This window comes from Pseudomonas brenneri (assembly GCF_007858285.1).
In the GTDB taxonomy this organism is placed as follows: domain Bacteria; phylum Pseudomonadota; class Gammaproteobacteria; order Pseudomonadales; family Pseudomonadaceae; genus Aquipseudomonas; species Aquipseudomonas brenneri.
Map to the genome: position 1 here is coordinate 227,749 of NZ_VFIL01000009.1, position 55,224 is coordinate 282,972.

At 59.9% G+C, this 55,224-nt stretch carries 49 protein-coding genes and 1 tRNA gene (1 of these 50 only partly in view); 26 read left to right on the top strand and 24 right to left on the bottom strand.

The genetic code is table 11. From position 1 onward, the window contains the following. The 3 genes from FJD34_RS20555 to FJD34_RS20565 all read right to left on the bottom strand — a co-directional run. Positions 1-538 carry the 5' portion of an ABC transporter permease gene (locus FJD34_RS20555; protein WP_032862323.1) on the bottom strand. It extends 158 nt beyond the left edge of the window, so the window shows 538 of its 696 coding nt (coding positions 1-538); the start codon lies at positions 536-538; its stop codon lies off the left edge, out of view. 73 nt (positions 539-611) lie between these two features. Beyond that, a complete protein-coding gene (locus FJD34_RS20560; RefSeq protein ID WP_032862321.1) occupies positions 612-1,364 on the bottom strand; it encodes an ABC transporter substrate-binding protein in 753 nt (250 codons plus the stop codon). A gap of 13 nt (positions 1,365-1,377) precedes the next feature. After that, positions 1,378-2,151: an ABC transporter ATP-binding protein gene (locus FJD34_RS20565; protein ID WP_032862319.1), complete on the bottom strand. Its 774-nt coding sequence runs from the start codon at positions 2,149-2,151 to the stop codon at positions 1,378-1,380. A gap of 552 nt (positions 2,152-2,703) precedes the next feature. Between FJD34_RS20565 and gabP the strand changes: the two genes are divergently transcribed. Then, the gene (gene gabP, locus FJD34_RS20570) at positions 2,704-4,083 is read left to right on the top strand and encodes a GABA permease (RefSeq protein WP_032862318.1); all 1,380 of its coding nucleotides are present in this window, start codon (positions 2,704-2,706) and stop codon (positions 4,081-4,083) included. A 145-nt stretch (positions 4,084-4,228) separates the two neighbouring features. Here gabP and FJD34_RS20575 read toward each other — a convergent pair whose 3' ends face one another. Both FJD34_RS20575 and FJD34_RS20580 read right to left on the bottom strand, forming a co-directional pair. Beyond that, positions 4,229-4,642, bottom strand: coding sequence for a hypothetical protein (locus FJD34_RS20575; RefSeq protein WP_090292753.1), 414 nt, complete (start codon positions 4,640-4,642; stop codon positions 4,229-4,231). Positions 4,643-4,712: 70 nt separating this feature from the next. Then, on the bottom strand, positions 4,713-5,621 hold the full coding sequence (locus FJD34_RS20580; RefSeq protein WP_090292754.1) for an alpha/beta hydrolase family protein: 909 nt from the start codon (positions 5,619-5,621) through the stop codon (positions 4,713-4,715). A gap of 207 nt (positions 5,622-5,828) precedes the next feature. On the opposite strand from FJD34_RS20580, the gene FJD34_RS20585 reads away from it, so the two are divergent. After that, complete coding sequence (locus FJD34_RS20585; RefSeq protein WP_032862314.1) at positions 5,829-7,469, top strand: ArnT family glycosyltransferase; 1,641 nt, start codon at positions 5,829-5,831, stop codon at positions 7,467-7,469. A 25-nt stretch (positions 7,470-7,494) separates the two neighbouring features. On the opposite strand, the gene FJD34_RS20590 is transcribed toward FJD34_RS20585, so the two are convergent. The 4 genes from FJD34_RS20590 to FJD34_RS20605 all read right to left on the bottom strand — a co-directional run bounded on the left by FJD34_RS20590 (position 7,495) and on the right by FJD34_RS20605 (position 13,424). Next, the gene (locus tag FJD34_RS20590) at positions 7,495-9,570 is read right to left on the bottom strand and encodes a TonB-dependent siderophore receptor (protein WP_090293249.1); all 2,076 of its coding nucleotides are present in this window, start codon (positions 9,568-9,570) and stop codon (positions 7,495-7,497) included. Positions 9,571-9,809: 239 nt separating this feature from the next. Continuing rightward, positions 9,810-10,481, bottom strand: coding sequence for a YajG family lipoprotein (locus FJD34_RS20595; RefSeq protein ID WP_032862311.1), 672 nt, complete (start codon positions 10,479-10,481; stop codon positions 9,810-9,812). 289 nt (positions 10,482-10,770) lie between these two features. Next, positions 10,771-12,015, bottom strand: a complete 1,245-nt coding sequence (locus FJD34_RS20600) for an MFS transporter (RefSeq protein ID WP_090292756.1) — start codon at positions 12,013-12,015, stop codon at positions 10,771-10,773. Positions 12,016-12,050: 35 nt separating this feature from the next. Beyond that, the gene (locus tag FJD34_RS20605) at positions 12,051-13,424 is read right to left on the bottom strand and encodes a 3-deoxy-7-phosphoheptulonate synthase (protein ID WP_032862309.1); all 1,374 of its coding nucleotides are present in this window, start codon (positions 13,422-13,424) and stop codon (positions 12,051-12,053) included. 434 nt (positions 13,425-13,858) lie between these two features. On the opposite strand from FJD34_RS20605, the gene FJD34_RS20610 reads away from it, so the two are divergent. From FJD34_RS20610 to asnB, 7 genes are read left to right on the top strand one after another with little or no spacing between them, the layout of a single operon-like run. After that, on the top strand, positions 13,859-15,175 hold the full coding sequence (locus FJD34_RS20610) for an AMP-binding protein (RefSeq protein ID WP_090292758.1): 1,317 nt from the start codon (positions 13,859-13,861) through the stop codon (positions 15,173-15,175). Then, on the top strand, positions 15,172-16,911 hold the full coding sequence (locus FJD34_RS20615; RefSeq protein ID WP_090292760.1) for a prenyltransferase/squalene oxidase repeat-containing protein: 1,740 nt from the start codon (positions 15,172-15,174) through the stop codon (positions 16,909-16,911). The genes FJD34_RS20610 and FJD34_RS20615 overlap by 4 nt, the downstream gene beginning before the upstream one ends. 9 nt (positions 16,912-16,920) lie before the next feature. Then, positions 16,921-17,316: a hypothetical protein gene (locus FJD34_RS20620; RefSeq protein WP_139115756.1), complete on the top strand. Its 396-nt coding sequence runs from the start codon at positions 16,921-16,923 to the stop codon at positions 17,314-17,316. 4 nt (positions 17,317-17,320) lie between these two features. Then, positions 17,321-17,605 (top strand): acyl carrier protein, encoded by a 285-nt coding sequence (locus tag FJD34_RS20625; protein ID WP_223232732.1) that lies wholly within the window; start codon positions 17,321-17,323, stop codon positions 17,603-17,605. 3 nt (positions 17,606-17,608) lie between these two features. Continuing rightward, positions 17,609-18,574, top strand: a complete 966-nt coding sequence (locus FJD34_RS20630; RefSeq protein WP_090292762.1) for a class I adenylate-forming enzyme family protein — start codon at positions 17,609-17,611, stop codon at positions 18,572-18,574. Between the two features lie 5 nt (positions 18,575-18,579). Further along, the gene (locus FJD34_RS20635; RefSeq protein WP_090292764.1) at positions 18,580-19,962 is read left to right on the top strand and encodes an amidase family protein; all 1,383 of its coding nucleotides are present in this window, start codon (positions 18,580-18,582) and stop codon (positions 19,960-19,962) included. Positions 19,963-19,974: 12 nt separating this feature from the next. Next, positions 19,975-21,810, top strand: a complete 1,836-nt coding sequence (gene asnB, locus FJD34_RS20640) for an asparagine synthase (glutamine-hydrolyzing) (RefSeq protein ID WP_090292767.1) — start codon at positions 19,975-19,977, stop codon at positions 21,808-21,810. Here the strand turns inward: asnB and FJD34_RS20645 are convergent. After that, the gene (locus FJD34_RS20645; protein ID WP_032862301.1) at positions 21,807-22,745 is read right to left on the bottom strand and encodes a LysR family transcriptional regulator; all 939 of its coding nucleotides are present in this window, start codon (positions 22,743-22,745) and stop codon (positions 21,807-21,809) included. The two genes, asnB and FJD34_RS20645, sit on opposite strands and share 4 nt — an antisense overlap. 301 nt (positions 22,746-23,046) lie before the next feature. On the opposite strand from FJD34_RS20645, the gene FJD34_RS20650 reads away from it, so the two are divergent. Together FJD34_RS20650 and FJD34_RS20655 are read left to right on the top strand one after the other, a co-directional pair. Continuing rightward, complete coding sequence (locus tag FJD34_RS20650; RefSeq protein ID WP_065944509.1) at positions 23,047-23,892, top strand: SDR family NAD(P)-dependent oxidoreductase; 846 nt, start codon at positions 23,047-23,049, stop codon at positions 23,890-23,892. A 2-nt stretch (positions 23,893-23,894) separates the two neighbouring features. After that, positions 23,895-24,779 (top strand): SMP-30/gluconolactonase/LRE family protein, encoded by an 885-nt coding sequence (locus tag FJD34_RS20655; RefSeq protein ID WP_032862299.1) that lies wholly within the window; start codon positions 23,895-23,897, stop codon positions 24,777-24,779. A gap of 11 nt (positions 24,780-24,790) precedes the next feature. Here FJD34_RS20655 and FJD34_RS20660 read toward each other — a convergent pair whose 3' ends face one another. From FJD34_RS20660 to FJD34_RS20680, 5 genes are all read right to left on the bottom strand, one after another. Then, positions 24,791-25,258, bottom strand: a complete 468-nt coding sequence (locus tag FJD34_RS20660; RefSeq protein ID WP_032862298.1) for an NIPSNAP family protein — start codon at positions 25,256-25,258, stop codon at positions 24,791-24,793. Between the two features lie 256 nt (positions 25,259-25,514). Beyond that, a tRNA-Phe gene (locus tag FJD34_RS20665) sits at positions 25,515-25,590 on the bottom strand. A 103-nt stretch (positions 25,591-25,693) separates the two neighbouring features. Next, positions 25,694-25,966 carry an oxidative damage protection protein gene (locus tag FJD34_RS20670; protein ID WP_032862296.1) on the bottom strand — a complete coding sequence of 91 codons (273 nt, stop codon included), beginning with the start codon at positions 25,964-25,966 and terminating at the stop codon, positions 25,694-25,696. After that, positions 25,963-27,030 (bottom strand): A/G-specific adenine glycosylase, encoded by a 1,068-nt coding sequence (mutY, locus tag FJD34_RS20675; RefSeq protein ID WP_090292769.1) that lies wholly within the window; start codon positions 27,028-27,030, stop codon positions 25,963-25,965. Before mutY ends, FJD34_RS20670 begins: the two co-directional genes overlap by 4 nt. Further along, positions 27,027-29,246, bottom strand: a complete 2,220-nt coding sequence (locus FJD34_RS20680) for an AsmA family protein (protein WP_065944512.1) — start codon at positions 29,244-29,246, stop codon at positions 27,027-27,029. The genes mutY and FJD34_RS20680 overlap by 4 nt, the downstream gene beginning before the upstream one ends. Positions 29,247-29,542: 296 nt before the next feature. On the opposite strand from FJD34_RS20680, the gene FJD34_RS20685 reads away from it, so the two are divergent. From FJD34_RS20685 to FJD34_RS20715, 7 genes are all read left to right on the top strand, one after another. After that, a complete protein-coding gene (locus FJD34_RS20685) occupies positions 29,543-31,204 on the top strand; it encodes an OFA family MFS transporter (protein WP_032862292.1) in 1,662 nt (553 codons plus the stop codon). Between the two features lie 238 nt (positions 31,205-31,442). Continuing rightward, the gene (gene hisB, locus FJD34_RS20690) at positions 31,443-32,036 is read left to right on the top strand and encodes an imidazoleglycerol-phosphate dehydratase HisB (protein ID WP_003218037.1); all 594 of its coding nucleotides are present in this window, start codon (positions 31,443-31,445) and stop codon (positions 32,034-32,036) included. After that, on the top strand, positions 32,036-32,674 hold the full coding sequence (gene hisH, locus FJD34_RS20695) for an imidazole glycerol phosphate synthase subunit HisH (RefSeq protein WP_032862291.1): 639 nt from the start codon (positions 32,036-32,038) through the stop codon (positions 32,672-32,674). Before hisB ends, hisH begins: the two co-directional genes overlap by 1 nt. Next, positions 32,674-32,931 (top strand): DUF2164 domain-containing protein, encoded by a 258-nt coding sequence (locus tag FJD34_RS20700; protein WP_029295898.1) that lies wholly within the window; start codon positions 32,674-32,676, stop codon positions 32,929-32,931. Before hisH ends, FJD34_RS20700 begins: the two co-directional genes overlap by 1 nt. A 39-nt stretch (positions 32,932-32,970) precedes the next feature. Further along, a complete protein-coding gene (gene hisA / locus FJD34_RS20705; protein WP_003187784.1) occupies positions 32,971-33,708 on the top strand; it encodes a 1-(5-phosphoribosyl)-5-[(5-phosphoribosylamino)methylideneamino]imidazole-4-carboxamide isomerase in 738 nt (245 codons plus the stop codon). A 9-nt stretch (positions 33,709-33,717) separates the two neighbouring features. After that, positions 33,718-34,488 carry an imidazole glycerol phosphate synthase subunit HisF gene (hisF, locus tag FJD34_RS20710; RefSeq protein ID WP_003171107.1) on the top strand — a complete coding sequence of 257 codons (771 nt, stop codon included), beginning with the start codon at positions 33,718-33,720 and terminating at the stop codon, positions 34,486-34,488. A 66-nt stretch (positions 34,489-34,554) separates the two neighbouring features. Next, on the top strand, positions 34,555-35,310 hold the full coding sequence (locus tag FJD34_RS20715; protein WP_032862289.1) for a substrate-binding periplasmic protein: 756 nt from the start codon (positions 34,555-34,557) through the stop codon (positions 35,308-35,310). A gap of 99 nt (positions 35,311-35,409) precedes the next feature. On the opposite strand, the gene FJD34_RS20725 is transcribed toward FJD34_RS20715, so the two are convergent. From FJD34_RS20725 to gpmI, 4 genes are all read right to left on the bottom strand, one after another. Further along, positions 35,410-36,183 (bottom strand): divergent polysaccharide deacetylase family protein, encoded by a 774-nt coding sequence (locus FJD34_RS20725; protein WP_032862288.1) that lies wholly within the window; start codon positions 36,181-36,183, stop codon positions 35,410-35,412. 1 nt (position 36,184) lies between these two features. Continuing rightward, complete coding sequence (locus tag FJD34_RS20730; RefSeq protein WP_032862287.1) at positions 36,185-37,492, bottom strand: S41 family peptidase; 1,308 nt, start codon at positions 37,490-37,492, stop codon at positions 36,185-36,187. A 30-nt stretch (positions 37,493-37,522) separates the two neighbouring features. After that, positions 37,523-38,809, bottom strand: a complete 1,287-nt coding sequence (locus FJD34_RS20735; protein WP_090292771.1) for a murein hydrolase activator EnvC family protein — start codon at positions 38,807-38,809, stop codon at positions 37,523-37,525. A 258-nt stretch (positions 38,810-39,067) separates the two neighbouring features. Further along, on the bottom strand, positions 39,068-40,594 hold the full coding sequence (gene gpmI / locus FJD34_RS20740) for a 2,3-bisphosphoglycerate-independent phosphoglycerate mutase (RefSeq protein ID WP_090292773.1): 1,527 nt from the start codon (positions 40,592-40,594) through the stop codon (positions 39,068-39,070). 151 nt (positions 40,595-40,745) lie between these two features. On the opposite strand from gpmI, the gene FJD34_RS20745 reads away from it, so the two are divergent. From FJD34_RS20745 to secB, 3 genes are read left to right on the top strand one after another with little or no spacing between them, the layout of a single operon-like run. Continuing rightward, on the top strand, positions 40,746-41,159 hold the full coding sequence (locus FJD34_RS20745; protein ID WP_032862282.1) for a rhodanese-like domain-containing protein: 414 nt from the start codon (positions 40,746-40,748) through the stop codon (positions 41,157-41,159). A 1-nt stretch (position 41,160) separates the two neighbouring features. After that, positions 41,161-41,415 carry a glutaredoxin 3 gene (gene grxC / locus FJD34_RS20750; protein ID WP_032862280.1) on the top strand — a complete coding sequence of 85 codons (255 nt, stop codon included), beginning with the start codon at positions 41,161-41,163 and terminating at the stop codon, positions 41,413-41,415. 44 nt (positions 41,416-41,459) lie between these two features. Then, entirely contained in the window at positions 41,460-41,945 is a 486-nt protein-coding gene (secB, locus tag FJD34_RS20755) for a protein-export chaperone SecB (RefSeq protein WP_065944518.1), read from the top strand. A gap of 172 nt (positions 41,946-42,117) precedes the next feature. Here the strand turns inward: secB and FJD34_RS20760 are convergent, their stop codons facing one another. Beyond that, a complete protein-coding gene (locus FJD34_RS20760; protein WP_032862277.1) occupies positions 42,118-42,573 on the bottom strand; it encodes a tRNA (cytidine(34)-2'-O)-methyltransferase in 456 nt (151 codons plus the stop codon). Here FJD34_RS20760 and FJD34_RS20765 point away from each other — a divergent pair. Continuing rightward, positions 42,572-43,012, top strand: coding sequence for a hypothetical protein (locus FJD34_RS20765; protein WP_032862276.1), 441 nt, complete (start codon positions 42,572-42,574; stop codon positions 43,010-43,012). The two genes, FJD34_RS20760 and FJD34_RS20765, sit on opposite strands and share 2 nt — an antisense overlap. 344 nt (positions 43,013-43,356) lie before the next feature. Here the strand turns inward: FJD34_RS20765 and ntrC are convergent, their stop codons facing one another. The 3 genes from ntrC to glnA all read right to left on the bottom strand — a co-directional run bounded on the left by ntrC (position 43,357) and on the right by glnA (position 47,664). Then, a complete protein-coding gene (gene ntrC / locus FJD34_RS20775) occupies positions 43,357-44,793 on the bottom strand; it encodes a nitrogen regulation protein NR(I) (protein WP_032862275.1) in 1,437 nt (478 codons plus the stop codon). Next, the gene (glnL, locus tag FJD34_RS20780; RefSeq protein ID WP_032862274.1) at positions 44,790-45,875 is read right to left on the bottom strand and encodes a nitrogen regulation protein NR(II); all 1,086 of its coding nucleotides are present in this window, start codon (positions 45,873-45,875) and stop codon (positions 44,790-44,792) included. The genes ntrC and glnL overlap by 4 nt, the downstream gene beginning before the upstream one ends. Positions 45,876-46,257: 382 nt before the next feature. Beyond that, the gene (glnA, locus tag FJD34_RS20785) at positions 46,258-47,664 is read right to left on the bottom strand and encodes a glutamate--ammonia ligase (protein WP_032862273.1); all 1,407 of its coding nucleotides are present in this window, start codon (positions 47,662-47,664) and stop codon (positions 46,258-46,260) included. 333 nt (positions 47,665-47,997) lie between these two features. Between glnA and thiI the strand changes: the two genes are divergently transcribed. Both thiI and typA read left to right on the top strand, forming a co-directional pair. Then, the gene (gene thiI, locus FJD34_RS20795) at positions 47,998-49,452 is read left to right on the top strand and encodes a tRNA uracil 4-sulfurtransferase ThiI (RefSeq protein WP_032862272.1); all 1,455 of its coding nucleotides are present in this window, start codon (positions 47,998-48,000) and stop codon (positions 49,450-49,452) included. Between the two features lie 139 nt (positions 49,453-49,591). Beyond that, on the top strand, positions 49,592-51,412 hold the full coding sequence (typA, locus tag FJD34_RS20800; RefSeq protein WP_024072901.1) for a translational GTPase TypA: 1,821 nt from the start codon (positions 49,592-49,594) through the stop codon (positions 51,410-51,412). A gap of 205 nt (positions 51,413-51,617) precedes the next feature. Here typA and FJD34_RS20805 read toward each other — a convergent pair whose 3' ends face one another. Next, a complete protein-coding gene (locus tag FJD34_RS20805; RefSeq protein ID WP_029295922.1) occupies positions 51,618-52,052 on the bottom strand; it encodes a YkgJ family cysteine cluster protein in 435 nt (144 codons plus the stop codon). A gap of 241 nt (positions 52,053-52,293) precedes the next feature. On the opposite strand from FJD34_RS20805, the gene FJD34_RS20810 reads away from it, so the two are divergent. After that, entirely contained in the window at positions 52,294-54,744 is a 2,451-nt protein-coding gene (locus FJD34_RS20810) for a glycogen/starch/alpha-glucan phosphorylase (RefSeq protein WP_032862270.1), read from the top strand. 171 nt (positions 54,745-54,915) lie between these two features. Then, positions 54,916-55,224: helix-turn-helix domain-containing protein (locus FJD34_RS20815; protein WP_170233109.1), on the top strand; the 309-nt coding region annotated here is incomplete at its 3' end.

The window sequence follows — 55,224 nt, forward strand, 5'->3', positions numbered from 1 at the left end:
TGATTTCTTCCAGGCCGATCACCGAGACCAGCGCGGTGTCCTTCATTAAGATCATGAACAGGTTGCCCAGGCCCGGCAGGGCGATGCGCCACATCTGCGGCATGATCAACCGGGTGAAGATGCGCAGCTTCGACAGGCCCAGGGCAACGCCGGCTTCACGGTGACCCTTGGGGATCGCCAGGATCGCGCCCCGAAACACTTCGGTGGCGTAGGCGCCAAAGCACAGGCCCAGGGCGATCACCCCGGCGGCGAAGGCGCTGAGCGACAGGTCGGGGTTGCCGAAAAACTCCCCCAGGGCCCGCATCATATTGACCGTGCCGAAGTAGATCAGCAGCACCCAGAGTAATTCGGGAATGCCACGGACAAGGGTCGAGTAAGCGCCGCCAAGCCATTGCAGCGGCTTGTACGGGGAAGTCTTGGCCAGGGCGCCGGCGAGGCCGAGCACCAGCCCCAGGCATAACGCCGTGAGTGCCAGTTTGACGGTCATCAGCGCGCCGGCAGCGAGTGCGGGGCCGAATCCGTAGAGATCGAAATTCATGGTTTAGTCATATCGCGCAAGGCTTGCTAAAAGCCGGCACGCTCGGGGGAGCGCGCCGGGCAGGCCGATCAGATCATTCGATGCTGAAAGGGAAGTACTTGTCGTTGATTTTCTTGTAGGTGCCGTCGGCCTTGATTTCCGCCAGTGCCTTGTTCAGGCGCTCGCGCAGCGGGTCGCCCTTGCGCACGGCGATGCCGATCTTGTCGCTTTCTACAACCGGATCGCCTTTGAACTCATAGGCCGAACCGTCTTTGCTCTTGAGCCACTCGTATTGCACGTACTTGTCAGCGAGCATCCCGTCCAGGCGCCCGGAAGTCAGGTCGAGGTAGGCGTTTTCCTGGGTGTCGTAGAGCTTGGCGGTGGTGTCTGGCAGTTTGTCTTCCAGGTAGGTACCGGCCAATGTCGCGCGTTGCGCACCAATGATCTTGCCTTTGAGGTAACCAGCGTCGGTCTTGAAGTCTTTGATGGATTTTGCCGCGATGAATTGCAGCTTGTTGGAGTAGTACGGGTCGGTGAAGTCAACGGCTTGCTTGCGCTCGTCGGTGATCGACAGCGACGACACCAGGAAGTCGAACTTCTTGGCGTTCAGGGCCGGGATGATGCCGTCCCAGTCCGATACATACACTTCGCACTTCTCGACTTTCATCTTGGCGCACAGGGCGTCGCCGATGTCTTTGTCGAAGCCGACAACATTGCCGCTGGCGTCTTTATTGTTGAAGGGCGGGTAGGCCGCTTCGATCCCCATTTTCAACGTCTCGGCCATGGCCGTGGCGCTGAATGCCATGGAAACGGCGGCGGCCAGGAGGAATTTTTTATAGTTCTGCATGCATGTTGCTCCGTTAGCGGTTGCTGGACATGAATTGTTTGCAGCGCGCCGAAAGCGGGTTCTCGAACACCTGCTGTGGCGATCCTTGCTCTTCGACCAGCCCCTGGTGGAGGAACACCACTTCGCTGGACACTTGGCGGGCAAAGCCCATTTCGTGGGTGACCAGCAGCATGGTGCGGCCTTCTTCGGCCAGCGCGCGGATCACATTAAGTACTTCCTGAACCATTTCCGGGTCAAGTGCCGAAGTGGGCTCATCGAACAGAATGACTTTAGGTTGCATTGCCAGGGTACGGGCAATCGCGGCGCGTTGTTGCTGGCCGCCGGACAATTGCGCCGGGTAGGCGTGGCGCTTGTCGCTGATGCCGACCTTGGCCAGCAGCGCCTCGGCCACTTCGATGGCTTCGGCCTTGCTTTGGCCGAGCACGCGGCGTGGGGCCTCGATGATGTTGTCGAGGATGCTCATATGGGGCCAGAGGTTGAAGTTCTGGAAGACAAAACCGATTTCGCTGCGCAGGCGATTGATCTGCTTGCCGTCGGCGGCCATCAGTTCGCCGTTTTTCGCGGCCTTGAGCTTGAGCTCTTCGCCGGCCACCAGGATCTGGCCCTGGTGCGGGTTTTCCAAGAGGTTGATGCAGCGCAGGAACGTGGACTTGCCGGAACCGGAGGAGCCCAGGATCGAGATCACATCGCCGTCGCGAGCGGTCAGCGAGATGCCTTTAAGCACCTCCAGCTCACCATAGCGTTTATGCAAGTTGCGGATTTCAAGCGCGGGCGCGGCCAAAGCCATGTGCGGTCCTCATTGTGTTCATTGCGTTCCTGCTGTTGGGTCGCCTTCCTGGCGTGGCGCCAAGCTAGCATAGCGTCCGGATGACAGCCAACAGCGCCACGGGCGTTAAACAGACGGTGTGTGACAGGTTGTCGCATCGGCACAGCAGCGTGTCGCGCCATCAACAACCGAACAGCCGTTTTAACCGATAAACCCGTGGCAGTCGCGTAAAAAAGGGCGCGATGGTGCCAGCTTTGGCCGGGTGTTGGAAGGGTTAAACGGGTAAACGGTGCCTATCAGCCCTTTAATTGGGCGTCACTTACTTTTTGTGTGTGTTTTTGGTGCGCTGATTCGTTCTTGAAGTGAGTCGGCGGGTAACGCTGTGGCGGATTGCCAGCAATCTCAATGACTTGCGATCAGTTAGGAATTTCCCTACAGCCCGCATCAACCTTGAGTTTGTTACATTTTGGCGCAAATCTTGCGTAAGAAATAAAGAACGCCCTGTTTGTTTATTTTCACGAAACACGGCAGGCCGGGCGGACCGTATTCGCAATTCCTCGCAAAGGTGTGTCAATGAGTCGTACGCAAAGCTCCAATGACCTCGAACAGGGGCTCAAACCGCGACATGTCACCATGTTGTCGATTGCCGGTGTGATCGGCGCCGGTCTGTTTGTCGGCTCCGGCCACGCGATTGCGGCAGCCGGGCCCGCCGTGCTGCTGGCCTATGCGGCGGCCGGTACGCTGGTGGTGCTGGTGATGCGCATGCTGGCCGAGATGGCCGTCGCGTCTCCCGACACCGGTTCTTTTTCCACCTACGCCGACCGGGCGATCGGGCATTGGGCCGGCTTCACCATCGGCTGGCTGTACTGGTGGTTCTGGGTGCTGGTGATTCCCCTGGAAGCCAACGCCGCCGCGACCATCCTGCATGCCTGGTTCCCCGACGTGGCGATCTGGGCTTTTACCCTGGTCATTACCTTGCTGCTGACCGCTACCAACCTGTTCAGCGTGAAGAACTACGGCGAGTTCGAGTTCTGGTTTGCGCTGATTAAAGTGGTGGCGATCATCGGTTTTGTGATTCTCGGCGTGCTGGCGATTTTCGGCCTTTTGCCGGGCAGCCAAGTCAGCGGCGTTTCGCACCTGTTCGACACCCAGGGCTTTTTGCCCAACGGTATGGGCGCGGTGTTGGCGGCAATCCTGACCACCATGTTCTCGTTCATGGGCACCGAGATCGTGACCATTGCCGCCGCAGAATCGAAAAACCCTGGGCAGCAGATCACCAAGGCCACCAACTCGGTGATCTGGCGGATCGGCTTGTTCTACCTGGTATCGATCTTCATCGTCGTGGCCTTGGTGCCGTGGAACGATCCTACGCTCGCGGCCGTCGGTTCCTATCAGACCGTGCTGGAGCGCATGGGCATCCCGAATGCCAAGCTGATTGTCGACCTGGTGGTCTTGGTCGCTGTGACCAGTTGCCTGAACTCGGCGCTGTACACCGCGTCGCGCATGCTGTTCTCCCTGGGGCGTCGTGGTGATGCTCCGGCGGTGGCCAAGCGCACCAACAAGAGTGGCACGCCTTACTGGGCGGTGATGTTGTCCACAGGCGCGGCATTCCTCGCGGTGTTTGCCAACTACGTGGCACCGGCTGCGGTGTTTGAGTTCCTGCTGGCCAGCTCCGGCGCGATTGCGCTGCTGGTGTACCTGGTGATTGCGGTATCGCAACTGCGCATGCGTCAGAAACGTACGGCAGCGGGCGAGAAAATTGCCTTCAAGATGTGGCTGTTCCCGGGCCTGACCTACGCGGTGATCGTGTTTATCGTCGGTGCGTTGACCATCATGCTGTTCCAGGAGGCGCACCGGGTGGAGATCATCGCGACCGGTGTCTTGAGTTTGCTGGTGGTGGCGGCGGGGTTGCTGGTGGCGAGCCGGCGCCTCGGGGCTGCGGTGCTTAACTGATCAGTTGAAGTCTGCTGCTAACGCCACGAAACACTGTAGGAGCGAGCTTGCTCGCGAAAAACGTCAACGATAACGCGTACAGCCTGAATAAACGCGTTGTTCTTGAGTTCTTCGCGAGCAAGCTCGCTCCTACATGGGTTTTGTATCAATCTTGCGAATGGGTCAGTGCTTGCGACGCCGCCACGTAGTCGGCCTGGAACACTGGCGATTCAATCCACGCCAACGCTGCTGCTTCATCATCGCTATGGGTGGACCACTGCCGATACTCGATCAGCGCCGCGAGGATAAAGTCGGTGGCGTTTTCTTCGCCTTCCTGCTCCAGCACCAGCGCCAGCAACGGGTGCGCCAGGAAGGCCGCACACAGCGCCTGCTGGCTGGTCTCGCCGGCCTCGCGCATGTCCACGAACAGTTCGGTCAAATCCACCGATTCAAGGTCAATACGCTCGTCGTCGTCGGCAAACGCATCCTGCTTGGGTGCATTGGCGCGCTGGGTGCGGTTCTGCTTGGCCTTGGCTTTTGCCCGTTGGGCACGTTTTTGCTGCTTGTCTGGCGAAGCCATGGGCTCACGTCCTTGGTTCAGGATCTGGGTGGCGTATTGAAGCGCAGGTCTGGCGAAATCCCAAGGGTTTCTACAGCCGCGCACCCGGTGTGTCGGCCGCGAGCTGGCCGTGCTGCAGCCAGGTCAGCGCAATCGGCCATAAGCGATCCTGATATTCACTGCGGAAAAACGCGAAATGCCCGACGGCTTCTTCGCCAATATCCGTCGGCGCAATCCGCAAGTGCAGGCGCTCGCTGGCGTGGAAGTAGTCCAGCAGACGTTCAATGGCTGGTACCGTGCCAAACGGGTCGTCGGTAATGCTGATCGCCAGGATCTGTGCCTTCACCCGGGCAAAGGGCAGCTCGCCCAAGGCGCGCCCACTGGGCCGTGTCTGGTAGGTGGGCGTGGGGCTGCTCCAGTCACGCACCACCCCGGCTGGCGTGTCTTCCAGCCAACCCAGGCGCTTGCCTGGGAAATACCCGCACACGGCCGTCACCAGCGGCATCACCAAGTGCCACTTGGCCAACATCCGCCAGCGGCCATTCGCCTGGTAGTCACGCCAGTACGCAAACTGCGCGCCCACCGTGACCAGCCGCCTGATGGCGGCACCCGATGCGCCAAGCCCGGCCGCGCAACCGCCAAAGCTGTGGCCGACCACATCAATGGGCTGCCCGGCAAACTCCCGCTGCGCGCGCTGCATGATCGCCTCGAAATCCAGCCGGCCCCAGTCTGACCACGAGGCCTTGAACCCGCGCAATGAGCCGCTGCGTGATTCGCCGATACCGCGATAGTCGTAAGTGATGACGTCAAAACCGTTGGCAAACAGATAGTCGGCGAAGCGCGAATAGTGACGACAGCGCACGGACGTGGCGGCGTTGATGATCACCACCGGGCGCTTGATATCCGTGCGTATATGCCGCCAGGTAAAGCCTCCGATGGGGTAGTTGTCGGCGGCGGGCTCGCGGAATGCCTCGGGGTGAAGGCGGGTGGGCAGGTTCATGACGGGCCTCGGTCCATGCGCTTTCGATGGGGTTTGGTGACCCGTGCGCAGTTTTTATTGGAAGTTGACGCTAACAAAATCGACGGACAAAGGCTCGTGATCTTTAAATGCAACTGGGTGCGGGGAATGTTGCATTTGGTTCAGGCGTGATTCAGGCGTGCTGTCGGCAATATACGCCAGCATTCCCCCGGCCTGGCAGGTTGAACCATGGAACACCGCACGCGTTTTCGTCTGGAGGCCCTGGGTGTTTTCCTGGTGGCCCTACTGCTGTTTACAGCAGGTATCTGGGATCAGCAGCCGCAAGGGTTTGACGGGCGTTGGGCGGTGTTCCTGCAGGAAATGTTTCGCCACGGCGCGAGCCTCTTCCCCACCACCTACGGTGAGCCTTACCCGGATTACCCAGGCACCGCGACCTATTTCAGCCTGCTCTTCGCTCGGCTGTTCGGCGCGCCTAACGACCTGGCTAACGTCATGCCCACCGCCCTGGCTTCGGCTGGGGTGATGGCGCTGGTCTACCGTTTGCTGGTGCCTTGCGGGCGAGCCTGGGCGTTGCTGACAGTGTTACTGACGGCATTGACTGCCCAGTTGCTGGAGAAGTCGCGCTCGGTCTGCCTGGATCAAATGGTCTCTTTATTGTGCCTGGGCTGTTTCTACCTGCTGCACACCGGTGAGCGCCTGGGGTCGCGGCTGCGCCAATACGCAATCTTTCCCCTGTTCGTGGCGGCGTTTGCCATTCGTGGCCCTCTGGGGCTGATCGAGGTCTGTGGGGTTGCTTGTGTGTACTGGGCGCTGGGGCCTGCGCGCTCGCGAGAAGAGAAGATTGGCCTGCTGAAAAAGGTGATTGCCCACGGGGTGATCGGACTGATCCTGCTGGCTGCCTGTTGGTGGGTGCTCTTGAAGCTGGCGCGGATCAGCGGGGGCGATGGGTTTGCCGATGAGGTGCAGAAGATGCAGGTGGCCGGTCGTCTTGATGAAAGCGGCGAGCCGTTTTACTTCTACTTCAAGCTGAGCCTGTATCGCTATTTCCCGGTGATACCGTTGGCGCTGGCGACGTTGATTGCCCTGCGCCATACATGGTCGGCGCGTCATGATGAGGCGGATGTGCGGTTGATGCTGCGCCTGGGCGGTTGTGGCTTGATGATCCTGTTGGGGCTGTCGGTGCCGAACTTCAAGCGCGCGTACTACATCGTGCCTATGGTTCCGATGTTTGCCGCTGTGGCGGCCTATGGCCTGCTTCAGGCCCGAGGCTGGCTGCTTGGCGTGCGTCGGGGCTATGAGTGGCTGGTGGCGATCCTGCCGCTGCTGGGGGTTGTCGTGGTATTGGTCTGCCGGCAACTGTGGAGCAAACACGGCTACTGGCCCGATGTCTCGGTGCCGGGATTGATTGCACTGTTGATTGCCCTGCAACTGGCGGCGGTCGTTGCCTGGCGTCGTCTGCGTGGTTGCGTCGCGCAGCGATTGGTGGTGCTCAGCCTGATCGCGTTGGCCACCCAATGGCTGGTGCTGGTGATGGTCGTGGAGCCGGCCAAGGACCTGCAATTTGACACGAAAAACTTCGTGGGCGCCGTGGAAACCCTGCGGGCCGAGAATCCCGGGCAGTTGGTGTTTCTCAACCTCGGCAAGGACACCTGGGCCATTCGCTACATCATGAACCTGGACCACGACGAACAGCCGCTGTTTATCGGGCGCGACGACCTTGCGCAACTGAACGCGCTGCCGCGCTCGTCCTGGGTCATCGTCGCGCGCAAGGAAACCCAACTGCTACACGGCACGCCGCTGGAGCACCTGGCTCCAGCGTTCAATGGGCGGCTCAATGACAACCCGCTGCTGGTGTTCCGTGTGCCGTGATCAGTTGTTCTGGCTTACAGCGCAATCAAAAGTTGTAGGCCAACGTACCAACGATCGTACGACGGTTGCCGATGAAGCAATCGCCTCGCGCCAGGCATGTTGTGTAGTAGGTCTTGTCTTCAAGATTGGTTGCGTTGAGGGTCATGTTCCAGTTCTGGTAGCGGTACCCCAGCATCGCGTCCAGCAAGGTTGAAGACGGCGTCTTCACCCGGTCAGCGCCATCCCAACTGCTCCCCACATAGCGAACACCCGCACCGACACTGAACCCGGGAATGTCACCGATGCTGAATCGATGCTGGCTCCATACCGAGGCCATGTTTTCGGGAACACTGGCCAGGCGTTTGCCTTGTTCTGCCGGTGAGCCGTTGAGGACGGTGGTGTCGGTGTAGCTGTAGGTGCCAATCAGGTCCCAGTCGGGTGTGACGGCTACCAGTGCTTCAAGCTCCAGGCCACGGGCGCGGGTCTCACCACTTTGCAGGGTGTTCATCGGATCCACGGGGTCGGGCATGCGGCGGTTCTGCTCGCGGATGTCATACACCGCTGCGGTGTAGAGGCTGCTGCTGCCAACCGGCTGATATTTCACGCCCAGTTCCCACTGTTTGCCCTTGAGCGGTACGTAGGGTTCAAGCGTGCGCTGGTTGAGGCCGATTTGCGGCTGGAATGATTCGCTGTAGCTCAAGTAGGGCGCAATGCCGTTGTCGAACAGGTAGGTCAGGCCCGCGCGGCCGGTCACCTTGTCGTCCTTTTGCCGGGTTTTGCCTTGGGTCTGGCTGGCGGCCCAATCCTTGCGCAGGCCCAGGGTCAGCAACCACTGTTCGTATTTGATCTGGTCTTGGGCATAGAGCCCTTGTTGCATGACCCGTTGTTCCGGGTCTGCGGTGAGGCGAATGATGGATGGATCAAAGGTGCCATACACCGGGTTGTACATGTTCAGGGGGGTTGCCGCGCCGCTGGCACTGTCCCGGTTGGTGACCGCATGCTGGTAGTCGCCCCCCAGCAGCAGGGTGTGTTGCAGTGGGCCGGTATCAAACCGGGCCTCGACGTTCTGGTCGGCGACCCAGACTTTGACCTCTGGCTTGGACACGTAATAGACGCGGTCGAGGGTCTGGTTGTCGGGTTTAAAGAGTGGTTTTGCTGCATATTTCGAGTAGATCGACTGGTAGCTGACTTTGCTTTTCTGCCAGCGCAGGTTTTGGCGCAGCGTCCACGTATCGTTCAGGTGCCACGAGAATTGCGAGGTCAGGGCTGTCTGGTCACTGTCGTACTCGTCAAACCCCGGCTCGCTGGCGAAGCGGTTGCTGTGGAACCGACCGTACGGCGCGTTCCAGAGGGTGCCCTTATGTGGGAAAAACTGTGTGGTGGAGCCGCTGTCATCGCGCTGGATGTTAGCCATCACGGTCCAGTCGATATCCTCGTTGGGGCGCCAGGTCAGCGACGGCATCAGGACCTGACGGTTATCTTTGACGTGATCAACCTGAGTGTCGCTGTCGCGTTGAATAGCCACCAGCCGATACAGCAAGGTGCCTTCTGGGTTGAGGGCGCCCGTGGTGTCCACCGCGACTTGCTTGCGGTTGTAATTGCCGTATTGCAGCTGCAGCTCGGTGTGTTGCTCGGCTTTGGGGCGTTTGCTGACCTGGTTGATCAGGCCGCCCACCGGGCTCTGCCCATACAGCATCGACGCGGGGCCCTTGAGTACTTCAAGGCGTTCGAGGGTGAAGGGGTCGGTGCGGATGTTGGTGTAACTGCCGAAGCTCTGCTGTAAACCATCAAGGAACAGGGCAGGCGCGCTGCCTCGCACTTTCGACCAGTCTCCCCGGCTATCGAGCCCAAAGGGTTCGGCCCGCACCCCGGAAACATAACGCAGTGCGTCCTGCACGGTCAGTGCGCCCTGGTCGCGCATGCGGTCGGCGCTGATCACGGAAATCGACTGAGGGATTTCGGTGATCGGGGTGTCGGTCTTGGCGCCTGTTGTACTGCGCTTGGCGACATAGCCTTGGACCGGGCCGTTTGCCGTTTCTTCGGAAGCCGTCGCCGTAATACTTTGGCTGGGCAGTTCGAGTTGGCCTTTCTCCTCGGCCGCGACGGCGACGGGGACAAGCATCGAAACGAATCCGAAGGGGGCAAGGCTGAGTGCCTTCACCCATGAACCTGGCTCGCGTGCAAAGGGCATCGCAACTCCTTGATTATTTTTAGTGATGCGGGGGGAGGATATTTTGCGCGCAGCTTAAATGATAATAATTGCTATTAGCAATATTGGTGTGCAGTCGATCCTGGCCTGGGGCCGCAACGGTTGACTGCGAAGTGACCTTCACCCTGAGCTACCTGTAGCTCATGAACGAACTATTTGCAGCGGTACCCTTCAGGCATCGTAACGGTGTAATTGCGTTGCACACGGTCCTGGAAGTTCAGGTTCTGCAAGCCTTGCTGCACCACAAAGGCTTCGACCTTGGCGGCCTGGCAGTCGTCGTTGTAGGACGTCACGCGCAGCAGGTACACCGCGCGCTTGCTCGCTTCATCCCGCGCCGTGGCGGTGAAGGTGGTGAGGGTGGTGTAGCCGGTTCGTTCCGAACTGCCTACCGGGCCGTAGGTGGTGTTCGGGGTGCTGGTGCAGACCATTCGGTCGTCTTTTTTCTTACTGTTCTTGCACACGGTGGACGTGCTGGTCGGCACTTGCCCGTAGTCGGTGGCGACATAGCGGTAAGTCTTCTGGCGGCTGCCAATATCCAGGGTGACGGTCATTTTGATCGGCGCATGATGCTTGGGCTTGTTGGTGTCGGTAAACACCTCGCGAAAACCCTGGTCCTTCAGCGCGCTGACCATGTCGCGCAGGTAGTAGCGGGCATTGAGAGCGTTTTCGTCGCTGCCGTTTGCCGATGTCACCAGTACGGGGGCTTGCCGGTCAAAGTGATAGTCCGGATCCGGGGTTGCGTTGATCGCGACGTCCATCGTCGTGGCGCATCCACTGAGCAGCGCTGTCAGCATTAATAGCGTGCAGAACAAGTACCGGGTCATGAAATAACTACCTTGCTGAAAGTTGGGTAAAGGCTAGACGGTTGAGCTGCGCGATAAACAACCCTCAGGTGTTTACCGGGCCTGGCGCGGCATGCATGAAAGTATCCAGTTTCGGCTGTGGCGGCGTAAAGCCTGTGGGTATTAAATCGCAGGCAACAAAAAAACCGCACTAGCGGCCAGGCGGTTTTTTTGTGTGTTGCAGATGACATTTGCAGTGGCGCGTTCTTGGCAGTGCGTTGTGCCAATAGCACCCTAGAATTGGGTCTCTTCTATTTCAGATGAGCACTTCTCACAGGGTTTCATCAGGCAATCGCTGTTTTGTCTCAGCGCATGCTCTCGGCGTTGATATAGAGATAGGCAGAGCCGCTTCTACCCCTCGTCCTGTCCTCATTTGCAGGCCTAGCATGGCAATGGCAACCAACGCCGCGCCTGCTCCCGCAATCGGTATATACGCCAGTCCCACATGGGTAATCACCCAGCCCGCGCCTATGCCACTCAATGCCGTGCCAAGGTTGAACGAAGCGATATTAAGCCCCGAGGCCACTGCACTGGATTGCGGGATGTATTGGTTCGCCAGGCGCAACAAACGCAGGGTCGACATGGTGACGATGGCAAAGAACACCACCCCCAGCAGCCCGACCAGCGTCAAGGTGACGATCTTCGAATCCCCCCACAGGTACAGACCCAACAGGTTCAGCATTAAGGCCGTCAGCCCGCCAAGCAGGCACCGGTCGACATCGAAGGCATCCACAAGATGGCCGCCCAGCAAGTTGCCGAGAATGGAGCAGACGCCGAACAGCAGCATGGCGAAGCTCAGAACCTGCGGTTGGATACGGGTGATATCCAGCAGAAATGGCGAAACGAAGGTAAAGAACGAAAAGGTGGCCACGCTCACCAGCATGGCGATCGTGGCAGCCATCAGTAGTTCGCGGTGAAAGAGGGCGGTGAGGCCTTGTTTGATGCCCTGGCGTTCGTGGGGCTGGGGCGCAGGTTGAAGGCGCATCAGCAGCACCAGGCCAATGGTGCTGATCAGGCCCAAGCCGCCGATGGCCAGGAACACCACGCGCCACGACCAGTAGCTGCCGAAGAAGGTACCGATAGGAACGCCGAAGGCGATGGACAGGGTCAGGCCCATCCACACCAGGGACAATGCCCGCCCGGCGCGCATCGGGTCGACCAGTTTGACCGCGGCATTGGATGCCACGGCCATGAACACCCCATGGGCCAGGCCGATGATGAAGCGCACGCCGTACAAGGTCACGATATTCGGTGCCAGGCTGATGGCCACGCTACCGACGGCGAGCACGGCGAGGGTCAGCAGCAGCACCGACTTGTCGCGCCAGGTGGCCAGCATTGCCGTGAGCAGCGGGGCGCCAATCGCCGCGCCCAGGGCGTAGGCCGCGATGGTCGAGCCGACGTGCGCGATGGATTCGTGCAGGTCCATGGAGATCGCCGACACCAGGCCGGCGACGACGAATTCGGACAGGCCGAAAGTGAAGGTGCAGAGCGAAAAAATGTAGATGACGGCTGGCATAGGAACTCAAGTTTTAGGAAAAGGGCAGGTGCACCTCAGCGAGGCGCGTGCTCCAGGTGCGCAACCCGCAGCGCCAGTTCAAGGGACTGTTCGTAGTTGAGGCGCGGATCGACCTTGCTCAGATAACGTCGAGACAGGTCATCGGGCTGCAGGTTGCGTGCTCCCCCCAGGCATTCGGTGACGTCGTCGCCCGTCAACTCCAGGTGCAGGCCGCCCAAGCGGGTGCCGTGTTCGCGGTGGACGCTGAAGGCCTCTTCGATCTCCGTCATGATCTGTTCGAAGCGCCGGGTCTTGGTGCCGCAAGCCAGGGTTTCGGTATTGCCATGCATGGGGTCGCACAGCCATAGCACCTTGGCCCCCGAGCGATGGACGGCGTTGAGAAGGGCCGGTAGTTTTTCCCGCAGGTGCTCGGCGCCCATGCGGTGAATCAGGGTCAGCCGCCCGGGCTCGTTATGCGGGTTGAGCCGGTTGATCAGGGCCAGCAAGGCTTCGGGGGTGACTTCGGCCCCGACCTTGACTCCCAGCGGGTTACGAATACCCCGGCAATACTCCACGTGGGCACCGTCCAGCTCGGCGGTACGTTTACCGATCCATGGGAAGTGGGTGGACAGGTTGAACCAACCGTCGAAACCAGGCACTTGCCGGGTCAGGCCGTGCTCGTAGTCCAGCAGCAGCGCTTCGTGGGAAAAAAAGGTCTCTCGATGCAGGAATTTATCCGCATCGCTACCGGCCAGGGACGCCATGAAGTGTGAGGAGTGCTGTACGTCCTGGACGGTGCGGTGGAAGTCTTCTCGTTCGGGCAGCGCATTGATCCACTCGGTGGCCCAGTGAGCGGGCTTGAGCAGGTCATCGACACCGGTTTCATAGAGTGCCCGGACAAACCCGAGCGTCGAGGCGCAGTGGGCATGAGCCTGCAGCAAGCGTTGAGGGTCCGCGCGACGCTCCTCGTGGGTGAACGCACTGCCGTTGACGATATCTCCGCGGTACACCGGCAGGGTTTTCTGCCCCTGGGTTTCACTGCCGCTGGAGCGTGGCTTGGCATATTGCCCGGCCAGGCGTCCCAGGCACACCACTGGCATGTGCAGGCGCTGCATCAGTATCTGGGCCATTTGCTGTAGCACTTTTATCTGCTGTGTCACCGCTTTGCTGGAGCACTGATCAAAGGACTCGGCGCAATCGCCGCCCTGCAGGATGAAGCGCTCGCCGTCCTGGGCCTGGGCGATCAATACCTTGAGTTGCAGGATTTTGTCGGCACACACCAGGGCCGGTCGCCTGGCCAGCGTTTGCAAGGCTTGGCGGTGTTCGGTGGGGCAAGGGTAGGTGGGCTGGTGCAGGGCAGTGCACGAGCGCCAGGTTTCGGGTGTCCAGCCAGTGACGGTGGCGTGGATGTGCTTGTGCGTCGTCAGCATTCAGCGTCTCCTTGTCGGTACAGCAATCGAGGATTCAGCCGGTGCAAATACAGTAAGTCGGCGCCGACTTTAGAGGGCAGCAGATGTTATGTTCGGGACTAGTTCTTCTGAGGTGGCGGTGATAGTGCGGTGGTAAAACTACGATGGGAAATACTATAAAAGTCTCTGTTTAATACTTTTGGCAGGTGCTAATGAATTATTGATGAAAAATTGATTCACGTTCGATGAGCTGTTTTTTAGGTTGATTGTATTGTGCAGGTGATTAGCGTATTGGCGGGCCCGCGACGATGCGACTAACAGATACCGCCAGGTCGCCAACAAGTAGTTGGGCTTTCTCTCTGATATCTGCAGGCTCTTACAAACAGACCGCGAAAGTATTTTACTTTGTCCGTCGACTCGCCAATTCTCGCTGTTTAAAGAAAGAGGGCGGGTTAATGTTAGTTCACAACGATCATTACTATGGGATTTTGCAGGGCGCCGAACGCGAAATCCTGCGTCATGGGGAGTTGATCCCCGACGCCACTTTCTATGAGCACAAACTTCAAGCCGTGTGGGCGCGTGCCTGCCACAGCGAGTTCTACCGGTCCCTGGGTGAGTACAGTTTTGCCGGGTTCCAGGCCTTGGAGTTGACGCCCAAGGCCAGCCTGAAGGGCTCTCCGCGCGCGTTCTGCACCGTCGATTACGGCCAGGCCGCCAAGTATTACGCGACCACGGGCACCACCGGCGAGCCCACCCCCAGCCCACGGCTGAAAGAAGACATCATCTGGAACGCCGTTTCGGTAGCCTTCCACTGGCGCCATGTCATCGAGCCCGGCTCGCGGGTGGCCAATTTGATGCCTTCGGATATCGTCCCAGTCGGCGACTTGATCGCCAATGTTTGCGAATACCTCGATGTTTCCCACGTGCGGGCCTATCCCTTTACTACCGGTATCACCGACTGGGAGCGCCTGTGCAAAATGTTCGAGACCTACCGCCCGACAGTGATCTTTATCGCCCCGGGGGTATTGGTGCAATTGACCCGCTACCTGAAGCAGCGGCAGATGCTTGAACGCGTCAACGAGTCCATCAAGGCGATCATGTTGCTGGGCGAGGTCAACACCCGGCCGTTCCGGGAAAAGCTGGCTCAGTGGTGGGCCTGTGATATCCACGACGCCAGCTATGGCAGCACCGAAACCGGTACCTTGGCCGCTGTCACCCAGGGCAAGGTCCAGCGCTTGACCACGGCCACCAACTATTTCGAGCTGGTGACAGCCAATGGCCAGATCGTGCCCCTGAGTGATGGCGCCACCGGGCGCTTGGTGGTCACCCCGCTGAATCTGTACGCCCGTCCCCTGCTGCGCCTGGACACTGGCGACAGCGTGACCATCACGTCCCAGTGCGCGCCGGGGTTGCCGGGGCCGACGATGATGGTCAACGGTCGCGATTCGGACGCGGTAATAGTGTCCGGGGTAGATCTTGAAATCCGCAAGATCGAAGAAATCGTCTACGGCAACAGCAACGCCACCGGCTACCTGATCGAGGTGGACCGCCAGACGGATCGTGCCAGTCTGATCCTGGAACGCGACGTTGTCTGGGACAACGACTTGGAGGCGGGGCTCGCCGACGCGTTGCGCGAGTGTTCCCAGGAGCGGATCAAGCTGGATTGGGACAAGATTCTGTTCGTCAACAACCTGGCGGCGGTCAGCAAAAGCGGGGCTTCGCAGAAGAGCTGGAAGAAAACCAACCTGCGTTTTGTCGGTGGCCAGCAATGAATGCTTTGAGCCAGATCGCACCACGTTTTCCCGCGGGGAACGCGGTGGTCAGCGGCCAGCCGGACTTGTGGTGCACCTATGCCGCTATTCGCAGCCTGGCCTGGGTCGACCAGTTGCAAAGCGTCGACCGGCCGCAGATCTGCCGCTACATCGAGTCCCGACTGAACCGCGATGGTGGCTATGCCTGGAGCAAAGGCATGCCTTCAGATGCCTGGGCGACTTTTTACTGCACAGAAACCCTCAACGACCTTGGCGCGCAGGAACGGGGGACGCAAAAGACCGAGTCCTGGCTGGACAGCCTTTGGGACGGCCACGCCTATGCCATGTGCGCGGGCCAGGGCGCAGACGTGTGGGCTACCCACTATGCCGTACGCACCTTGATCAATGTCTGTCATGGCGAAGTAAAAGAGCCGGCGGAGCTGCTCGATTGGCTCAGCGGGCTGCAATGTGAAAGCGGCGGTCTCAGTTGGTCTCCGGCGTTTGCCCGGCGCAACAAAGCCGACGTGCGCGCCTGTTTTTATGGGGTGATGGCTTGGAAAGCCCTTAGCCAGCAAGGCGCGTGGGTACCGACATGGGACATGGACCGACTGGTCCAGTGGATGCAGGCCCAGCAGCTTGAATGCGGCGGTTTCCGCTTCAGTGAAGCGGCGGATACGCCTTGCCTGTGGGCGACCTATCGCACGACCGCGACCCTGGCGGCACTGGGTACCAGCCCGCTGCACAGTGCCCGTTGCGTGGCATGGATTGATTCGTTGCGTGGCCCAGGCGGCGGTTTCGTGCGTTGGCAAGGCTACGATTGTGAAGACGTGTGGGCGGTGTTTTGTGCGGTGGGGTCGCTCAAGGCCCTGGGTCAGGATGTCAGCGGGCTGGCCCAGGGTGTCAGCCAGTTTATCCAGCGTCTTTATGTCGACAATGGCGGCTACACCTACCGTGAAAAAAGCGCGGCGGCTGACGTGTTGACCACAGCGGCCACCGTGTTGGGCGGAACTCTCGCCCCCCAGGACCGCGACTCGGCGGTGCGTTGGATCGAGGGATGCCAACTGCCCAACGAAGCCGGAGTGATGTACATGCCGGGCCGGGGCGCGGAAGTGCGCTGCACCGCCTGGGCCTTGGCTGCCGGAGCGTTGCGTGATGCTGTGCAAGGCCGACAGGCTGTGCTCGCCTGGCTGGGCCGGATCCAGAACCCTGATGGCGGTTTCGGCTTCTGGGAGGGGCGCGGCTCGGACATGGTTTCGACGGCCTCAGCCGTGTCGATCATGGCCATGTTGGGTAGCAATAACGGTGTCGACTGCGCTCAGTTGGAGCACTTTATCCGGCGGTGCGCCATCACCCAGGAGCCGCCGACCTACGGAAACTTTCCTGACGGCACGCCAACGCTTCGCTCCAGTATCCAGGCGCTCAAGTGCCTCCGGTACCTGGGGCACGGCTACGGGGACGCGATGCAGGCTCTGCTCCTGCGGCACAAGGTCAAGCAGGGTGGTTTTGCCAATATCGGCAACCGCATTCCGGACCTGCTGAGCACTTACGAAGCCATGGCTGCCTCCAGTGCCTTTGATCTGGAGGTGGACCGCGCCCACGTGTTGTATTTCCTGGAGAAGGTTGAGACTGCCAGCGGATACGCCTGGTCACCGATGTATCGCGAGGGGCAAGACGCGCTCTCTACGTGCCTGGGAAGTTTATTAAGGCAATGGTTCCAGGGGCGCCTGGATGTACTTCCCCACTTATATTTGTCTTGAGAGGCTGTTGTGCCGACGATCAATATTCGTTCCGGTTTTCTTGGAATAAGTGAAAAGAAAAAAATCGCCTTGAAAGTTGCCCGTGAACTCAAAGGCCATGGACTTGACCCCGCTCACTGTATGGTGATTTTTAGTGCGCTGGATGAAGACAGTGTATTCAGCGCCGGTCTTTCGATGCCGATTAATCATGGCGACTCGAAGAAGAGTCGTGTGTTCTTTATTCGTGCATCAATCGCGGCCAGCCGCGATCAGTTTTTTCGCAAGGATTTCGCCACGCAACTGTTCAATTTTTTTAATGCCCAGTTTGCCGATGTATTTTTCTACCTGCAGTACGAAGATGTTTTCCCTGAAAGTGTTTTCTATTCCACAGGCGAAGCTCTGAATAACGCAGCCATAAAGGGTTAATAACATGATCAACTCCAACTCTGTAAAAGAAGATATTCGTTCAGCACTAGAGACCTTGCTTGGGCCTGAAGTCCGCACCATCGGCGTTGACCAGAGCTTTCGTGACTTTATCGGTGAGCGCTTTGACAGCCTGATGGCCGTAGAAGTGGTGACCACCATTGAAGAGCGCTTCGGGATCGAGGTGGACTATGTGGGCGATGACGTCCGCTACTGGTTCGAGACCCTGGAAAAGATGGAGCAGTTTGTCAAAGAACGCCTGGAAGATAACGTTACCTTGCAGGCTATGTAAGCGATGAGCCTGGAACACGTTTTCAGCACCTCGGGGTCCACCAGCGCGCCGCGCCAGTGGGTCCGCACCCGGTGGCAAATGGAGCAGGAGGCGCGGATGATCCTGGGGGCATGGGCTCCGGGCGTTACCGATATCTTGTCGTTTGCGCCCACTGAACACAGCTACGGCATGATTCTGGGGCAGGTGGGGGCCGACGTGACCAAGGCGCGGCTGCAACGGTGCTCCCTGGAAAAACTGGTGCTGCCGGACCTGCAAGTCACGGGGCCTACGGTCATCCTGTGTATTGCCAGCACCTGGACATTGCTCCCCTCTTTACTCAAGCGCCTGGCCCCGCAGGTGCCGGTGTTGGTACTGCATAGCGCCTCGACGTTACCGTCCAAGGCGTACGAGGTGGTCAATCGTTTTGCCGGGGGCAATGTGCGTTTTGTCGAGATCCTCGGTTCGACCGAGACCGGCGCCATTGCCCATCGCCCCATCGCCGAGGCAAGCATGCCCTGGACGGTATTCGAGGATGTTGCATTGCTCAGCCCGATTGGCGTCGAGTCGCGCCTCAAGGTCCACAGCCTGCGGATCGCCAGGGCCGCTGGGAATCGGGTGGCGGCGCTGACCCACCAGAGCGATGACTGGATCCTGGCCGGGGAGCGCGAGCAGTTCCAGTGGTTGGGCCGCGCCAGCCAACTGATAAAAATCAATGGCGTGCGCCAGGACCTGGGCGTCCTGCGCGCCGAACTGGGTGCCGCGACCCAGTGCCAGCACCTCACCTGTGTGCCCCTGCGCGATGAGTTGCGCGGCGAGGCCTATGAAGTGCTGTTCAGCTCGCCGACCCTCAGTGAGGCGAGCATTACCTTGGCTATCGAACGCCTGGGCGTCCATTTTCCCAAGCCGGTGCAGATCCGGCGCGTCGAGTATTTGCCGTTGTCGGCCAGCGGCAAGCCGCAGGCTTGGGCTATCCAGCAAACAGGGAATTGAGTGTTATGAACACCCGTATTGCAGAGCAGAGCATTACCGCTTACCTGTCCGGCCACGCGAGTAGTGGTGAGCAAGCCGAGGCCATGCCGGACTTTCTCAAGTTGCCGTTACGCCAACGCCATCGCTTGCTGCAGGAACAGCCCCAACTACAACAACAGTGGGCCCGACAGTACAACCACTGGGCCGGCTGGGCCGACAACCAATACCGTTGCCTGGTGTCGAGTGTGATCGACGACAGTGCAATGTTCCGCCTGGGGGTCAAGGATACGGTCGACGTGGCGGGCATGCCGACGCGCCTGGGGCTGCGCAGCTATCGCCACTACCCCGAAGTTTCGGCCAGCGCCCTGTGTGGTTTGCATCCCGAGGTGCGCACCCTGTTCAAGGTCGCGACCACCGAACTCAATATCGGCTTTGGCTGTGGTGCCCGTAATCCGTTGTACCCCTCCATTGACCCGTCGGGCTCCAGCACCGGTTCGGCGGTCTCGGTGGCCGCCCACTTGTGCGATATCTCCTTGGGCACCGATGTGCTCGGCTCCGTGCGTTGGCCCGCGGCCCATTGCGGCATGGTCGGGCTGCGCATGACCCACAAGGCTTCTAATCTGGACGGCGTATTTCCGCTATCACCCTCCATGGATGCGCTGGGCTGGGTCACCCGCACCGCCGATGACCTGGATTTCCTGATGCCCAGGCTCGGCCTGGAGCAACACCTGGGCCAGCAGAGACCGCTGGCGGACACCTACCGGATTGGCGTGTTGAGCCACATCGACGAGGGCGTCACCAGCACACCGATGCTTGACATGATGAAGCAGGCCAAAAGCCTGCTGGCCGACCTGAACATGCCTCAAGTCGCCGTGCAATTGCCTGAACTGTGGGACTGCCGCGGTGCCGCCTGGCAGTTGTGTGCCCGGGACGCGTGGCTGGCTTCGAAGGTCTGGCGTGATGTATTCGATACCGAACTGCATTGGTCGACCCAGGCGGCTCTTGACGTTGGCGCCGGTGTTACAGACAGCGAGCACCTGCAGATAATCGAGCGTATGCACTCGGTACGGGCTGGGATCGAAGGCTGCTTCGAGGACGCCGCGGTGGACTTCGTGGTGTTCCCCATCGACCCTTGCCGGCCTTTCGATATCCGCAACCCACAGCCGGGGGATTCGACCATTCCGTGCCCGACCGACCCGGACTACGGGCAAAAAATCGGCTTCACCCCGTTGGCCAGTTTCAGCGGCCTGCCGGCCATCACCTTGCCGATCATCCTCAGTGCCGACGGCAAGGCACCCCTTGCCTTACAGATCATGGGGCGCCGCGACAGCGAGCTGCAATTGATTGACCTGGCCAAACGGCTTGAAGCGTTACGCGGTCCGTTACCTGCTGCTTCAACCGAACGATAAGGATCATCTGATATGTGTGGAATTACTGGTTGGGTCGATTTTTCGAGAGTCCTGACAGACCAACTGCCGGTGGTGCGCGAGATGACCGCCAGCCTCGCCCGACGCGGCCCGGATGCCGAAGGTATCTGGCAGGGCCAGCATGCCTTGCTGGGGCATCGGCGCCTGGCGATCATTGACTTGAGCGGCGGCGCGCAGCCGATGACGTTTACCACGGCGGGTGGCGCCACGGTGGCGCTGGTGTACACCGGTGAGGTGTACAACTATGTCCAATTGCGCGAGTCCTTGCGCAAGGCCGGGCATCAGTTCAATACCCAGAGCGACACGGAAGTGGTACTGCACGCCTATCTGGAGTGGGGCGAGCACTGCGTGGATCACCTCAACGGCATGTTCGCCTTTGCCATTTTCGATGAGCGCCACGGACGTTTCCTGCTGCTGCGCGATCGCCTGGGGGTCAAGCCGCTGTTCTATGCCTCGCTGGACTCGGGCCTGTTGTTCGCCTCGGAGCCCAAGGCCATCCTCGCCCACCCGCAGTTCCAGCACTCGCTGGACGTCGTGGGCCTGGTGGATGCGTTGTCCCTGTCCAAGGCTACCGCGCAGACCCCATTCAAGGGCATTCGTGAGTTGCCTGCGGGCCATCGCTTGCAATTGCTGGCCGGGCGGGCGCCGTTGGTGCAGCGTTATTGGTCGCTGGAGCGTTGCGAACACACCGACAACGAGGCGCAAACGGTGGAGAAGACCCGCGCCTTGCTGGAGAAGGCTCTGGGTGAGCAACTGTATGCTGACGTGCCGGTGTGTACGCTGCTTTCCGGTGGCCTGGACTCGACCATTCTCACTGCCATGGCCCAAAAGAAATTGCAGGCAGAGCACGGGCGAGTGGTTAACTCGTTTTCCGTGGACTTTGTCGGCCAGGCCGAGCAGTTCCGCGCTGATACGTTCCGTCCGGATCGCGACCAACCCTTCGCCCTGGCGGCGGCCGAAGCCATCGGCAGCCATCACCAGACGATCCTGATCGACAACCAGGAACTGGTGGATGAGGCCGCGCGGCAATCGGTGTTCAGGGCCAATGATTCGGCCCAGACCTTCGGCGATGTGGATACCTCTCTGCACTTGTTGTTCAAGGCCATTGGCGAGCATTCCACCGTAGCCATTTCCGGTGAGGCGGCGGATGAGGTGTTTGGCGGTTATGCCTGGTTTCGCGATCCTCAGGCCCTGGAAGCCCAGCGCTTTCCCTGGCTGTCGCGCATGCAGCTGTTGCAGAGCGAAATGATCAACCCGGACTTCAACAAACTCTGTGATTTTACCGAGTACCAGCGCGCCAGTTATGGCCAGGCGGTGGACAGTGTCGAACACCTGAGTGGCGACAGTCTTGAGGAGCGCAAGATGCGTGAGGTCTGCCACATGCATTTGCATCGCTGGCTGCCGATCCTGCTGGATCGCAAGGATCGCTTGAGCATGTACGCCAGCCTCGAAGTGCGGGTGCCCTTTACTGACCATGAGCTGGTTCATTACGTCTACAACGTGCCGTGGAGCATCAAGGGCAAGGACTGCGTGGAGAAGTGGTTGCTCAAGCAAGCCTGCGCCGACCTGGTACCGGCTGCCATACTGCAGCGCAAAAAGAGCCCGTATCCGACGTCAGCCAACCTCGCTTATGAGCAGTTCCTGCGTGGCCAGACCCGGGCGCTATTGCAGCAAGCGGATAACCCGGTGTTCCAGATTATTGATCGCACTCACCTGCGTCGCGAGCTTGATCAGCCGATGAGTCATTTCAACTCTCAACTCAAACGCAATAATCTGGAAACGGCCCTGTCCCTTGCGGCGTGGCTGAAGGATTACAAGCTGGCGCTTTAACTGAGCTGGGTGGCCAGTGTCTTTTCAACCTGGGGGGCGGCGCCGAAATCGAGCATGGATATGAAACTGTCCATCAAGGGTGATTCGTTGTGGGTGTTCCACGTCATGTAGAGGCCGATTGCCGGGTTGGGGGACGCGGTGACTGGGTAGATCCGGCGAAACAACACCTTGTCGCGCATGATCGAGTTGGCAATCGACTCGGGCACCAGGGCCACGCCGAAGCCACAGGCCACGAGGCCGATCAAGGTATGGATCTGCGCGGCCTCCTGGACCACCTTGGGATAAAAACCGGCGGCTTCACACAAGGCAATGAGCTGACTGTGATAGCCGGTGCCCAGGGCTTCCGGGGTGAACACGAAGTCTTCCCCGGCGAAATCCCTCAGGTCGATCTGGCCATCCCGCGCCTTGGGATGATGAGTGGGCATTGCCATCACGATCTCTTCATCCAGCAGCAGGCGCGACTCGACGTTTTCCGCCGAGATTGGCAACTTGCGCATGAACGCGATATCCGCTTCCCCCGAAAGGATTGCCTTGGCCTGGCTGGAGGACGGCATCTCCTTGATGATCAGTTGGACCTTGGGAAAGGTTTCTCGGAACTGGCGCAGGGTACTGAGCAGCGACTCGTAGTAGGCGATCGATACGGCGGTTACGGTCAGTTTGCCCGCGATGCCTTCGGACACCTGGCGCGCGTGTTCGATACCCAGCTCCAACTCCTTGAGGGTGCTGTAGGCCGCATTCAGGAAAGCACCGCCGGCAGGGGTCAGTTTTACTCCGCGCTTGTTGCGGGTGAACAGGCTAAACCCCAGTTTGTCTTCCAGGCGATTGATGGCCTGGCTCAAGGGTGGCTGGGCCATGTGCAGGCGAATAGCGGCCTTGTGAAAATGCAGCTCTTCAGCCACGGCGATGAATTGGCGCAGCAGGCGGGTTTCGATCATTTCTTCTGTTCCTTCATTTGAATTGATCAGGGGAGGGCAATGTTACCGGCTATTGGACGCTCGATTGAGTGTTAAATACCGTTATTTGATATTTTGGATCCGGATTTTACAAGCCTATTCAGCAGGCCTAAATGCCATGGGGAAGTTCATGGATGGGGGGAGACAGGTGAATATTCTTTAATGCTTCACAAGAGTTAAACGTTAACTTGATATAGGGTAAGTATCAATTTGCGCCGTCGTTAGTATTAAACAAGCCAGATATTCATTGTTAAGGTGAGGTGATAATCAAGAGGAAGAGCCAATGAACTTTACAGGTAAAACAGCGGTTGTAACGGGCGCTGGCCGAGGGTTGGGTTTTATTTATGCCCAAGAGTTGGCGAAATTGGGCGCCAATGTGGTGATCAGTGATGTTGGCTCGGATAACCTGGGTGCGGGGACCGATGCCTCGATTGCCATGGACGCTGCGCGAACGCTTCAGTCCAAGGGGTTTAGCGTGGTTGGCCACCATGGCGACCTTTCCACGGAGCAGGGTTGCCAGCAGTTGGTAGAGACGGCCATCAAGGCGTTTGGGCAACTCGATATCCTGATTCACAACGCCGGTTGGGTGGGTTATCAATCTATTGAAGATGCGGATGCAACTTTCATTGGGCGAGCGGTGGATATCAATATCTATACGCCTGTGTGGTTATGCAAGCATGCCTGGAAACACCTCAAAAAATCTGCTGCTGCGCGGGTGGTGCTGACTTCATCGGATCGGGCGATGTACCAGCAATATGCACAACCCGGCCTGACGGCGTATGCCGCAGGTAAAATGGCGCAACTGGGTATTATGAATGCACTGAGTATGGAAGGTGCAGAGGCGGGCATCCTGGTCAATGCGGTATCGCCGGTGGCCAAGACCCGTATGTGGGGCGTGAAGGGCGAGCCGGAAAACCTCAAGCCCGAATGGGTAGCCCCTGGCGTGATCTTCTTGGCGTCGCAGCAATGCCAGGACACCGGCTATATCCTGCGCGCCAGCAATGGCCAATTTACGGCCACACGGTTTGCCGAGAACCCGGGTGTCGACTATCCCGTCGATCTCGCCCGGATCAGCGCAGCCAGCGCCGAGCAAGTTGCTCAACAGTGGGACCACATCAAGGAGTGCTGAAAATGTCTGCTCAGGAAGAGCTACGTCTTTTTGCATCGTGCCAGGCCGACCTGGGCGAAAGCCCGGTCTGGGACGAAGCCCAAAACAGTTTGTTATTCGTGGATATCAGTGGCGGGCAGATCAATGCCCTGGATCAACAGGCCAACCTCACGCGACTGTATGAGTCGCCTTCGCGGATCGGTGCGTTGGCGTTGACCCAGAAGGGCAATCTGATTTTTGCCCAGAATGCCGGGGTTGCTATCCTCGACCGCACCAGCCTGCGGGTTATCCATAACTCCAAACTGGCCATCACCCTCTCGTCCTATCGTTTCAACGATGGTGCTTGCGACCCCCAAGGGCGTTTTGTCACCGGCTTGATGGATGAAGGGCACAGTCGAAGCACCGGCAAGCTCTATCGCTACGATGCCGGCTTGAATGCCTCGGTGATGCTGGATCACATCAGTCTGCCCAACGGCCTGGCCTGGTCGATCGACGGCACCGAGCTTTTTTTTGTCGACTCAGTGGCCTGTACCATTTACCGCGCCCGTTACCCGGCCAACGGCAGTTACCTGGAACAAGTGGCAGTGTTTGCCCAGACACCTGCCGAACTGGGCCGCCCGGATGGCCTTGCGCTGGACACGGAGGGCGGCCTTTGGGTCTGCCAGTTCAACGGCGGCTGCCTGCTCAGGTACGACCGTAACGGCGTCTTGACCCAGACCTTGCCAGTGCCAGTACCGCGCCCCACAAGTTGCTGCTTTGGCGGGCCGGACATGCGTACCTTGTTCATTACCACCGCCAAGTTCGGCATGTCGGCCGCCGAGCAGGCGGACTTCCCGGAAGCGGGAAATATTTACAGTATCCGGTTGCCTGTCCCCGGTGTTCCTCGCCACCGTTTCAAAGAGCTGTGAGCCCAGTGGCATCAAGGGCGTGGCAGGCCTGTAGGAATCAGTGAGTAATCGGTCAGTGTCATGACCTTCTCTTGAATCTCCCCCACCATCGCGCCGTGCTCTGCGGCGCTTTTTGCCTTGATGGCCGACCATTCCTGGTCGGCCATTAATTTTTCCCATCCCTGGCGCATCACGTTGGCATCCGGCCACTTGATCAGATAGACAAATTCGGTGCGCTGGTCGGTCTTGGTTTCCCACAAGGCAATGATGTCGAACCCATAGCGAGTCATGATCCGCATGGCGTGATCGCGGAATCGCTCATGAAATGCGGCTTTGTTGGTCTCGAAAATCTCGTAGATACGCAATTGATAGACGGCGTCTTGTTTCTTGGCCGGCACGGTTGTTTCCACCGGGCTGGCGTGGGCAGTCAGTGAGGGCATGAACAGGCCTGCGAATGTCATGAGGTGGAAAGCCAATAGCGTGGTTTTAAGTCCCGCCATGATTGATCCTGCCGCAAGAATGAGGGAGGGGCCGCTGATGCGGGCGATGCATGGATATTTGGGGAGCGGGAAGGCTTTGTATAATATTTTTTGCCTGACCGTTTGAGACGCGGCAGGTCTCAATGGATGCGCAAATCGATCGTCATTCACTGGGCTTACAAGGAAACGGTTGTGAACCGTAGAAAGCAAAAAACCCGCACTAGGCGGGTTTCTTGGGTGCTTTCAGGTGTGCTTGGCATCACCTGAAAACGAAAGGTGGTGCCCAGAGACGGAATCGAACCGCCGACACGGGGATTTTCAATCCCCTGCTCTACCGACTGAGCTATCTGGGCAACGGGGCGCATTAAACGGGTTTTTCAGGGGGTCGTCAAGCAAGTTTTCAAAAAATATTTAATTATTACCGTCGCTTACGTGCCGACCCCGGTTTTTGATCAATTATTGAGCAGGCGGCACGTAGCCGTCAGCCTTGGCGTAATCCTCGCCGGAAAAGTACTTGTCCATCTCGCCTTGAAGATATTTGCGATCTTCGGCGTTCATCATGTTCAGGCGTTTTTCGTTGATCAGCAGGGTCTGGTGCTTCTGCCAGTCGGCCCAGGCCTGGGCGGAGACATGGTCGAAAATGTCCTGACCCTTGGCACCCGGGAACGGGGCGCGCTCCAGGGCAGGCAGTTCTTTGTGGTATTTGCGGCACATGATGGTGCGGGTCATGACGAAACTCCTGCGTTCAATACATCGGCCGCGCGCTTCAGCAGTTTTTTTACCGGGGCGGCAAGGCCCAGGCGCGGCGGGGTGGCGAGGTTATACCAGAGCCAGTCGGCCTCGGCCACGTGATGGGCCGATTCCTCGACCCGGACCAGCCAGGGTTCGATAGCCAACTGGAAATGGCTGAAGGTGTGGACCAGCCCAGGCAGCGCTTGCTGCTTGCCCAGCGCCAGTGAGTGCTGGTTGGCCAGGTGTTCCAGGTCATTCAGGTCGTCCAGTTCCGGCAAGCTCCACAACCCGCCCCACAGGCCCGTAGACGGGCGACGGTAAAGCAGGATCGCGCCCTCATGGTTGGCCAGCAAGGGCATCAGCGTGCGCTTTTGCGGGATGGTCTTGCGTGGCTTGGGGATCGGGTAGCGGGTCTCCAGGCCCAGCATGTGCGCTTCACAGCCCTTTTCCAGCGGGCACAGCAGGCAGCTGGGCTTGCTGCGGGTGCAGAGGGTGGCGCCCATGTCCATCATCGCCTGGGTGTAGGCGTTGACGCGATCGTGCGGGGTAAAGCGCTCTGCGGTGGCCCACAGCTGCTTGGCGACCTTGGGCTCGCCCGGATAGCCTTCCTGGGCGGTAAAGCGCGCCAGCACGCGCTTGACGTTGCCGTCGAGGATCGGCGCGCGCAGGCCCATGCTGAGGCTGGCGATGGCGCCAGCGGTGGACAGGCCGATACCGGGCAGCTCGGTGAGCTTCTCGACATCGCGGGGAAACTCGCCGCCGTGCTCGGCGACGACGATCTTTGCGGTCTTCTGCAGGTTGCGTGCGCGGGTGTAGTAGCCCAGCCCGGTCCACAGGTGCAGCACTTCATCTTCCGGTGCGGCCGCCAGGGCTTCGACCGTTGGCAGCGAGGCCATGAAACGGTCGAAGTAATTGAGTACGGTGCTGACCTGGGTCTGTTGCAGCATGATTTCCGAGACCCACACCCGATAGGGGGTGATGCCCTGCTGCCAGGGCAGGTCATGGCGACCGTGCTGGTCGTACCACTCCAGTATGGCCGCTGAAAATTGCTCGTTCCTCATCGGTTGAACAAACCTTTGAGGGCGTCTTTGAGCTTGGGATTGACCTTGTCGAGCTTCTCTTCAATCTTCTCGCTGAGCTTGTTGCCCGCCATCTTGGCCGCCACCTGGCCCAGGCCGTCCTTGTCCAGGCGGCAGGCCTTGGCGCCCAGCTCCAGCGGGCCACGGCAGCGCAGCGGGACTTCGATGCCGCGGAAGTTCGAGCCTACCTGGCAGGCCGGGTCCGGCATGTCGCGCTTGTCGCCCTCGACAATGATGCCTACGCGGTAGTCCATGCCCAGCACGCGCAGGTCGATGTCGCCATTGCCATTGACGGTCAGGCCGGGGATCCGCACTTTCAGGTCCGGGTTGCTGGCGACGCCGTTACGCAAGGTCAGGTTGCCCTTGAGCTCCTGGAACGGTGTGTCCTTGCCACGCGGCTCGCTGGCCAGGGTCTTGCGATTGAGCAGGGCGATGCCGGTACACAGCTGTTGTTCAATGTTGGCGTTGAGCAGCACGCCATTGTTGATCACAAAGCTGGCACTGCCGTTGAGGCTGTCGATCAGCGCCTTCTGGCTATTGCCGCGTCCCGTCAGGTTGCTATCTAGGGTGAGTTGGCCCTTGACTGGTGGGGTTTTGCCCTGGGCCTGGAGGATGCGTTCGACCGGCACTTGCTTGATTTTGGTCTGCAGTGCCAGTACGGGCACATCTTCGCGGGCGTCAAGGTTGCCGTTGGCCTGGAACGTGCCGTTGTAGAGGCCACCGCTCAAGGTGTCGAGCTTGAGCTGACCACCCTGGCCGGAGGCTTTGAGGGTGGCATTCTCGATGGGTAACTGGCCGAGGGTCAGTTGGCCGAAGGACAGGTCGGCAATCACATCCAGCGTGCGCAGGCGTGCCAGTGGCAGCAGTTTGTCGGTGCTCCAGGCGCCTTTGGTCGGTGCGTCCGGCAGCGGTGTGGTACCACCGGCGGCCATGGCCCCGGCTTCGCTGCTCTGCACTTCGGCCTGGCGTGCGACGGCGGCGCTGTTGGCCGCCTCGGACTTGGTCGGCAGGTAGTTATCGGCGTTGAACGTGTCGGCCTTGAGCTGGACGCGCAGGGATTGCTTGGCAAAGTCTTCAACGGCCAGGCGCCCGGTAAAGGTACTGCCGTCGAGTTTCAGGTTCAGGTCTTCCAGCGCGATGCTCGAAGGCGTGCCTTGCAGGCGGCTGACCAGTTCGACCTTGCTCAGGCTGCCGGGGGCCATGGCCGGCAGTGGCTGGCCGACGCTGTCGAGGAACTTGGCCAGGTCAAACTGGGCAATCGACAGGGCGCCGCTGACCTGTGGGGTTTTATCCAGGTCGTTGACCTTCAGTTCGCCCAGCGCCCGCAGTTGGTTGAGCGAGAGCTTGAGGCTGGTCCACTCGGCAATGTTCGCCGACAGGTCCACCAGCAACTGGCCCTGGGTGGCAAACGTCACGGTCTTGCCTTGCAGCGGCTCGCCCGTGGCTTCGCCGGCGATTTTCATGTCTTCGAACTGATAGCGCTTGAGGGCACGGTCAAAGCGCAGCTCGCCGTTGAGTTCGCTCTTGACCCGCATGACCGGCTGGTTGCTGCCGAAGAACGCGGTGAGCTTGACCGGAATGCTCGCGCCTTCATGCACGGCACCGGTGCTCAGTTGGATGCTTTCGGCGCTGAATTGCTTGCCGGTCTGCTCGTCGTTGTACTCGATACGCGCGTTGTTGACCGTCAGGCTGTCGATATCCAGGCGGATCGGCTGGGCCGCTTTCTCCGGCGCTGGCGCCGTGGTTGGTGCTGGCGTCGCGGGCACCTCGGCGGTGCCTGTGGCCGCAACGGCCGGCGCCTTGCCGATATCTTCCCAGTTGCCATGGCCTTGCTTGTCACGGGTCAGGCGCAGGTTCAGGCCCTCGACGCGCACATCGCTCATCTGCACTTCGCGGCGCAGCAATGGCAGCACGCGTACCGACAGGCCAAGCATCTGCAGGTCGGCGAATGGTTGGGCAGGATTGCTCAGGGTGGCCACGCTGGCTTCATGCAGCTCCAGGCCCAGCCACGGGAACAGGCTCCAGCCGATATCGCCATTGAGCGTCAGCTCGATGTGGGCCTTGTCGCGGGCAATCTGGCGAATCTCGTCTTTATAGTCGTTGGGATCGAAGAGGTGGGTCAGGGCAAAGCCCAGGGCCACAATGATCAGCAACAGCCCGAGAAGTACCAGACCCAGGATTTTGCCGAACGCTTTCATGGGCGAGTCCTTGTATGTCGATTTTAAAATTTAGCCGCTGAGTATAACGCCGCGAGGCCGGTGGCTGTTTACGCATCGTTACATCGTGTCAAACAAAACAGATGAGCCGAAAAAGGTAGTGTCAGTTTGGTTTTTCTGTCACCGGCAAATGCTAATCTCTGCGCGTTCGCCCGCCTTCTGCGACTAAACGTCGCGCTTACAGGGAGCTTTACTCAACAGAACGGCCACGCCTCGCGTGCAAAGGCCGAGGAGGAGAGCGCCTGGCGAACACAGACTAATAACTGGGGGAAACACCAATGAGCACTAGCACTGCGGCCGGATCTACCGCCGCGCAGCCTGCGTTCCTGTCCAAGGAGCGCATCATCGCCAAGCCCGGGTTCAACCGCTGGCTGGTTCCGCCGGCCGCCCTGGCCATCCACTTGTGCATCGGCATGGCCTACGGTTTCTCGGTGTTCTGGCTGCCGCTGTCCAAGGCGCTGGGCGTCACTGCGCCGGTCGCTTGCGCACCGGACATGAGCTTTATCGCGCAGATTTTCTCGTCGTCCTGCGACTGGCCGATCTCCATGCTGGGCTGGATCTACACTCTGTTCTTTATCTTCCTGGGCTGCTCGGCGGCGATCTGGGGCGGCTGGCTGGAACATGCCGGGCCGCGCAAGGCGGGCGTTGTGTCGGCTTTGTGCTGGTGTGGTGGCCTGCTGATCTCGGCGCTGGGGATTTATACCCACCAGATCTGGCTGATGTGGCTCGGCTCTGGGGTGATTGGCGGTATCGGCCTGGGCCTGGGCTATATCTCGCCGGTCTCGACCCTGATCAAGTGGTTCCCGGACAAGCGCGGCATGGCCACGGGCATGGCGATCATGGGCTTTGGTGGTGGTGCGATGGTCGGCGCCCCCCTTGCAGCGGCACTGATGGGCCACTTCGCTTCGCCGACCGGCGTGGGCGTATGGCAGAGCTTTTTGGTCATGGCCGCGATCTACTTCGTGTTCATGATCGGTGGCGCCTTGTCCTACCGCGTGCCGCCGACCGGCTGGAAGCCTGAGGGCTGGACCGCGCCGGCGAAAAAAGCCAGCAACGCGATGATCACGCACCGTCACGTCCATGTGAACGTGGCCTGGAAAACCCCGCAATTCCGCCTGGTGTGGCTGGTGTTGTGCCTGAACGTGTCGGCCGGTATCGGCATTCTCGGCATGGCGTCGCCGTTGTTGCAGGAAGTGTTTGGCGGCAAGTTGCTGGGTGTCGATGTGCCATTTGGCCAACTGGATGCCGGGCAACTGGCCTCTATCGCGGCCATCGCGGCGGGTTTCACTGGCCTGTTGAGCCTGTTCAACATTGGCGGGCGGTTCTTCTGGGCGTCGTTTTCCGACTACCTGGGCCGTAAAAATACCTACTTCGTGTTCTTCGCCCTGGGCTTTGCCCTGTATGCGTTGATCCCGAACCTCGGCCACCTGGGCAACGTCTCGCTGTTCGTGGCGGCGTTCTGCATCATCCTGTCGATGTACGGCGGCGGTTTCGCGACCGTGCCGGCCTACCTGGCGGACCTGTTCGGTACGCAAATGGTCGGCGCGATCCATGGTCGCCTGCTCACCGCCTGGGCTGCGGCTGGCGTGCTGGGCCCGGTGTTGGTGAACTACTTGCGTGAGTATCAGTTGAGCATCGGCGTCGAACGCGCCGCAGCCTATGACATCACCTTGTACATCCTCGCCGGCCTGCTGGTGCTGGGCTTTATCTGCAACCTGCTGGTGCGTCCGGTGGCCGACAAGTACTTCATGACCGACGCTGAACTGGCGGCCGAACAGGCGCTGGGCCATGACAAGGGTGCCGATGCCAGCACGTCCCTGGAGTGGAAAGCCGCTTCCGGCACCGTGCCATTGGCCATTGCCGCGTGGCTGGTGGTGGGTATTCCGCTGGCGTGGGGCGTGTGGGTGACCTTGCAGAAGACGGCAGTGTTGTTCCACTAACACCGCTGTAGGCATGTGGGCCCGGTTCCTGTGGGAGCCGGGCTTGCCCGCGATAGAACCAGCTCGGTGTATCTGTAGTACTCAGGCGTCTGCATCGCAGGCAAGCCAGCTCCCACACTTGTACTGACATGTCTATCCCCGACACGCGGTCAGTCTTATCCCCTCCGATGTTTCTGTTTAGCGCCCGCAGCCCCTATAATGGCCACCTTTTTCGCCCAATGATTTTGCGGAGTTGGTGATGGCCGAACGTAAGGCGTCCGTCGAGCGCGACACTCTGGAAACCCAGATCAAAGCCTCGATCAACCTGGATGGCACCGGAAAGGCCCGATTTGATATCGGTGTCCCTTTTCTTGAGCACATGCTGGATCAAATCGCCCGTCATGGGCTGATCGACCTGGATATCGTCAGCAAGGGCGACCTGCATATCGACGACCACCACACCGTGGAGGATGTCGGTATCACCCTCGGCCAGGCGTTTGCCAAGGCCATCGGCGACAAAAAAGGCATCCGCCGTTATGGCCACGCCTATGTCCCGCTGGATGAGGCGCTGTCGCGGGTGGTCATCGATTTCTCCGGCCGCCCAGGCCTGCAGATGCACGTGCCGTACACCCGCGCCACCGTGGGCGGCTTCGATGTGGACCTGTTCCAGGAGTTTTTCCAGGGCTTCGTCAACCATGCGCTGGTCAGCCTGCATATCGACAACCTGCGTGGCACCAACACCCACCACCAGATCGAAACTGTGTTCAAGGCTTTCGGCCGCGCCCTGCGCATGGCCGTGGAGCTTGATGACCGCATGGCTGGGCAAATGCCTTCGACCAAGGGCGTTCTGTAATGCAGACGGTCGCGGTTATCGACTATGGCATGGGCAACCTGCATTCGGTGGCCAAGGCCCTCGAACATGTAGGTGCCGGCAAAGTGCTGATCACCAGCGATGCCAAGGTGATTCGCGAAGCCGACCGGGTGGTGTTTCCCGGTGTGGGCGCGATTCGCGACTGCATGGCTGAAATTCGCCGCCTGGGCTTTGACAGCCTGGTGCGCGAAGTCAGCCAGGACCGGCCGTTCCTCGGGATCTGCGTGGGCATGCAAGCCTTGCTCGATCGCAGTGAAGAAAACGGCGGCGTCGACTGCATCGGGCTGTTCCCGGGGGACGTGAAGTTCTTCGGCAAGGACCTGCACGAAGACGGCGAGCACCTGAAAGTCCCACACATGGGCTGGAACGAAGTGCGCCGCACCGTCGACCACCCGCTGTGGCATGACATCCCGGACATGGCGCGTTTCTACTTCGTGCACAGCTACTACATCGCCGCCGGTAACCCGCGCCAGGTGGTGGGTGGCGGGCACTACGGCGTCGATTTCGCCGCGGCGCTGGCCGAAGGCTCGCGCTTTGCCGTGCAGTTCCATCCGGAGAAGAGCCATACCCATGGCCTGCAATTGCTGCAGAACTTCGCCAGTTGGAACGGGCGCTGGTAATGGCCAAGAAGATCAAGCCGCCGATCCTCAATCTCACTCCCCAGCAGGAGAGTGAGGCGACCGACAAGATCAAGCGTTTCATGGAAGACCGCTTCGAGCTCAGGCTCGGGTCGTTCGAGGTGGCTGAGATCCTCGAACTGTTTACCACTGAAATTGCTCCGCACTATTACAACAGGGCGATTTTCGATGTGCAGACGCACCTTAAAGAAAGGTTCGAGAGCATCGAAAGCGACCTGTGGGCGCTTGAGAAACCCTGATTTTTCAAGCAATGCTGAATATCGAATAAGGTTTGCCAGATGCTGATTATCCCCGCTATCGATCTCAAGGACGGCGCTTGCGTACGCCTGCGCCAGGGCCGCATGGAAGATTCCACGGTGTTCTCCGATGACCCGGTGAGCATGGCTGCCAAGTGGGTGGAGGGTGGCTGCCGCCGCCTGCATCTGGTGGACTTGAACGGCGCCTTCGAAGGCCAGCCGGTCAATGGCGAAGTGGTTACGGCCATCGCCAAGCGCTACCCGAACCTGCCGATCCAGATCGGCGGTGGCATCCGTTCCCTGGAAACCATCGAGCACTACGTCAAGGCGGGCGTGAGCTACGTGATCATCGGCACCAAGGCCGTGAAAGACCCGGCCTTCGTCGCCGAGGCCTGCCGCGCGTTCCCGGGCAAGGTGATCGTGGGGCTGGATGCGAAAGATGGTTTTGTCGCTACCGACGGCTGGGCTGAAATCAGCACCGTGCAGGTGATTGACTTGGCCAAGCAGTTCGAAGCCGACGGCGTGTCCGCCATCGTTTATACCGATATCGCCAAAGACGGCATGATGCAGGGCTGCAACGTACCCTTCACCGCCGCACTGGCCGCCGCGACCAAGATCCCGGTGATCGCTTCCGGCGGTATCCACAATCTGGGCGACATCAAGTCGCTGCTGGACGCCAAGGCTCCAGGGATCATCGGCGCGATCACCGGCCGTGCGATCTATGAAGGTACCCTGGACGTCGCCGAGGCCCAGGCCTACTGCGATGCCTACAACGGCTGAGGACTGACCATGGCGCTGGCCAAACGCATCATCCCTTGCCTGGACGTCGACAACGGTCGGGTGGTCAAGGGCGTCAAGTTCGAGAACATCCGTGACGCCGGCGACCCGGTGGAAATCGCTCGTCGCTACGACGAGCAAGGTGCCGACGAGATTACCTTCCTCGACATCACTGCCAGCGTCGACGGCCGCGACACGACGCTGCATACCGTCGAGCGCATGGCCAGCCAGGTGTTTATCCCGCTGACCGTGGGTGGTGGCGTGCGCACCGTGCAAGACATCCGCAACCTGCTCAATGCCGGTGCGGACAAGGTCTCGATCAACACCGCCGCGGTGTTCAACCCCGAGTTTGTCGGCGAAGCCGCGCAGCACTTTGGCTCGCAATGCATCGTCGTCGCCATCGACGCCAAGAAGGTTTCCGGGCCGGGCGAAACCCCGCGCTGGGAGATCTTCACCCACGGCGGTCGCAAACCTACCGGGCTGGACGCAGTGGAGTGGGCGATGAAGATGGAAGGCCTGGGCGCTGGTGAAATCCTGCTGACCAGCATGGACCAGGACGGCATGAAAAACGGCTTCGACCTGGGCGTGACCCGCGCCATCAGCGATGCGCTGGGCATCCCGGTGATCGCTTCCGGTGGTGTCGGTAACCTGCAGCACCTGGCCGACGGCGTTATCGAAGGCCACGCCAGCGCGGTGCTGGCGGCGAGCATTTTCCACTTTGGCGAGTACACCGTTCCCGAGGCAAAGGCCTACATGGCGGCGCGCGGAATCGTCGTACGCTAAACGTCACTGGACACCATGACAGGCTCGCGGCACTCTGGGGCCTGCCATGGATTCCGGTAACCCTTGATGCTCAAAGACCTGCTTCTTGCCCTCGCCAGTTCCTCCATTTTATTGGCGGGTTCGCCCCATGCTGCCGAGCCGTCTGGTGATTCCCTGGTGTTGTTGACGGAAAACTTTCCGCCTTACAACATGGCGAAAAACGGCAAGAACTTCGCCAAAGATGAAAACATCGAAGGCATCGCCGCAGACATCGTGCGCGAAACCTGCAAGCTTGCCGGTATTTCCTACAACCTCACCCTGCGCTTCCCCTGGGAGCGAATCTATAAACTCGCCCTGGAAAAGCCCGGCTATGGGGTCTTTGTCATGGCCCGCCTGCCGGACCGTGAAGCGTTGTTCAAATGGGTCGGCCCGATTGGCCCGGATGATTGGGTGTTGCTGGCCAAGGCCGACAGCCCCATTCAGTTGACCGATCTTGAGCACGCCCGTAGCTACAAGATCGGTGCCTATAAAGGCGATGCCATTGCCCAGACCCTGGAAAAACGCGGGCTCAAGCCGATTATCGTGCTGCGCGACCAGGACAATGCGCAAAAGCTCATGGAGGGGCAGATTGACCTCTGGGCCACTGGCGACCCTGCTGGGCGCTATCTGGCGCGCCAGGTCGGTGTTTCCGGACTCAAGACGGTGCTGCGCTTCAACAGCGCCGAGCTCTATCTGGCGCTGAACAAGGAAGTGCCGGATGAGGTAGTGGCCAAGCTGCAGGCGGCGCTGGACCAGTTGCGTAAAGAGGGTGTCGTTGACGAGATCATGACGCGCTACCTGTAGGAGCGAGCTTGCTCGCGAAAAACTCACAAGCGCCGCGTTTAACCAGGCAGCTCGCGTTATCGTTGACGGTTTTCGCGAGCAAGCTCGCTCCTACAGGTTTCAGCGGTAAATTCCGTCCTTGCCGTGCCCAGCCATGGCCCGGTTGCTGCGCACACTGATCATCAGCTTGATATCAATCCACTCGATGCCCTGTGCCTTGAGCTTGGGCAGTTCGCGCTCCAATACCGCCAGGGTCTGCGGATAAGGATGGCCGATCATCACGGCCGAGCCCTGTTTGTGGGCCAGCTTGATAGCGGTCTGCAACTGCGTGGTGATGGCCGCTTCGGTGCGTTCGTCATCGAGAAATACATCCCGCGAGACATGCGCCAGGTCAATCTTCTGCGCTTCAGCGGCGGCCACGGTCTTGGCGCTGGTGCGGCTGTCGACAAAGAACTTGTGGCGGCGTTGCAGTTCACCCATCAACCAGGCCATGGCGCCAGGCTCGGCGGTCATGCGGCTGCCCATATGATTGTTGATGCCTGCGGTGTAGGGCACGGCCTTGAACGCCGCGTCCAGGCGCTTGCCTAGTTCTTCGATGGGCAGCTCCGGGTGCCAGGCGAACGGGCCGGTGGCGGGGTCCATGGGCATGTGCAGGATCACGATCTTGCCGGCCTTGTGCGCCTCGCGGGCAAATTCGGCGGCGTGAGGGGTGTCAGGCATGATTGCTGTGGTCACCGGCCCGGGCAGGGCCAGCACGCGGCGGTCGCGGGGCAGGTTCTGCCCGAGGTCGTCGATGATCAGCGTCAGGTAAGCCTTGTGGGGCTGGTTGGCAGGGTTCGCCTGGGCGACCCCTGCCATGCAGCACAGCAAAGCGATGATCAGGGCAAAACGCATATCAACGGCTGCGCGTAATGCTCAGGCCCTTGAGCAGGCTCAGCGCCTGGGCCAGCTGGTAGTCATCGTCCTGAGGCATCGGCTTGGCTTTCGGGCCGCTGCCGGTCGGTTGGTCGGCACCGCCGTTGCCATTGCCCAGGTGACCTTGCAGGTCGGCTTCCTTGAAGTACTCGTTGTCGGTCTCGTTGGTGATCTTGGCCCGACGAACTTCGATATCCGGGACGATGCCCTGGGCCTGGATCGAGCGCCCGTTAGGCGTGTAGTACAACGCCGTGGTGATTTTCAGTGCGCGCTCGTTGTTCAGTGGCAGCACGGTCTGCACCGAGCCTTTGCCGAAGCTGGTGGTGCCCATCAGCACGCCGCGTTTCTGGTCTTGCAGGGCGCCGGCGACGATTTCCGAGGCCGAGGCGCTGCCACCGTTGATCAGCACCGCCAGTGGGACGTTTTCGCTCAGGTCCTTGCCGGTGGCCGAGAAGCGCAGTTCGGAGTTGGCGATACGACCCTTGGTGTAGACGATCAGACCCTTGGTGATGAAATGGTCGACCACTTCCACCGCCGATTGCAGTACGCCGCCCGGGTTGTTGCGCAGGTCGAGGACGATGCCGTTGAGCTTCTTGCCGTTGTCCTTGCGCAACTTGGCCAGGGCCTTGGCCACTTCGTCGCCGGTCTTGACCTGGAACTGGGTGATGCGGATGTAGCCGTAGCCGGACTCCAGCAACTGGCTCTTCACGCTCTTGACCGTGATAGTGGCGCGGGTCAGGGTCACGTCAAACGGGCTGCCGCCGTCGCGTACCAGGGTCAGGGTGATTTTCTGGCCGACCTTGCCGCGCATCTTGTCGACGGCTTCGGTCATGGTCTGGCCCCGGGTCGGCTGGCCGTTGATCTTCACGATCAAGTCGCCAGCCTGGATGCCGGCCTTGGACGCCGGGGTGTCGTCGATCGGCGACACCACCTTGATGATGCCGTCCTCGGCGCCGACTTCAATGCCCAGGCCACCAAATTCGCCGCTGGTGCTTTCCTGCAGCTCGGCGAAATCTTCCGGGCCCAGGTAGGCAGAGTGCGGGTCAAGATTGCTGAGCATGCCTTTGATGGCATTTTCCAGCAGAGTCTTGTCGTCGACGGGTTCGACATAGGCTGCCTTGATCCGGTCCATGACCTCGGCAAAGGTGCGCAATTCGTCCAGCGGCAGCGGCGCCTTGGTGGTCGCGGCCATGGCTGACGGGGCGGTCTGGTCGGCGAATGCCATAGGCGCGCCGATTATCAGGGCGATCGTCAGGGCCAGCGATGTGAGGCGGGACAAATGCAGCATGTCGAACGAACTCCTAATGTAGATGCGGCCCTATCCTTGGGCGCGACACCATTGTGCAGGGTCGCTTGGGCGGCCCTGCTGACGAATAGCGAAGTACAGCGCCGGGGTGTCCTGGCCGCCACTGTTACCGACAGTGGAGATGGATTCACCGGCTTTTACAACATCACCTGCGGCCTTGAGCAATGTCTGATTGTGGCCGTACAAGCTCAAATAGCCATTGCCGTGGTCAAGAATCACCAGCAAACCGGCGCCGCGCAGCCAATCGGCAAACACCACGCGCCCGCCGTGGACGGCATGTACCTGGCTGCCCGCGGAGGCGCTGATCATCACGCCGTCCCACTTGGTGCGGGTGTCATCGCCACGGGTTTCACCGAAGCGTGCCAGTAGTCGACCATCAACTGGCCATGGAAGTTTGCCTCGGGCAGTAGCAAAAGGCCCGCCAAACGATTCGCCGGCACTGGAAACCAGTGGGCCAGGTGCTGCGCGCGCGGGTTTGCGCGGGGCGTCGGTGGCGACCGCCTCGGCTTCACGCTGGCGCTTTTTTTCTGCTTCCTGCTGGGCGATCAGCGCTTTTTGCCGCGCTTGCTCGGCCTCGCGGGCCTGGCGGGCCAGGGTTTCCTCGATGGTTTTCAGCACTTTGGCCAGGTCGGCCTGGTCCTGCTGGCGCGCCTGGAGCTTGGCGTCCCGGGCTTTTACATCACTGTTGAGCTTGGCGAGTGCCTGCTGGCGCTCCTTGCGCACCTTGTCCAGTTCGTCGCGCTGGGTGTCGAGGCTGCTTTTGTGGGCCAGCAGTTGGCTTTGCTGGTCAGCGATTTCCTGCTCGACATTGGCCAACTGGCGCAGGGTCTCGTTGAAGCTTTTGAGTTGCTCCAGGCGCGCAGTGCTCAGGTAGTCGTAGTAGGTGAGGGTGCGGGCGAATTTTTCTGGGTTCTGCTGGTTGAGCAGCAGCTTGAGGTATTCCTGGCGGCCGTTCTGGTAGGCGGCACGGGCCTGGATTGCGATCAGGCGTTGCTGTTCAACGCGCGCGCTCTGGAGTTTTTTTTTCTCAGCGTCGAGTCGCTCCAGTTCCGACTCGCTTTTCTTTAGTTCTTTTTGCAGCTCCTGGACCTGCTTCTCCAGCTTGCCCATTTCGGTTTCCGTGCCGCGCAGGTCTTTCTGCACCCCGGATTTTTCTTCCTGGAGTTTGCCGAGCAGTTTTTTCAGCTCGGTAATGTCCTGACGCGTAGCGTCCAACTGTTGTTGGGTTTGCGCGCGCTCGTCGGCAAAGGCCGGTTGGAGCAGGCAGACAAGAGCAAGGGTAATCAAGGCGCGAAGCATAGAGGCGGGCGACACCAGGGAAAGGGACGGCCTAGTATGCCCGGCCCACGCGGCAAAAAAAACGTCCAATTCGGGCTGGCGGGCAAGTTAGGCGCCCAGTGGCGCGGGTGTGGCTAAAAGCCATCTTCAAAAACACCACCTACCCATGTGGGAGCGGGCTTGCCCGCGATTGCGTTGTGTCAGCCATGGAAATGTCGACTGATCCGCCGCTATCGCGGGCAAGCCCGCTCCCACATTGTTTGGTGGTGGGTTTGAAAATTAGACCAGGATCGACGTACCGGTCATTTCGACAGGCTTCTTGAGCCCCATCAGCATGAGCATGGTCGGCGCCACGTCTGCCAGCACGCCGCCTTCGCGTACCTTGAAGTCGCGCTTGCCCACATAAATGAATGGCACCGGCTCGGTGGTATGCGCGGTGTGGGCCTGGCCGGTGGATTCGTCGGACATCTGCTCGCAGTTGCCATGGTCGGCAGTGATCAGCGCTTCGCCGCCAACCTTCTCTAGGGCATCGACGATGCGACCTACGCACAGGTCCAGGCATTCCACGGCCTTGATCGCCGCTTGCAGGTTGCCGCTGTGGCCGACCATGTCGCCGTTGGCGTAGTTGACCACGATTACGTCATAACGCTGGTGTTCAATGGCGTCGACGATCTTGTCGGTAACTTGCGGTGCGCTCATCTCTGGCTGCAAGTCGTAGGTGGCGACTTTCGGCGATGGGATCAGGATGCGCTCTTCGCCCGGGAACGGTTCTTCGCGCCCGCCGGAGAAGAAGAAGGTGACGTGGGCGTATTTCTCGGTTTCGGCAATGCGCAGTTGGGTCTTGCCGTTTTTCGCGAGGTAATCGCCCAGCACGTTTTCCAGGCTGCCCGGCGCGAAGGCCGACGGGGCCGGGATGCTGGCGGCGTATTGGGTCAGCATCACGAACTCGACTTTCGGCTGGCGTGCGCGTTCGAAGTCTTTGAAACCGTCATCGACGAACACATGGCTCAGCTCGCGGGCACGGTCGGCGCGAAAGTTCATGAACACCATCGCGTCGCCATCTTCGACTTTCACCGGCTCGCCGATGGTGGTGGCCTTGACGAACTCATCGCTCTCGCCACGGGCGTAGGCCGCTTCCAGGCCTTGCTGGGCGGTGGCGGCGTTGAATTCGGCGTTGCCGTCGACGATCAGGTTGTAGGCCTGGGCCACGCGGTCCCAGCGGTTGTCGCGGTCCATGGCGAAGTAGCGGCCAACCAGGCTGGCGATACGGCCCTTGCCGAGCGCGGCGAAGGTCGCGTCCAGCAGCTCGATGGACGATTGCGCGCTTTTGGGCGGGGTGTCGCGGCCATCAAGGAAGGCGTGCAGGTAGATCTTCTCGGCGCCGCGCTTGAAGGCCAGTTCGGCCATGGCTACAAGGTGGTCCTGGTGGCTGTGCACGCCGCCGTCGGACAACAGCCCCATGAAATGTACGGCCTTGCCGGCGGCAACGGCTTTATCCACCGCAGCGCAGATGGTCGGGTTCTCGAAGAACTCGCCATCGCGGATGGCTTTGGTCACGCGGGTGAAGTCCTGATACACCACTCGTCCGGCGCCCAGGTTCATATGGCCGACTTCGGAGTTGCCCATCTGCCCGTCCGGCAGGCCGACGTCCATGCCGGAACCGGAGATCAAACCATTGGGCACCGTGGCGCACAGGCGGTCTAGAACAGGCTTGTTCGCCGCGAATACCGCGTTGTCGTGGGGGTTTTCACTGTGACCGAAGCCATCGAGAATCATCAGGACCAAAGGTTTAGGCGTGGTAGTCATAGATCCTCTCGCGGCGGTATTAAAGGAAGGCGATTGAAAAGTGAGTGGCAGTTTAAAGCGAAGTTCCGATGCCGTCACCGCTTTACGGGGCTTGGCCCCCCATGACGGCTGTGTATACTTACCGCCATTTTAACGCCCTGGAACCTCCTTGATGGTTGATCACCTGATTGCATTTGCTACCTCTCACTATCTGCTGGTCGGTGCCTTCGTCGTACTGCTGGCGCTGCTGATTGCTCATGAAGTGAGCCGTGGCGGCCGTAGCCTCAGCACGGGCGAGCTGACCGCGCTGGTCAACAAGGACCAGGCCGTAGTGGTTGACCTTCGTCCGGTCAAGGATTTTGCCGCCGGTCACATCGTTGGCGCGCTGAATATTCCCCAGGACAAGCTGATCGCCCGCATCGCCGAGCTGGAAAAGCACAAGGCCAAGACCATTATCCTGGTCGACGCCCAAGGCCAGCACTCCGGCGGCCATGCTCGCGAACTGATGAAAAGCGGTTTCACCGCGGCCAAGCTGTCGGGTGGTATCTCCAGCTGGCGCGCCGATAACCTGCCGTTGGTGAAGTGATATGAGCCAGGTTGTCGTTTATTCCAGCGATTATTGCCCCTATTGCACGCGAGCCAAGCAGTTGCTCCAGAGCAAACAGGTTGCCTTCGACGAGATCAAGGTCGATGGCAAGCCCCAGGTGCGTGCCGAGATGGCCCAGAAGGCGGGGCGCACTTCCGTGCCGCAGATCTGGATCGGCAGCAGGCATATCGGTGGATGCGACGACCTGTTCGCCCTGGAGCGCGCCGGTAAACTGGATGCGCTGCTTCACGTCTGACTCCAAAAACCTAAAAGACCCCAAGATCAAGAAGGATCTGCGAGATGACTGACCAACAGAACACCGAAGCGGCAGCAGAAGAGGCTCAAGGCCCACAGTTTTCCCTGCAGCGTATCTACGTGCGTGACTTGTCGTTCGAGGCCCCTAAAAGCCCGGCGATCTTCCGCCAGGAGTGGACTCCAAGCGTTGGCCTGGATCTGAACACCCGTCAAAAGCAACTGGAAGGCGACTTCCACGAAGTCGTGCTGACCCTGTCGGTCACCGTGAAGAACGGTGAAGAAGTGGCGTTCATCGCTGAAGTGCAACAGGCCGGTATCTTCCTGATCCAGGGCCTGGACGATGCGTCCATGAGCCACACCCTGGGCGCGTTCTGCCCGAACATCCTGTTCCCGTATGCCCGCGAGACTCTGGACAGCCTGGTCACCCGTGGTTCGTTCCCGGCGCTGATGCTGGCCCCGGTGAACTTCGATGCCCTGTACGCGCAAGAGCTGCAGCGCATGCAACAGGAAGGCGCGCCGACGGTTCAGTAAGCCTTCGATGCATAAAAAAGCGCCATCACAGGCGCTTTTTTTATGCACTGCTAACGCCTGTAGGCGCGAGCTTGCTCGCGAAAAGCGTCAACGATGACGCAGCGCTATTAGGTCGCCCACGTCGCCTGTTGGTTTTTCGCGAGCAAGCTCGCTCCTACAGGGAGAAGGGGGGTTACTTGAAGCCGAGCTGGCGCCAGCCTTCGTAGACGGCAACGGCCACGGTGTTGGACAGGTTCAGGCTGCGGCAGCCCTCGCGCATCGGCAAACGCAGGCGCTGGCCGTCAGGCAGGGCGTCGAGTACCTCGGCCGGCAAGCCACGGCTTTCCGGGCCGAACAGGAAGGCGTCCCCCTCGGCAAAGCTGGCATCATGAAACGGCCGCGAACCTTTGGTGGTGAACGCAAACAGCCGTGGATGGCCCAGGCTTTCCAGGCAACTGGCAAGGTCGGCGTGGCGTTGCAGGGTGGCGTATTCGTGATAGTCCAGGCCTGCGCGACGCAGGCGCTTGTCGTCCATCTCGAAGCCCAGCGGCTCGATCAAATGCAGGTGGCAGCCACTGTTGGCGCACAGCCTGATAACGTTGCCGGTATTCGGCGGAATTTCTGGTTGAAAAAGGATGACGTGAAACATGCACGGCTCCGAAGGTAAAGATGCAGCGCATTCTACCCCTGAAGATGATCCCAGGCCGCAGCTATTGCCCAGAGTCTTGGGCTCACTGGCGATTGTCGGCCTGATGGTGGGCCTGATGATCGGTCGCCTGACCACCCCGGACCCGGTTGAGCTGCTCCAGGTGGAGCCTGCAACCGATGGCCTGGTGGTGTGGTTCAACAGCGAGCCGAAGCTGCACGGCGAACATATCGACGGCACCGTGGCGCTGCTGTTCGACGCGCTGGGTACGGCCCAGGCGGGACAATTGAAGGTCAATGACAAGGATGTGAACTGGCGGGTGCGCAAGGCTGACAAAGGGTTGCTGCTGAACCTGGTGGCGGCGCGGCCGCTGCGCGGGGAATGGTCGGGCAAGGCGGTCGATGACCGCTGGCGGCTGGAGATCCATCTCCTGGAGCAATAAAAGAGGGAGTTCCCGGCCTGCCTGTACCAGGGCTCCCAAAACGGTGTGAAGCTTGAATTAAAGAGGGGATTCTCGGCCTGCCTGTACCAAGGTCCCCGAAACTGGGTAGTACAAGGGTTATTGCAGGGTGCGTGCCAGAGTTGGCTGAGGGTGCAAAAAATCTTATCCAGAAAGCGAAAAGCCCCGATTTACGGGGCTTTTGTGTTTTCGGCGTTCAGGATTTATGTGAAAACGACCCTGGGTTTGTGCGCGATGCCGGTTCGCGGTGCGTTGAAGCGGTGCACGATCCCGCGACAGGATGAAGATCCCACAGGGGGGATCTTCAGTGGCCTGGAGGGCTGTGCTCAGCCCTCTTCTCCCTCGTCATCCTCCCCGCCATCAACCTTCATCCCCAATTCCTTGATCTTGCGGGTCAAGGTGTTGCGGCCCCAGCCCAGCAGCACGGCGGCGTCACGCCGGCGGCCGGCAGTGTGCTTGAGGGCGGTCTCGATCATGATCCGCTCAAAGGTTGGCACGGCGCTGTCCAGCAGGCTCGACTGGCCACGGGCCAAAGCCTGGTCGGCCCATTGACGCAGGGCTTGTTCCCAGTTGGTCACCGGCGCCGAATCCTGCGGCAGGCTCAACAACTCGGGTGGCAGGTCGCTGATATGCACTTCGCGCCCGGACGCCATCACCGTGATCCAGCGACAGGTGTTTTCCAGCTGGCGCACGTTGCCTGGCCACGGCAGGTTCTTCAGGTATTCCTCGGTTTCCGCCTTAAGCAACTTGGGCTCCACCGCCAGCTCCTGGGCCGCGCGGCTGAGGAAGTGACGGGCCAGGGTCGGGATGTCTTCGCGGCGGTCCGACATCCGTGGAATATGGATGCGGATCACGTTGAGGCGGTGGAACAAGTCTTCCCGGAACTTCCCGGCGTGTACCAGGGTTTCCAGGTTCTGGTGGGTCGCGGCGATGATCCGCACATCGACCTTGACCGGCGTGTGGCCACCCACGCGGTAGAACTCACCGTCAGCCAGCACCCGCAGCAGCCGGGTCTGGGTATCGGCCGGCATATCGCCGATTTCATCCAGAAACAGTGTGCCGCCATCCGCCTGTTCAAAACGGCCACGACGCAGGTTGGCCGCGCCGGTAAACGCGCCTTTTTCATGGCCGAACAGCTCGGACTCCATCAGGTCCTTGGGGATAGCCGCCATGTTCAAGGCGATGAACGGCGAGGCGGCCCGTGGGCTGTGACGGTGCAGGGCATGGGCGACCAGCTCTTTGCCGGTGCCGGACTCACCGTTGATCAGCACGGTGATGTTGGAGTGGCTCAAGCGCCCGATGGCGCGAAACACTTCCTGCATTGCCGGCGCTTCGCCGATGATCTCCGGGGTGCGGGTCAGTGTGGGCACGACGGCCTGGCCCTGCTGTTCCTGGGCGTGCTGGTTGGCGCGCTTGACCAGCGCCACCGCTTCATCGACATCGAATGGCTTGGGCAGGTATTCGAAGGCACCACCCTGGTAGGACGCGACAGCGCTATCGAGGTCCGAGTGCGCGGTCATGATAATCACCGGCAAGCGCGGATGCTGCTCGCGGATCCGCGCCAGCAAGTCCAGGCCACTGGCGCCGGGCATGCGGATATCGGAGATGATCACATCAGGCTGCTGGCGTGCCAGGCGGCTCATCACCCCGTCAGCGCTGTCGAAGCTCTGGGTGGTCATGCCTTCCTGTTGCAAGGCTTTCTCCAGGACCCAGCGGATGGAACGGTCGTCATCGACGATCCAGACAGTTTCACTACGGCTCATGTCGATGGGGCTCCTTGTTCCAGTGGCAGAAAGATCGAAAAGGTCGTGTGGCCGGGATGGCTGTCACATTCGATCAAGCCCTGGTGCTGGCTGATGATGTTCTGGGTAATGGCCAGGCCCAGCCCGGTACCGTCCGGGCGGCCGCTGACCATCGGGAAGAAAATGGTTTCCTGCAGTTCGGCCGGGATGCCCGGACCGTTGTCGATGATCTCGACCTTGGTCACCAGGCGATGGCGCACGTGGCCGATGGTGAACTGGCGCAGGGCGCGGGTGCGCAGGCTGATGCGGCCCAGACGCAGCTCATTCTGGCTGCTGATGGCCTGCATGGCGTTGCGCACGATATTGAGTACCGCCTGGATCATCTGCTCGCGGTCGATCAACACGTCGGGAATACTCGGGTCATAGTCGCGCACCAGGGTGATGCAGCCCTGGCTTTCGGCCTCCACCAACTGGCAGACGCGCTCCAGCACTTCATGCACATTGGTCATCGCCAGCGACGGCAGCTTGTTGGAGCCGAGCATGCGGTCCACCAGGTTACGCAGGCGGTCGGCTTCCTCGATGATGACGTTGGTGTAGTCCTTGAGGTGCTCATCCGGCAGCTCGCGGGCCAACAACTGTGCGGCGCCGCGAATCCCGCCCAGGGGGTTCTTGATCTCGTGGGCCAGGCCGCGCACCAGCATCTTGCTGGTTTCTTGCTTGGACAGTTGCGCCTCTTCCTTGGTGATCCGCAGCAGGCGATCACGGGGGTGGACTTCCAACAGCAGCAGGGTCGCACCTTTGCTCAGGATCGGCGTGACCGCGTAATCAACGGTCAGGGTCTGGCCGGTGAGGGCGGTGAGCATCGCTTCGCGCTTGGTGAACGGGTGGGCTTGCTCCACGGCCTGGCGCAGCGAACTCAAGGCCTCGGCGGACTCGGTGAACAGCTCGCTGATGAATTGTCCATGGCTGCGCTGACCGCTGATGGCCAGCAGCATCTCTGCCGCGGGGTTCATGTACTCAAGGCGCAATTGGTCATTGAGCAGGATGGTCGCGGTGGTCAGGTTGTCGAGTAGCAAGCGGTGCAGTGCGTCGCTGATGGTCATTAGGACCTCTTTTGGAGCAAGGCGCGGGCTTGAGGCTCACGCTGATACCAGGAAAATGCAAAAACCAAACCAAGGCTCCGAAAAGAAGCGTAAATGCCCTGAAATAAGGGCTTGAGGCGCGAAACAATGGCGCTCTGCCAGCCAGTTCGGGAGATTTCGACCCAAAATGGGTTGGCCTGTGGGCGTGGGTGCAACCTATCGCACCAATATAGTGCGAATCACTGCATTCTGTTCATCGATCAAATATTTCCTGAAAGCACCCAATCAAACTGTAGGGGCTGGCTTGATGGGGTTTGCAAAGGTGGATCGTCATTATTCCAGGCAAAAAAAGACCTCCCGAAGGAGGTCTTTTTGTCACGCCACGTTAAGCAGCGCTACCGGATCAGCAGCTGTAGTACAGCTCGTATTCCAGTGGGTGTACGAAGGTGCGGACCTTGATTTCTTCTTCGCTTTTCAGGGCGATGTAGGCATCGATAAAGTCGTCGCTGAACACGCCGCCTTTGGTCAGGAACGCACGGCCCTTGTCCAGCTCTTCCAGGGCTTCTTTCAGGCTGCCGCACACTTGTGGGATTTCCTTGGCCTCTTCAGGCGGCAGGTCGTACAAGTTCTTGTCGGCGGCGTCGCCTGGGTGGATCTTGTTCTGGATGCCGTCCAGGCCAGCCATCAGCAGTGCAGCGAAGCCCAGGTACGGGTTGGCTGCTGGATCCGGGAAGCGGGCTTCGATACGGCGAGCACGCGGGCTGGACACGTAAGGAATACGGATCGAAGCGGAACGGTTACGAGCCGAGTAGGCCAGCATTACCGGTGCTTCGAAACCTGGGACCAGACGCTTGTAGGAGTTGGTCGACGGGTTGGTGAAGCCGTTCAGGGCCTTACCGTGCTTGATGATACCGCCGATGAAGTACAGGGCGGTGTCCGACAGGCCGGCATAACCTTCGCCAGCGAAGGTGTTCTTGCCGTCTTTGGCGATGGACAAGTGAACGTGCATACCCGAACCGTTATCGCCGTACAGAGGCTTAGGCATGAAAGTAGCGGTACGGCCGTAGGCAACGGCAGTGTTGTGTACGCAGTACTTCAGGGTCTGGACTTCGTCAGCCTTGGCTACCAGGGTGTTGAACTTCACACCGATTTCGTTCTGGCCGGCAGTGGCCACTTCGTGGTGGTGCACTTCGATGACCAGGCCCATGTCTTCCATGGCGTTGCACATGGAGGTACGGATTTCGTGGTCGTGGTCGAACGGCGGAACTGGGAAGTAGCCACCTTTGATGCCTGGACGGTGGCCATGGTTGCCGCCTTCCACGTCCTGGTCGGACATCCACGAACCTTGTTCGGAGTAGATCTTGAACATGGAGCCGGAGATGTCGGACTTGAATTTGACTTGGTCGAAGATGAAGAATTCTGGCTCCGGGCCCACGAATACAGTGTCACCGATACCGGTCGACTTCAGGTATTCCTCGGCACGCTTGGCGATCGCACGTGGGTCGCGGTCGTAGCCTTGCATGGTCGAAGGCTCGATCACGTCGCAGACGATGATCAGGGTCGACTCTTCGGTGAATGGGTCGAGGACTGCAGTGGAGTCGTCCGGCATCAGGATCATGTCGGAGGCTTCGATGCCTTTCCAGCCAGCAATGGAGGAGCCGTCGAACATTTTGCCTTCTTCGAAGAAGGCGTCATCCAGCGCGTCGCGAGCCGGCATGGTCACGTGGTGCTGAGTGCCTTTGGTGTCCGTGAAGCGCAGATCAATCCATTTAACGTCATGATCTTTGATGAGTTGAACCGACTTCGACATAGTGTCCTCCGGGTGGCTTCGGGCTTGGGTAGTGGAGTAGCCCTTAGAATGTGGGTGATGCCGGCGCGGATAGTCCGCCATGGCAACCTGCCTCACAAGAGAGCAAATTGCATGCCAGTGCCCCGACATGGGTTTTTTGCCTCAAAATCGCCCCTATAAAGGTGCAAACCGTCAAAACGGCAAAAATAGCGCACTGCAATGTAGCGCAATCCTCTGCAAATGCACCTGTTTGGTGCGCTGCATGCCGTTTGTATATTAACTGGTTAAACCTTGAGCTATTTCCGCTATAATCCGCGCCCCCCTTTTTCGGCTGGCCCTGTGCGCGCTGTTTCCATGAAATTAATCGTTAAAGTCTTCCCCGAGATCACCATCAAGAGCCGACCGGTACGGATGCGTTTCATCCGTCAATTGGCCAAGAATATCCGCGCCGTGCTCCGTGACTTGGACCCGGCTGTGGTGGTGAATGGTGTGTGGGACAATCTCGAACTGGAAACCCGCGTTACCGACCCTAAAGCCTTGAAAGATATGACCGAGCGCCTGAGCTGCATGCCGGGCATCGCGCATTTCCTGCAGATTGACGAGTACCCGCTGGGCGATTTCGACGACATCACCGAGAAGTGCAAGCAGCACTACGGCGCCCAGCTGGCGGGCAAGATTTTTTCCGTGCGTTGCAAGCGTGGCGGCAAGCACCCGTTCAGCTCCATGGACGTCGAAAAATACGTCGGCAGCAAGCTGCGTCGTGAGTGCGGCGCCGCTGGAATTTCGCTCAAAGAGCCGCAAATCGAAGTTCGTATCGAAATTCGCGACCAACGGTTGTATGTGATCCACAGCCAGCACAACAGCATCGGCGGCTACCCGCTGGGCGCGCTGGAGCAGACCCTGGTATTGATGTCCGGTGGTTTCGACTCCACCGTGGCGGCCTACCAGATCATGCGCCGCGGCCTGATGAGCCACTTCTGCTTCTTTAACCTGGGCGGGCGTGCACACGAATTGGGCGTGATGGAAGTCGCGCACTATATCTGGAAGAAGTACGGCAGCTCCCAACGTGTACTGTTTGTCAGCGTACCGTTCGAGGAAGTCCTGGGAGAAATTCTCGGAAAAGTCGATAACGGTCATATGGGCGTCGTATTGAAGCGTATGATGTTGCGCGCAGCGTCGAGAATCGCCGACCGTCTGCAAATCGAAGCGCTGGTGACCGGCGAGGCGATTTCCCAGGTCTCCAGCCAGACCCTGCCGAACCTGTCTGTGATCGACTGCGTGACCGACAAGCTGGTATTGCGCCCGCTGATCGCCAGCCACAAGCAGGACATCATCGACCTGGCCAACGAAATCGGCACCGCGGATTTCGCCAAGCACATGCCAGAGTACTGCGGGGTCATCTCGGTGAACCCCAAGACCCATGCCAAGCGCTACCGCGTGGAGCATGAAGAGAAAGAATTCGACATGGCGATTCTGGAGCGAGCGCTTGAGAACGCCAAACTGGTGCCGATTGATCGTGTAATCGATGAACTGGGCCAGGATGTGCAGATCGAAGAAGTCAGCGAGGCCCTGGCCGGCCAGATCGTCATCGACATCCGTCACCCGGATGCCGCTGAGGATGAGCCGCTGGAAATCGCTGGCATCGACGTGCAAACGCTGCCGTTCTATGCACTGAACGCGCGTTTCAAGGAACTGGATAACAGCCGTCAGTACCTGCTGTATTGCGACAAAGGCGTGATGAGTCGCCTGCATGCCCACCATTTGCTCAGTGAGGGGCATGCCAATGTGCGCGTTTATCGACCGAGCTAAGAGCCCGGGGCTGTTTGCCTGTGGCCTGCGTCACCGGCCCCCCGACTCTGCCGTCAAGCTGTAACGGCAAGGCCTGACTCTACTGTTAATCGCTGCCACGACCTGTCAGCACACCGAATCCTCTGATCGAGATACACAAGTGATCGAAAATCTACGTAACATCGCCATCATTGCCCACGTTGACCATGGTAAAACCACCCTGGTAGACAAACTCCTGCGTCAATCCGGCACCCTGGAGCGCAACGAGCTCAACGACGAGCGCGTGATGGACTCCAACGACCAGGAAAAAGAGCGCGGTATTACCATCCTGGCGAAAAACACCGCCATCAACTGGAACGGCTACCACATCAACATCGTGGACACCCCGGGCCACGCCGACTTCGGCGGCGAAGTTGAACGTGTAATGTCGATGGTTGACTCCGTTCTGCTGCTGGTTGACGCTCAAGACGGCCCTATGCCGCAAACCCGTTTCGTGACCAAGAAGGCTTTCGAAGCCGGCCTGCGTCCGATCGTGTGCATCAACAAGGTTGACCGTCCAGGCGCGCGTCCGGACTGGGTTCTGGACCAGATCTTCGACCTGTTCGACAACCTGGGTGCTACCGAAGAGCAACTTGATTTCCAAGTGATCTACGCTTCGGCCCTGAACGGTATTGCCGGTCTGGAACACACCGCCATGGCGGAAGACATGACCCCGCTGTACCAGGCGATCGTTGACCACGTGCCACCACCGAAAGTTGACCGTGACGGTCCGTTCCAGATGCAAATCTCGGCACTGGACTACAACAGCTTCCTGGGTGTTATCGGCGTTGGCCGTATCGCTCGTGGTAGCGTCAAGCCGAACACCCCGGTTGTGGCTATCGGCGCCGACGGCAAGAAGCGCAACGGTCGTATCCTCAAGCTGATGGGTCACCACGGCCTGCACCGTATCGACGTTGAAGAAGCTTTCGCCGGCGACATCGTTTGCGTGAGCGGCATGGACTCGCTGTTCATCTCCGACACCCTGTGCCAGCCGGACACTGTCGAGGCGATGAAGCCTCTGACCGTTGACGAGCCAACCGTTTCCATGACCTTCCAGGTAAACGACTCGCCTTTCTGCGGTAAAGAAGGCAAGTTCGTGACTTCCCGTAACATCAAGGAACGTCTGGACAAAGAGCTGCTGTACAACGTTGCTCTGCGCGTTGAAGAAGGCGACTCGGCTGACAAGTTCAAGGTTTCCGGCCGTGGTGAGCTGCACCTCTCGGTACTGATCGAAACCATGCGTCGCGAAGGCTTCGAAATGGGCGTTGGTCGTCCGGAAGTGATCATCCGTACCGTTGACGGCGTGAAGCAGGAACCGTTCGAGAACGTCACCATCGACACCCCGGAAGAATCCCAGGGCAAGGTGATGGAAGAGATGGGCCTGCGTAAGGGCGACCTGACCAACATGGTGCCGGATGGCAAAGGCCGTGTGCGTCTGGAATACAACATCCCTGCTCGTGGTCTGATCGGTTTCCGTAACCAGTTCCTGACCCTGACCAACGGTGCTGGCATCCTGACCTCGATCTTCGATCGCTACGACACCATGAAGTCCGGCGATATGTCCGGCCGTCAGAACGGTGTTCTGGTATCGGTAGAAACCGGCAAGGCGCTGACCTACTCCCTGGAAACCCTCCAGGCGCGTGGCAAGCTGTTCGTTGAACACGGTCAAGAGATCTACAACGGCCAGATCGTTGGTTTGAACAGCCGTGACAACGACATGGGCGTCAACCCAACCAAAGGCAAGAAGCTCGACAACATGCGTGCTTCGGGTAAAGACGAAACCATCGCCCTGGTTCCACCTGTTCGCTTCACCCTGGAACAGGCCCTGGAATTCATCCAGGACGACGAGCTGTGCGAAGTGACGCCGAAGTCCATCCGTCTTCGTAAGAAGATCCTGGACGAAGGCGAGCGTACCCGCGCTGCCAAAAAGGCCAAGAACTGATACTGGGTTCTAGCTGAATAAAAACGCCCCCGGTCGAAAGGCCGGGGGCGTTTTTTTATGCCTGCAATATTTGCAGTGGCTGTGCCGGCCCCTTCGCGAGCAAGCCCGCTCCCACACTTGACCTCATTCATCCTGAAAAAACGCGGTCGAATGTGGGAGCGGGCTTGCTCGCGAAGGCGCTAGTTCAAGCAATAAAGAACTTGGATCAGAACTTGTCGAGGGTCTTGAACTTGGTCTCACGCACCACTTCCTTGGGCTTGTACGCGCAATACCCCGGCCGTGGCCCGATCTTCGGGTGGTTACGGCAGGTATCCGGGCGCTTGTCATAAATAGTGCAGAAGCGCGTCTTACGATCCAGGTACAGGCAGTCGTTGTTGCTCATGCGCTGCAGGGTAAAGATCTCGGATTTGGAGTTGAAACGCTCGACGATGCCTTCCTTCTGCAAACGCTTGGCGATGTTCTTCGGCGGGTCACCGCGCTCGAATTCGTCGACGATGCCAATGCGGATCAAATCCTTGATCTTCACCTCAACCGGCAGGGTGCAGCAGTTGGACGTGCAGCCGCCGCACATGTGGCTGGAGTATTTCTGCCACGTTTCGAGACGGTCGAGTTCCGCGGCGGCGATCAGTTGAGGCTTCATCAGGTTTCCAAGAGGGGCTTTGTCCGGGCGCGCGATCATACCGGGATTGGTGATTTTTTGAACAATATTTTGCGGGTTTCGGCTCAAAGGCTGATTCGCTGCCTGAGTTGGGCACGGCCCCTGCATCTAATTCCTGCGCCAGGCAATCAGTGAAAAAACTGCCGAACCGTCAGCCATGCCGTTTGTCAGACCGTCTAGGCTCTAGGATTTCCCTTCTTCTATCTCGCCCGAGGTCGCACCGATGTCTCAGGAACCGCTTGTACGAGAAGCAGAGGTAGCCGCATTTCGCGATGCCGTCTTGACCAAACTCACTTACGCGGTGGGCAAGGATCCCGATCACGCCTTCGACCACGACTGGTTCGAAGCCATCGCCCTGGCGGCGCGCGACCATATGGTCGATCACTGGATGGACCATACCCGGCATATCTACCGGCGCGGGCAGAAGCGGGTGTATTACCTGTCCCTGGAGTTCCTGATTGGCCGTCTGCTGTTTGACAGCCTGAGCAACCTCGGCCTGCTGGAGGTGGCGCGCGAAGCTCTAGGCGAGTTGGGCGTGGACCTGGAGCGCATTCGCCTGCTGGAGCCCGATGCGGCCCTGGGCAACGGTGGCCTGGGCCGCCTGGCCGCGTGCTTTATGGAAAGCATGTCGACCCTGGGTATCGCCGGCCATGGCTATGGTATTCGCTACGAGCACGGCCTGTTTCGCCAGGCGATTGTCGATGGCTGGCAGCAGGAACAGACCGAACGCTGGCTGGATTTCGGTAACCCCTGGGAGTTCGAGCGCGCCGAGGTGATTTACCCGATCGGCTTTGGCGGCAGCGTCGAGACTGTGCTGGATGCGTCCGGCAAATCAATCCAGGTCTGGACGCCCAGCGAGACCGTGCGCGCAGTGGCCTACGACACTCCGGTCGTTGGCTGGCGCGGTGCCAGCGTCAACACCTTGCGCTTGTGGCGTGCGCGGGCCGTGGAAGACCTGCACCTGGAGCGCTTCAATGCCGGCGACCATTTGGGCGCCGTGGCCGAAGTGGCCCGTGCTGAAAGCATCTCCAGGGTGCTTTACCCGGCCGACAGCACCGAAGCAGGGCAGGAATTGCGCCTGCGCCAGGAATACTTCTTCGTTGCCGCCTCTTTGCAAGACTTGCTGCGCCGCCACAAAAACATGCACGGCTCGGTACTGAGCCTGGGTGAACACGCGGCGATCCAGCTCAACGACACTCACCCGTCGATCGCCGTGGCCGAATTGATGCGCCAGTTGGTCGATTTGCACGATATCGCCTGGGATGCGGCCTGGCAGGTCACCGTCGAGACGCTGTCCTACACCAACCACACCTTGCTGCCCGAAGCCCTGGAAACCTGGCCGGTGGGCCTGATGGAGCGCATGTTGCCCCGGCACATGCAGATCATCTACCTGATCAACGCCCAGCACATCGACTCGCTGCGGGCCAAGGGCATTCACGATTTTGACGTACTGCGCGCCGTATCGCTGATCGAGGAAGACAACGGCCGCCGCGTACGCATGGGCAACCTGGCGTTTCTCGGTTCCCATAGCGTCAACGGCGTTTCCGGCCTGCATACCCAATTGATGCGCAGCACGGTGTTTTCCGAACTGCACAAGCTCTACCCCGACCGTATCAACAACAAGACCAACGGCATTACCTTCCGCCGCTGGCTGTTCCAGGCCAACCCCAAGCTCACCGCGATGCTGGTGGAGGCCCTCGGGCCGGACATTCTCGACAACATGGAACAGCGCCTGGTAGAGCTGGAAACCTTCGCCGAGAAAGACGCCTTTCGCAAAGCCTTCGCCGAGCAGCGCCTGCACAGCAAGCGGGTGCTGGCGGACATCATCCACGAGCGCCTGGGCATTTCGGTCAACCCGGCGGCGATGTTCGATGTGCAGGTCAAGCGCATCCACGAATACAAGCGCCAGTTGCTCAACCTGCTGCACACCGTCGCCCTGTACCAGGCGATTCGCGCCGAGCCCGAAGTGGACTGGGTGCCACGGGTGAAGATCTTCGCCGGCAAGGCAGCGGCCAGTTATCACCAGGCCAAGCTGATCATCAAGCTGACCAACGACATCGCCCGCACCGTGAACAACGACCCGACCGTGCGTGGCTTGCTCAAAGTGGTGTTCCTGCCCAACTACAACGTCAGCCTGGCAGAAAACATCATTCCGGCGGCCGACCTGTCGGAGCAGATCTCCACCGCAGGCTTCGAGGCCTCGGGCACCAGCAACATGAAGTTCGGCCTCAATGGTGCGCTGACCATCGGCACCATGGACGGCGCCAACGTCGAGATGCACGAACGCATCGGCGGCGAGCACATGTTCATTTTCGGCCTGAGTGCCGAGCAGGTCGAAGCACGCAAACAGGCCGGAGAATTTAATGCCAGCCCTGATATTGCCGCCTCCCACCGCCTGAACGACGTGCTGCAAGCGATCCGTGGCGGGGTGTTCTCGCCGGACGATCCGGGCCGTTATGTGGGGCTGATCGACTCGTTGATCTACTACGACCGTTTCCTGGTGTGTGCCGACTTTGATTCCTACTGGGACGCCCAGGCGCGGGTCGAGGCCCATTGGCATGATTCCAAGGAATGGTGGCGTTCGGCGGTGCTCAATACCGCACGCACGGGTTGGTTCTCCTCGGACCGCACCATCCGGGAATATGCGACCGAGATCTGGAAAGCCTTGGACTAGACGGCGCAAAGCGAGGTGTGACGGGCTTGTGTGGGAGCTGGCTTGCCTGCGATGCAGGCGCCTCGGTGTATCAGTGACACCGAGGGGATGCTATCGCAGGCAAGCCAGCTCCCACACAAGTGGACTGCCCCCAAGAAGTTGGACACAAATCCAATTTCTTGGGGTGTTCACATGAGCAAGTATTCAGATCAATTCAAGCTCACCGCTGTTCAGGCCTACCTGGAGGATGGCAAAGGGTTCAGAACAGTCGCTCAGCGATTTGCAGTGGACTTCAGCCTGCTGCGGCGCTGGGTCTGCGCGTTCCAGAAGCATGGTCAGTTCAGCCTGCGCAAACCAGGCCAGCGGTACAGTGCGACCTACAAGCGCTCAGTCCTTGAGTACATGCACAAGCATCAGCTTTCCTCGCGCCAGACCGCCGCCCATTTCGGCCTCGGTCAGTCCTCGCAGATAGGCATTTGGGCACGGCAGCACTACAGTGGG

Excerpts from the sequence above, each read along its gene's own strand:
- FJD34_RS20560 (WP_032862321.1), bottom strand. The coding sequence starts at position 1,364 with ATGCAGAACTATAAAAAATTCCTCCTGGCCGCCGCCGTTTCCATGGCA.
- FJD34_RS20565 (WP_032862319.1), bottom strand. The coding sequence starts at position 2,151 with ATGGCTTTGGCCGCGCCCGCGCTTGAAATCCGCAACTTGCATAAACGC.
- gabP (WP_032862318.1), top strand. The coding sequence starts at position 2,704 with ATGAGTCGTACGCAAAGCTCCAATGACCTCGAACAGGGGCTCAAACCG.
- FJD34_RS20575 (WP_090292753.1), bottom strand. The coding sequence starts at position 4,642 with ATGGCTTCGCCAGACAAGCAGCAAAAACGTGCCCAACGGGCAAAAGCC.
- FJD34_RS20580 (WP_090292754.1), bottom strand. The coding sequence starts at position 5,621 with ATGAACCTGCCCACCCGCCTTCACCCCGAGGCATTCCGCGAGCCCGCC.
- FJD34_RS20585 (WP_032862314.1), top strand. The coding sequence starts at position 5,829 with ATGGAACACCGCACGCGTTTTCGTCTGGAGGCCCTGGGTGTTTTCCTG.
- FJD34_RS20590 (WP_090293249.1), bottom strand. The coding sequence starts at position 9,570 with ATGCTTGTCCCCGTCGCCGTCGCGGCCGAGGAGAAAGGCCAACTCGAA.
- FJD34_RS20595 (WP_032862311.1), bottom strand. The coding sequence starts at position 10,481 with ATGACCCGGTACTTGTTCTGCACGCTATTAATGCTGACAGCGCTGCTC.
- FJD34_RS20600 (WP_090292756.1), bottom strand. The coding sequence starts at position 12,015 with ATGCCAGCCGTCATCTACATTTTTTCGCTCTGCACCTTCACTTTCGGC.
- FJD34_RS20605 (WP_032862309.1), bottom strand. The coding sequence starts at position 13,424 with ATGCTGACGACGCACAAGCACATCCACGCCACCGTCACTGGCTGGACA.
- FJD34_RS20610 (WP_090292758.1), top strand. The coding sequence starts at position 13,859 with ATGTTAGTTCACAACGATCATTACTATGGGATTTTGCAGGGCGCCGAA.
- FJD34_RS20615 (WP_090292760.1), top strand. The coding sequence starts at position 15,172 with ATGAATGCTTTGAGCCAGATCGCACCACGTTTTCCCGCGGGGAACGCG.
- FJD34_RS20625 (WP_223232732.1), top strand. The coding sequence starts at position 17,321 with ATGATCAACTCCAACTCTGTAAAAGAAGATATTCGTTCAGCACTAGAG.
- FJD34_RS20630 (WP_090292762.1), top strand. The coding sequence starts at position 17,609 with ATGAGCCTGGAACACGTTTTCAGCACCTCGGGGTCCACCAGCGCGCCG.
- FJD34_RS20635 (WP_090292764.1), top strand. The coding sequence starts at position 18,580 with ATGAACACCCGTATTGCAGAGCAGAGCATTACCGCTTACCTGTCCGGC.
- asnB (WP_090292767.1), top strand. The coding sequence starts at position 19,975 with ATGTGTGGAATTACTGGTTGGGTCGATTTTTCGAGAGTCCTGACAGAC.
- FJD34_RS20645 (WP_032862301.1), bottom strand. The coding sequence starts at position 22,745 with ATGATCGAAACCCGCCTGCTGCGCCAATTCATCGCCGTGGCTGAAGAG.
- FJD34_RS20650 (WP_065944509.1), top strand. The coding sequence starts at position 23,047 with ATGAACTTTACAGGTAAAACAGCGGTTGTAACGGGCGCTGGCCGAGGG.
- FJD34_RS20655 (WP_032862299.1), top strand. The coding sequence starts at position 23,895 with ATGTCTGCTCAGGAAGAGCTACGTCTTTTTGCATCGTGCCAGGCCGAC.
- FJD34_RS20660 (WP_032862298.1), bottom strand. The coding sequence starts at position 25,258 with ATGGCGGGACTTAAAACCACGCTATTGGCTTTCCACCTCATGACATTC.
- FJD34_RS20670 (WP_032862296.1), bottom strand. The coding sequence starts at position 25,966 with ATGACCCGCACCATCATGTGCCGCAAATACCACAAAGAACTGCCTGCC.
- mutY (WP_090292769.1), bottom strand. The coding sequence starts at position 27,030 with ATGAGGAACGAGCAATTTTCAGCGGCCATACTGGAGTGGTACGACCAG.
- FJD34_RS20680 (WP_065944512.1), bottom strand. The coding sequence starts at position 29,246 with ATGAAAGCGTTCGGCAAAATCCTGGGTCTGGTACTTCTCGGGCTGTTG.
- FJD34_RS20685 (WP_032862292.1), top strand. The coding sequence starts at position 29,543 with ATGAGCACTAGCACTGCGGCCGGATCTACCGCCGCGCAGCCTGCGTTC.
- hisB (WP_003218037.1), top strand. The coding sequence starts at position 31,443 with ATGGCCGAACGTAAGGCGTCCGTCGAGCGCGACACTCTGGAAACCCAG.
- hisH (WP_032862291.1), top strand. The coding sequence starts at position 32,036 with ATGCAGACGGTCGCGGTTATCGACTATGGCATGGGCAACCTGCATTCG.
- FJD34_RS20700 (WP_029295898.1), top strand. The coding sequence starts at position 32,674 with ATGGCCAAGAAGATCAAGCCGCCGATCCTCAATCTCACTCCCCAGCAG.
- hisA (WP_003187784.1), top strand. The coding sequence starts at position 32,971 with ATGCTGATTATCCCCGCTATCGATCTCAAGGACGGCGCTTGCGTACGC.
- hisF (WP_003171107.1), top strand. The coding sequence starts at position 33,718 with ATGGCGCTGGCCAAACGCATCATCCCTTGCCTGGACGTCGACAACGGT.
- FJD34_RS20715 (WP_032862289.1), top strand. The coding sequence starts at position 34,555 with ATGCTCAAAGACCTGCTTCTTGCCCTCGCCAGTTCCTCCATTTTATTG.
- FJD34_RS20725 (WP_032862288.1), bottom strand. The coding sequence starts at position 36,183 with ATGCGTTTTGCCCTGATCATCGCTTTGCTGTGCTGCATGGCAGGGGTC.
- FJD34_RS20730 (WP_032862287.1), bottom strand. The coding sequence starts at position 37,492 with ATGCTGCATTTGTCCCGCCTCACATCGCTGGCCCTGACGATCGCCCTG.
- FJD34_RS20735 (WP_090292771.1), bottom strand. The coding sequence starts at position 38,809 with ATGCTTCGCGCCTTGATTACCCTTGCTCTTGTCTGCCTGCTCCAACCG.
- gpmI (WP_090292773.1), bottom strand. The coding sequence starts at position 40,594 with ATGACTACCACGCCTAAACCTTTGGTCCTGATGATTCTCGATGGCTTC.
- FJD34_RS20745 (WP_032862282.1), top strand. The coding sequence starts at position 40,746 with ATGGTTGATCACCTGATTGCATTTGCTACCTCTCACTATCTGCTGGTC.
- grxC (WP_032862280.1), top strand. The coding sequence starts at position 41,161 with ATGAGCCAGGTTGTCGTTTATTCCAGCGATTATTGCCCCTATTGCACG.
- secB (WP_065944518.1), top strand. The coding sequence starts at position 41,460 with ATGACTGACCAACAGAACACCGAAGCGGCAGCAGAAGAGGCTCAAGGC.
- FJD34_RS20765 (WP_032862276.1), top strand. The coding sequence starts at position 42,572 with ATGCACGGCTCCGAAGGTAAAGATGCAGCGCATTCTACCCCTGAAGAT.
- FJD34_RS20760 (WP_032862277.1), bottom strand. The coding sequence starts at position 42,573 with ATGTTTCACGTCATCCTTTTTCAACCAGAAATTCCGCCGAATACCGGC.
- ntrC (WP_032862275.1), bottom strand. The coding sequence starts at position 44,793 with ATGAGCCGTAGTGAAACTGTCTGGATCGTCGATGACGACCGTTCCATC.
- glnL (WP_032862274.1), bottom strand. The coding sequence starts at position 45,875 with ATGACCATCAGCGACGCACTGCACCGCTTGCTACTCGACAACCTGACC.
- glnA (WP_032862273.1), bottom strand. The coding sequence starts at position 47,664 with ATGTCGAAGTCGGTTCAACTCATCAAAGATCATGACGTTAAATGGATT.
- thiI (WP_032862272.1), top strand. The coding sequence starts at position 47,998 with ATGAAATTAATCGTTAAAGTCTTCCCCGAGATCACCATCAAGAGCCGA.
- FJD34_RS20805 (WP_029295922.1), bottom strand. The coding sequence starts at position 52,052 with ATGAAGCCTCAACTGATCGCCGCCGCGGAACTCGACCGTCTCGAAACG.
- FJD34_RS20810 (WP_032862270.1), top strand. The coding sequence starts at position 52,294 with ATGTCTCAGGAACCGCTTGTACGAGAAGCAGAGGTAGCCGCATTTCGC.